Annotated in this window: 60 protein-coding genes, 3 tRNA genes and 2 pseudogenes (1 of these 65 cut by a window edge); 23 read left to right on the top strand and 42 right to left on the bottom strand. The window is 52.0% G+C overall.

Annotation, left to right across the window (positions count from 1 at the left end):
• A protein-coding gene (hpaG, locus tag GTGU_RS09085; protein WP_038155942.1) for a 4-hydroxyphenylacetate degradation bifunctional isomerase/decarboxylase crosses the window boundary here: on the bottom strand, window positions 1-749 show its 5' portion. Its footprint begins 553 nt before the window's first position; the window shows 749 of its 1,302 coding nt (coding positions 1-749); it begins with the start codon at window positions 747-749; its stop codon lies off the left edge, out of view.
• 273 nt (window positions 750-1,022) lie between these two features.
• On the opposite strand from hpaG, the gene hpaR reads away from it, so the two are divergent.
• Window positions 1,023-1,466, top strand: coding sequence for a homoprotocatechuate degradation operon regulator HpaR (hpaR, locus tag GTGU_RS09080; RefSeq protein ID WP_038155940.1), 444 nt, complete (start codon window positions 1,023-1,025; stop codon window positions 1,464-1,466).
• 3 nt (window positions 1,467-1,469) lie between these two features.
• On the opposite strand, the gene GTGU_RS09075 is transcribed toward hpaR, so the two are convergent.
• The 4 genes from GTGU_RS09075 to GTGU_RS09060 all read right to left on the bottom strand — a co-directional run bounded on the left by GTGU_RS09075 (window position 1,470) and on the right by GTGU_RS09060 (window position 4,706).
• On the bottom strand, window positions 1,470-1,715 hold the full coding sequence (locus GTGU_RS09075; protein WP_038155938.1) for a putative Se/S carrier protein: 246 nt from the start codon (window positions 1,713-1,715) through the stop codon (window positions 1,470-1,472).
• Window positions 1,715-2,479 (bottom strand): putative 2-hydroxyacyl-CoA dehydratase activator YjiL, encoded by a 765-nt coding sequence (yjiL, locus tag GTGU_RS09070; RefSeq protein WP_038155936.1) that lies wholly within the window; start codon window positions 2,477-2,479, stop codon window positions 1,715-1,717. The genes GTGU_RS09075 and yjiL overlap by 1 nt, the downstream gene beginning before the upstream one ends.
• A 9-nt stretch (window positions 2,480-2,488) precedes the next feature.
• Window positions 2,489-3,640, bottom strand: coding sequence for a double-cubane-cluster-containing anaerobic reductase (locus GTGU_RS09065; protein ID WP_038155934.1), 1,152 nt, complete (start codon window positions 3,638-3,640; stop codon window positions 2,489-2,491).
• Between the two features lie 139 nt (window positions 3,641-3,779).
• Complete coding sequence (locus tag GTGU_RS09060) at window positions 3,780-4,706, bottom strand: LysR family transcriptional regulator (protein ID WP_038155932.1); 927 nt, start codon at window positions 4,704-4,706, stop codon at window positions 3,780-3,782.
• Between the two features lie 225 nt (window positions 4,707-4,931).
• On the opposite strand from GTGU_RS09060, the gene GTGU_RS09055 reads away from it, so the two are divergent.
• The gene (locus tag GTGU_RS09055; RefSeq protein WP_038155931.1) at window positions 4,932-6,164 is read left to right on the top strand and encodes a dicarboxylate/amino acid:cation symporter; all 1,233 of its coding nucleotides are present in this window, start codon (window positions 4,932-4,934) and stop codon (window positions 6,162-6,164) included.
• Between the two features lie 39 nt (window positions 6,165-6,203).
• The gene (gene metC, locus GTGU_RS09050) at window positions 6,204-7,394 is read left to right on the top strand and encodes a cystathionine beta-lyase (RefSeq protein ID WP_038155928.1); all 1,191 of its coding nucleotides are present in this window, start codon (window positions 6,204-6,206) and stop codon (window positions 7,392-7,394) included.
• A gap of 30 nt (window positions 7,395-7,424) precedes the next feature.
• On the opposite strand, the gene mdtM is transcribed toward metC, so the two are convergent.
• The 7 genes from mdtM to GTGU_RS09015 form a co-directional block, all read right to left on the bottom strand.
• Window positions 7,425-8,657, bottom strand: a complete 1,233-nt coding sequence (mdtM, locus tag GTGU_RS09045; RefSeq protein WP_211252864.1) for a multidrug efflux MFS transporter MdtM — start codon at window positions 8,655-8,657, stop codon at window positions 7,425-7,427.
• Between the two features lie 67 nt (window positions 8,658-8,724).
• The gene (locus GTGU_RS09040) at window positions 8,725-10,005 is read right to left on the bottom strand and encodes a DUF445 domain-containing protein (RefSeq protein WP_038155925.1); all 1,281 of its coding nucleotides are present in this window, start codon (window positions 10,003-10,005) and stop codon (window positions 8,725-8,727) included.
• Window positions 10,006-10,056: 51 nt separating this feature from the next.
• Window positions 10,057-10,686 (bottom strand): LysE family translocator, encoded by a 630-nt coding sequence (locus GTGU_RS09035; protein WP_038156035.1) that lies wholly within the window; start codon window positions 10,684-10,686, stop codon window positions 10,057-10,059.
• 57 nt (window positions 10,687-10,743) lie between these two features.
• The gene (locus tag GTGU_RS09030; RefSeq protein ID WP_038155923.1) at window positions 10,744-11,553 is read right to left on the bottom strand and encodes a helix-turn-helix transcriptional regulator; all 810 of its coding nucleotides are present in this window, start codon (window positions 11,551-11,553) and stop codon (window positions 10,744-10,746) included.
• Between the two features lie 9 nt (window positions 11,554-11,562).
• A complete protein-coding gene (gene yjiA, locus GTGU_RS09025; RefSeq protein ID WP_038155922.1) occupies window positions 11,563-12,519 on the bottom strand; it encodes a GTPase in 957 nt (318 codons plus the stop codon).
• Between the two features lie 10 nt (window positions 12,520-12,529).
• Window positions 12,530-12,733: a YbdD/YjiX family protein gene (locus tag GTGU_RS09020; protein ID WP_038155920.1), complete on the bottom strand. Its 204-nt coding sequence runs from the start codon at window positions 12,731-12,733 to the stop codon at window positions 12,530-12,532.
• A 55-nt stretch (window positions 12,734-12,788) separates the two neighbouring features.
• A complete protein-coding gene (locus GTGU_RS09015) occupies window positions 12,789-14,942 on the bottom strand; it encodes a carbon starvation CstA family protein (protein WP_038155918.1) in 2,154 nt (717 codons plus the stop codon).
• Between the two features lie 374 nt (window positions 14,943-15,316).
• Here GTGU_RS09015 and GTGU_RS09010 point away from each other — a divergent pair, with 374 nt between their 5' ends.
• A complete protein-coding gene (locus tag GTGU_RS09010; RefSeq protein WP_038155916.1) occupies window positions 15,317-16,168 on the top strand; it encodes a LysR family transcriptional regulator in 852 nt (283 codons plus the stop codon).
• A gap of 14 nt (window positions 16,169-16,182) precedes the next feature.
• Here GTGU_RS09010 and GTGU_RS09005 read toward each other — a convergent pair whose 3' ends face one another.
• The 4 genes from GTGU_RS09005 to GTGU_RS08985 form a co-directional block, all read right to left on the bottom strand.
• On the bottom strand, window positions 16,183-16,458 hold the full coding sequence (locus GTGU_RS09005) for a hypothetical protein (protein WP_038155913.1): 276 nt from the start codon (window positions 16,456-16,458) through the stop codon (window positions 16,183-16,185).
• Between the two features lie 433 nt (window positions 16,459-16,891).
• On the bottom strand, window positions 16,892-18,091 hold the full coding sequence (locus tag GTGU_RS24510; RefSeq protein ID WP_072011944.1) for an RHS repeat-associated core domain-containing protein: 1,200 nt from the start codon (window positions 18,089-18,091) through the stop codon (window positions 16,892-16,894).
• Between the two features lie 61 nt (window positions 18,092-18,152).
• Window positions 18,153-22,031 (bottom strand): RHS repeat domain-containing protein, encoded by a 3,879-nt coding sequence (locus GTGU_RS08990; protein ID WP_038155909.1) that lies wholly within the window; start codon window positions 22,029-22,031, stop codon window positions 18,153-18,155.
• A gap of 68 nt (window positions 22,032-22,099) precedes the next feature.
• On the bottom strand, window positions 22,100-23,182 hold the full coding sequence (locus GTGU_RS08985; RefSeq protein WP_038155907.1) for a hypothetical protein: 1,083 nt from the start codon (window positions 23,180-23,182) through the stop codon (window positions 22,100-22,102).
• A 283-nt stretch (window positions 23,183-23,465) separates the two neighbouring features.
• Here GTGU_RS08985 and GTGU_RS08980 point away from each other — a divergent pair, with 283 nt between their 5' ends.
• The 3 genes from GTGU_RS08980 (at window position 23,466) to tsr (ending at window position 26,051) form a co-directional block, all read left to right on the top strand.
• Entirely contained in the window at window positions 23,466-23,849 is a 384-nt protein-coding gene (locus tag GTGU_RS08980) for a putative holin (protein ID WP_038155905.1), read from the top strand.
• Window positions 23,850-23,861: 12 nt separating this feature from the next.
• On the top strand, window positions 23,862-24,254 hold the full coding sequence (locus GTGU_RS08975; protein ID WP_211252863.1) for a M15 family metallopeptidase: 393 nt from the start codon (window positions 23,862-23,864) through the stop codon (window positions 24,252-24,254).
• 141 nt (window positions 24,255-24,395) lie between these two features.
• Complete coding sequence (tsr, locus tag GTGU_RS08970) at window positions 24,396-26,051, top strand: methyl-accepting chemotaxis protein (RefSeq protein WP_038155903.1); 1,656 nt, start codon at window positions 24,396-24,398, stop codon at window positions 26,049-26,051.
• Between the two features lie 36 nt (window positions 26,052-26,087).
• Here tsr and GTGU_RS08965 read toward each other — a convergent pair whose 3' ends face one another.
• Complete coding sequence (locus tag GTGU_RS08965) at window positions 26,088-26,621, bottom strand: GNAT family N-acetyltransferase (RefSeq protein ID WP_038155902.1); 534 nt, start codon at window positions 26,619-26,621, stop codon at window positions 26,088-26,090.
• Window positions 26,622-26,657: 36 nt separating this feature from the next.
• Here GTGU_RS08965 and GTGU_RS08960 point away from each other — a divergent pair, with 36 nt between their 5' ends.
• Window positions 26,658-27,470: a GNAT family N-acetyltransferase gene (locus GTGU_RS08960; protein ID WP_038155900.1), complete on the top strand. Its 813-nt coding sequence runs from the start codon at window positions 26,658-26,660 to the stop codon at window positions 27,468-27,470.
• A gap of 28 nt (window positions 27,471-27,498) precedes the next feature.
• On the opposite strand, the gene opgB is transcribed toward GTGU_RS08960, so the two are convergent.
• The 6 genes from opgB to GTGU_RS08930 all read right to left on the bottom strand — a co-directional run bounded on the left by opgB (window position 27,499) and on the right by GTGU_RS08930 (window position 33,183).
• Window positions 27,499-29,787 (bottom strand): phosphatidylglycerol--membrane-oligosaccharide glycerophosphotransferase, encoded by a 2,289-nt coding sequence (gene opgB, locus GTGU_RS08955; protein WP_038155898.1) that lies wholly within the window; start codon window positions 29,785-29,787, stop codon window positions 27,499-27,501.
• A 219-nt stretch (window positions 29,788-30,006) separates the two neighbouring features.
• Window positions 30,007-30,744 carry a replicative helicase loader DnaC gene (gene dnaC / locus GTGU_RS08950; protein WP_038155896.1) on the bottom strand — a complete coding sequence of 246 codons (738 nt, stop codon included), beginning with the start codon at window positions 30,742-30,744 and terminating at the stop codon, window positions 30,007-30,009.
• Complete coding sequence (gene dnaT / locus GTGU_RS08945) at window positions 30,741-31,286, bottom strand: primosomal protein DnaT (protein WP_038155894.1); 546 nt, start codon at window positions 31,284-31,286, stop codon at window positions 30,741-30,743. The genes dnaC and dnaT overlap by 4 nt, the downstream gene beginning before the upstream one ends.
• Before the next feature lie 131 nt (window positions 31,287-31,417).
• Window positions 31,418-31,846 (bottom strand): organic hydroperoxide resistance protein, encoded by a 429-nt coding sequence (locus GTGU_RS08940; RefSeq protein ID WP_038155893.1) that lies wholly within the window; start codon window positions 31,844-31,846, stop codon window positions 31,418-31,420.
• A 96-nt stretch (window positions 31,847-31,942) separates the two neighbouring features.
• Window positions 31,943-32,416, bottom strand: a complete 474-nt coding sequence (locus GTGU_RS08935) for a threonine/serine exporter (RefSeq protein WP_038155891.1) — start codon at window positions 32,414-32,416, stop codon at window positions 31,943-31,945.
• On the bottom strand, window positions 32,407-33,183 hold the full coding sequence (locus GTGU_RS08930; RefSeq protein ID WP_038155889.1) for a threonine/serine exporter family protein: 777 nt from the start codon (window positions 33,181-33,183) through the stop codon (window positions 32,407-32,409). Before GTGU_RS08930 ends, GTGU_RS08935 begins: the two co-directional genes overlap by 10 nt.
• Window positions 33,184-33,614: 431 nt before the next feature.
• On the opposite strand from GTGU_RS08930, the gene GTGU_RS08925 reads away from it, so the two are divergent.
• Window positions 33,615-34,349 (top strand): helix-turn-helix transcriptional regulator, encoded by a 735-nt coding sequence (locus GTGU_RS08925; RefSeq protein ID WP_038155887.1) that lies wholly within the window; start codon window positions 33,615-33,617, stop codon window positions 34,347-34,349.
• A complete protein-coding gene (bglJ, locus tag GTGU_RS08920) occupies window positions 34,295-34,978 on the top strand; it encodes a DNA-binding transcriptional activator BglJ (RefSeq protein WP_072011943.1) in 684 nt (227 codons plus the stop codon). The genes GTGU_RS08925 and bglJ overlap by 55 nt, the downstream gene beginning before the upstream one ends.
• A 12-nt stretch (window positions 34,979-34,990) precedes the next feature.
• Here the strand turns inward: bglJ and GTGU_RS08915 are convergent, their stop codons facing one another.
• Window positions 34,991-35,449: a YbaK/EbsC family protein gene (locus GTGU_RS08915; RefSeq protein ID WP_038155883.1), complete on the bottom strand. Its 459-nt coding sequence runs from the start codon at window positions 35,447-35,449 to the stop codon at window positions 34,991-34,993.
• 324 nt (window positions 35,450-35,773) lie between these two features.
• Here GTGU_RS08915 and GTGU_RS08910 point away from each other — a divergent pair, with 324 nt between their 5' ends.
• The gene (locus GTGU_RS08910; RefSeq protein WP_038155881.1) at window positions 35,774-37,117 is read left to right on the top strand and encodes a PTS sugar transporter subunit IIC; all 1,344 of its coding nucleotides are present in this window, start codon (window positions 35,774-35,776) and stop codon (window positions 37,115-37,117) included.
• A 35-nt stretch (window positions 37,118-37,152) separates the two neighbouring features.
• On the opposite strand, the gene fhuF is transcribed toward GTGU_RS08910, so the two are convergent.
• Together fhuF and GTGU_RS08900 are read right to left on the bottom strand one after the other, a co-directional pair.
• Window positions 37,153-37,941: a siderophore-iron reductase FhuF gene (gene fhuF / locus GTGU_RS08905; protein WP_038155880.1), complete on the bottom strand. Its 789-nt coding sequence runs from the start codon at window positions 37,939-37,941 to the stop codon at window positions 37,153-37,155.
• 101 nt (window positions 37,942-38,042) lie between these two features.
• Window positions 38,043-39,107, bottom strand: coding sequence for a GGDEF domain-containing protein (locus GTGU_RS08900; protein WP_038155878.1), 1,065 nt, complete (start codon window positions 39,105-39,107; stop codon window positions 38,043-38,045).
• Between the two features lie 253 nt (window positions 39,108-39,360).
• On the opposite strand from GTGU_RS08900, the gene GTGU_RS08895 reads away from it, so the two are divergent.
• Window positions 39,361-39,600, top strand: a complete 240-nt coding sequence (locus GTGU_RS08895; RefSeq protein WP_038156033.1) for a DUF1435 domain-containing protein — start codon at window positions 39,361-39,363, stop codon at window positions 39,598-39,600.
• A 34-nt stretch (window positions 39,601-39,634) separates the two neighbouring features.
• Here GTGU_RS08895 and GTGU_RS08890 read toward each other — a convergent pair.
• The 4 genes from GTGU_RS08890 to rsmC all read right to left on the bottom strand — a co-directional run bounded on the left by GTGU_RS08890 (window position 39,635) and on the right by rsmC (window position 41,118).
• Window positions 39,635-39,721: transfer RNA gene (locus GTGU_RS08890), tRNA-Leu, on the bottom strand.
• Between the two features lie 30 nt (window positions 39,722-39,751).
• Window positions 39,752-39,839: transfer RNA gene (locus GTGU_RS08885), tRNA-Leu, on the bottom strand.
• A gap of 28 nt (window positions 39,840-39,867) precedes the next feature.
• Window positions 39,868-39,954 (bottom strand) — tRNA-Leu (locus GTGU_RS08880).
• 135 nt (window positions 39,955-40,089) lie between these two features.
• Complete coding sequence (gene rsmC, locus GTGU_RS08875) at window positions 40,090-41,118, bottom strand: 16S rRNA (guanine(1207)-N(2))-methyltransferase RsmC (protein WP_038155875.1); 1,029 nt, start codon at window positions 41,116-41,118, stop codon at window positions 40,090-40,092.
• Window positions 41,119-41,221: 103 nt separating this feature from the next.
• On the opposite strand from rsmC, the gene GTGU_RS08870 reads away from it, so the two are divergent.
• The 5 genes and pseudogenes from GTGU_RS08870 to GTGU_RS08855 all read left to right on the top strand — a co-directional run bounded on the left by GTGU_RS08870 (window position 41,222) and on the right by GTGU_RS08855 (window position 44,334).
• Window positions 41,222-41,635, top strand: coding sequence for a DNA polymerase III subunit psi (locus GTGU_RS08870; RefSeq protein ID WP_038155873.1), 414 nt, complete (start codon window positions 41,222-41,224; stop codon window positions 41,633-41,635).
• Complete coding sequence (gene rimI / locus GTGU_RS08865; RefSeq protein ID WP_038155871.1) at window positions 41,604-42,050, top strand: ribosomal protein S18-alanine N-acetyltransferase; 447 nt, start codon at window positions 41,604-41,606, stop codon at window positions 42,048-42,050. Before GTGU_RS08870 ends, rimI begins: the two co-directional genes overlap by 32 nt.
• A gap of 16 nt (window positions 42,051-42,066) precedes the next feature.
• The gene (gene yjjG, locus GTGU_RS08860) at window positions 42,067-42,744 is read left to right on the top strand and encodes a pyrimidine 5'-nucleotidase (RefSeq protein ID WP_038155869.1); all 678 of its coding nucleotides are present in this window, start codon (window positions 42,067-42,069) and stop codon (window positions 42,742-42,744) included.
• 91 nt (window positions 42,745-42,835) lie between these two features.
• Window positions 42,836-42,901 (top strand): annotated as a pseudogene (locus GTGU_RS27005) (hypothetical protein); the annotation flags it as partial.
• Between the two features lie 227 nt (window positions 42,902-43,128).
• Window positions 43,129-44,334: a tyrosine-type recombinase/integrase gene (locus GTGU_RS08855; protein WP_038155866.1), complete on the top strand. Its 1,206-nt coding sequence runs from the start codon at window positions 43,129-43,131 to the stop codon at window positions 44,332-44,334.
• 337 nt (window positions 44,335-44,671) lie between these two features.
• Here GTGU_RS08855 and GTGU_RS08845 read toward each other — a convergent pair whose 3' ends face one another.
• The 12 genes and pseudogenes from GTGU_RS08845 to GTGU_RS08790 form a co-directional block, all read right to left on the bottom strand.
• Window positions 44,672-44,884, bottom strand: a complete 213-nt coding sequence (locus GTGU_RS08845) for a hypothetical protein (protein WP_038155862.1) — start codon at window positions 44,882-44,884, stop codon at window positions 44,672-44,674.
• Window positions 44,885-44,984: 100 nt separating this feature from the next.
• Window positions 44,985-45,209 (bottom strand): hypothetical protein, encoded by a 225-nt coding sequence (locus GTGU_RS08840; RefSeq protein WP_038155860.1) that lies wholly within the window; start codon window positions 45,207-45,209, stop codon window positions 44,985-44,987.
• A complete protein-coding gene (locus tag GTGU_RS08835) occupies window positions 45,210-45,551 on the bottom strand; it encodes a hypothetical protein (RefSeq protein WP_038156031.1) in 342 nt (113 codons plus the stop codon).
• The gene (locus GTGU_RS08830; protein ID WP_038155859.1) at window positions 45,551-46,297 is read right to left on the bottom strand and encodes an ORF6N domain-containing protein; all 747 of its coding nucleotides are present in this window, start codon (window positions 46,295-46,297) and stop codon (window positions 45,551-45,553) included. Before GTGU_RS08830 ends, GTGU_RS08835 begins: the two co-directional genes overlap by 1 nt.
• Window positions 46,294-46,575, bottom strand: a complete 282-nt coding sequence (locus tag GTGU_RS08825) for a hypothetical protein (RefSeq protein ID WP_038155857.1) — start codon at window positions 46,573-46,575, stop codon at window positions 46,294-46,296. The genes GTGU_RS08830 and GTGU_RS08825 overlap by 4 nt, the downstream gene beginning before the upstream one ends.
• A complete protein-coding gene (locus GTGU_RS08820) occupies window positions 46,575-46,991 on the bottom strand; it encodes a hypothetical protein (RefSeq protein ID WP_038155856.1) in 417 nt (138 codons plus the stop codon). The genes GTGU_RS08825 and GTGU_RS08820 overlap by 1 nt, the downstream gene beginning before the upstream one ends.
• Window positions 46,988-47,206 carry a ParE family toxin-like protein gene (locus GTGU_RS26590; RefSeq protein ID WP_136397979.1) on the bottom strand — a complete coding sequence of 73 codons (219 nt, stop codon included), beginning with the start codon at window positions 47,204-47,206 and terminating at the stop codon, window positions 46,988-46,990. Before GTGU_RS26590 ends, GTGU_RS08820 begins: the two co-directional genes overlap by 4 nt.
• Window positions 47,178-47,426: a hypothetical protein gene (locus tag GTGU_RS08815; RefSeq protein ID WP_038155855.1), complete on the bottom strand. Its 249-nt coding sequence runs from the start codon at window positions 47,424-47,426 to the stop codon at window positions 47,178-47,180. The genes GTGU_RS26590 and GTGU_RS08815 overlap by 29 nt, the downstream gene beginning before the upstream one ends.
• Window positions 47,426-47,782 (bottom strand): annotated as a pseudogene (locus GTGU_RS26885) (hypothetical protein). The gene GTGU_RS08815 and the pseudogene GTGU_RS26885 overlap by 1 nt, the downstream one beginning before the upstream one ends.
• A gap of 377 nt (window positions 47,783-48,159) precedes the next feature.
• A complete protein-coding gene (locus GTGU_RS08800; RefSeq protein WP_038155852.1) occupies window positions 48,160-48,579 on the bottom strand; it encodes a hypothetical protein in 420 nt (139 codons plus the stop codon).
• Window positions 48,576-48,785, bottom strand: coding sequence for a hypothetical protein (locus tag GTGU_RS08795; protein ID WP_245609598.1), 210 nt, complete (start codon window positions 48,783-48,785; stop codon window positions 48,576-48,578). The genes GTGU_RS08800 and GTGU_RS08795 overlap by 4 nt, the downstream gene beginning before the upstream one ends.
• 211 nt (window positions 48,786-48,996) lie before the next feature.
• Window positions 48,997-49,647 (bottom strand): LexA family protein, encoded by a 651-nt coding sequence (locus tag GTGU_RS08790; RefSeq protein ID WP_038155851.1) that lies wholly within the window; start codon window positions 49,645-49,647, stop codon window positions 48,997-48,999.
• A gap of 105 nt (window positions 49,648-49,752) precedes the next feature.
• Between GTGU_RS08790 and GTGU_RS24500 the strand changes: the two genes are divergently transcribed.
• From GTGU_RS24500 to GTGU_RS08760, 6 genes are all read left to right on the top strand, one after another.
• Window positions 49,753-49,968, top strand: a complete 216-nt coding sequence (locus GTGU_RS24500; RefSeq protein WP_038155850.1) for a helix-turn-helix domain-containing protein — start codon at window positions 49,753-49,755, stop codon at window positions 49,966-49,968.
• Between the two features lie 18 nt (window positions 49,969-49,986).
• Window positions 49,987-50,280, top strand: a complete 294-nt coding sequence (locus GTGU_RS26575) for a hypothetical protein (protein ID WP_038155849.1) — start codon at window positions 49,987-49,989, stop codon at window positions 50,278-50,280.
• A 371-nt stretch (window positions 50,281-50,651) separates the two neighbouring features.
• Window positions 50,652-52,205 carry a DEAD/DEAH box helicase family protein gene (locus GTGU_RS08775; RefSeq protein WP_038156027.1) on the top strand — a complete coding sequence of 518 codons (1,554 nt, stop codon included), beginning with the start codon at window positions 50,652-50,654 and terminating at the stop codon, window positions 52,203-52,205.
• Entirely contained in the window at window positions 52,202-53,173 is a 972-nt protein-coding gene (locus tag GTGU_RS08770) for a DUF7146 domain-containing protein (RefSeq protein WP_072011941.1), read from the top strand. The genes GTGU_RS08775 and GTGU_RS08770 overlap by 4 nt, the downstream gene beginning before the upstream one ends.
• Entirely contained in the window at window positions 53,173-54,033 is an 861-nt protein-coding gene (locus GTGU_RS08765) for a hypothetical protein (protein ID WP_038155847.1), read from the top strand. The genes GTGU_RS08770 and GTGU_RS08765 overlap by 1 nt, the downstream gene beginning before the upstream one ends.
• On the top strand, window positions 54,030-54,809 hold the full coding sequence (locus GTGU_RS08760; RefSeq protein WP_038155846.1) for an antitermination protein: 780 nt from the start codon (window positions 54,030-54,032) through the stop codon (window positions 54,807-54,809). The genes GTGU_RS08765 and GTGU_RS08760 overlap by 4 nt, the downstream gene beginning before the upstream one ends.
• Window positions 54,810-55,345: the final 536 nt, after the last annotated feature.

Genomic DNA, 55,345 nt, shown 5'->3' with positions numbered 1-55,345 from the left:
AAGATCAGCGGCTCTTCCGGCGGCTTAAAATCCAGTTCGCTGGCGTGATCGGCATAGTTCAGACCGAGCGCAAACAGCGTGCCGTTAGGGTGCGGGCGCGGCTCAACAGTGCGAACGTTCCTGATGTCGCGTTCGTCCATCACCGGGTTTTCCAGCGGCGGAAAGCCTTCGGCGAGAATGCGTACGCGATCGCCAGGTTTAAGCGCCACTCGCTGTTGCGGTGTGCCGAGCAGAATGGCGTCGCCGGGTTGCAGGGTGGCGAACTCACTCAACGCGCAGAGCAGTTCCGCGGCATTGCGCTGTAAATCCGCCGTGCTCCAGCGGTCCGCCTCATGGCCGTTGATGTCAGTAATGATGGTCAGATTGTCGACGTTGTTAAGCGCCGTCATTTCACCCAGCGGGCAGAAGCCATCGCGGCACTTCGCTTTGATCGCCGGACGATAAAAGCTCTCTTCCGGCAGGCTGACCTCGTTGGCCAGCGCATAACCCGCGATGTAGTCCGGTGCATCGGCGACGCTCACCCGGCTTGCGGTTTTACCGACGATCAGCGCGACAGTGGCGCCGCTCAGCACCGTTTCACCCGCAGGATGTGGGATCGCCTCGCCGCCACGGATCACCGTGTTGTGCGGTTTGATAAACCACACCGCCGTTTTTGGCGGCGCGTTGTAAGGGGCTTGCCGGAATGCCTGCTGCCAGGCGTCAATCTGGCTGCGATGGTTGAGCGCAACGGCAAAAACAGTGCCTTTCATTCACCACTCCTCAAATCCGTTCTGTGAATTCATTAATATATTAATGATCATCTTTTATGCCGCTGGCCTCTTTTTGGCAACTAAAGGTGAATGATTTGTGATCTGTTTAACGAAAAATTTACATATGAAAATAGTAGTCGTTATTTTTCAAGGAATTAATATTTTTTCTATAAATCTGATACACTTCTCAGCCTGAAGCAGGTTGCTGGAAAAAGCGCCGTGGCTGAATTATTTACTTATTAATAATGGCTGGAATTTTACGGGGTAGCAGCAATGCATGACTCGTTAACCATTGCGTTGTTACAGGCGCGGGAAGCGGCAATGGGCTATTTTCGCCCCATCGTCAAACGGCATAACCTCACCGAACAGCAGTGGCGCATTGTGCGTGTGCTGGCGGAGAATCCGTCGATAGACTTTCACGACCTGGCGTTTCGCACCTGCATTTTGCGCCCGAGCCTGACCGGCATTCTGACGCGTATGGAGCGCGATGGACTGGTGTTGCGCCTCAAGCCAGTGACCGACCAGCGCAAGCTGTACGTGTCGCTGACCAAAGCGGGTTATGCGTTATATGAGCACGCGCAATCGCAAGTAGAAGAGGCGTACCGGCAGATTGAAATGGAGTTTACGCCGGAGAAAATGCAGCAGCTGACTGCGCTGCTGGAGGAGTTTATCGCGCTGGGCAACCCACAGGCTGCCGAACGCGATGAAGTGGAATAACGTTCACACTGCCGGAAACTGTGCGACGGGGTGAAAATGCTCCTCGTCGCAACGGTAAATGCTCTCCGTCAGGCCGGGGATCACCCAGCGCGCGGGATCTTCACCGTGCAGATGAATACACAAACCACAACCGCCGCGCAGACCGCGCGGAATATCCTTCACCGTAAACGGTTCGCCAGCTTCCTGCAGTTTTTTGCGGGTCTGAACCACGCCGAGCGTTGAGTGAAACAGCAGAATGTAATGCGCCATTATCGCCCTCGCTGTCGCTGACCGATCAACGCCGCTCCTATCGCCCCGGCAAACTGCGCGTCGGGATGGGTATTAACGTCCGCCCCCAGATGTGAGGAAAGCATCCGCGTAAATGCCTGGCAATGGCTGACGCCGCCGGTAAACAGTACCGGCCCTTGCGACGTCAGGCGGGAGATGAAATTGGCGCTACGCCGCGCCATGGCATTGATGACGCCCGCGAGAATGGCTTCGGGCGCAACCCCTGCCGAGCGCAGGCTAATCACTTCTGACTCGGCAAACACCGTGCACATACTGGTGATGGCGTGAGGCTCAACGCCCGCGACCAGTGCATCCAGCTGTTCTGCACTGGCGCCCAGCGTGCGGGAAATGACGTCAAGAAAACGCCCGGTACCGGCGGCGCATTTGTCGTTCATCAGGAAATCGGTGAGATTGCCGTCCTCGTCCAGTTGAATGACTTTGCTGTCCTGGCCGCCGATATCAATCACCGTGCGGGTGTCTGCCATCAGCAGGCGGGCACCGAGACCGTGACAGGAGATTTCGGTCACCTGTTTGTCGGCGAAATCGACCAACTGGCGCCCGTAGCCTGTGAGCGTCAGAAATGGGCGTTCCGCGAGATCGTCGCTCAGTTCATGCCATGCCTGTTCTATCGCCAGCGCCGGGCGAAAGGGCGTCGGGCAGAGGAAACGCCGCAGCAACGTGCTCCCCTCCAGCAGTACGCCCTTGGTGGCGGTGGAACCGGAATCTATGCCTACTGTCAGTGACATTCCCGCTCCTTACAACATTTCAATGAACGCGGCGACACGCGTACTGAGCTGGCCGATATCAGCGGTGGAGTAATCTGTTTCAATCGCCATGTAGGGGATGTTGTGCCGCTGGCGAATGTGGCGTTTGATCGCCAGTGATTCCACGGCGTAGGTGTGGCAGGCCTGCAGGATCACGTCGATCACACCATCTGCCTGATATTCCTCAACCATCTGGCTCAGCAGGGTTAATCGCTGGGTGTTCGGCGACAGGCACGAGCAGCCGATTGCCAGATATTTATCCGCCAGCGCTTCCCAGATATCGCCCGTTTCCGCCACGTTGCGTTCAGTGGCTTTGGCACCGGTGCAGTTTTCATAACCGACTACCCAGCCGCCGTTGTCCTCAATGGCGCGCACCACTTTTTCCGCCGCACCGCCAATCGGGCAACCGGTGATGAGGATGCGTGGACGAGCGTCGAGCCGTTTCCCGGCCTGCCAGTCGGCTTTCACCCTGGCGGTCATCGCGTCCAGTTCGGCAATCAGCGCTTCTTTGTCAAAACGGAAGGTGGCGCCGTAGACCACTTTCAGCAGATCGACGCCGCTCAGCGCGGGCGGGTTAAGCTGACCGAGGCGATAGAAACTCGCCAGGGCGCGGCGCTCGCGGTTTTTCAGCACGATGGCGTCGCGTAACGCAGACTCGTCAATCGTGGTGCCGAAACGCGCTTCAACGGCCTGTTGCAGACGGCGCATTTCCGCTTTCCACAGGGCGCGCGAGGCGGCATCATCGGCGCTGTTGGGCAACTGCATGACGTGAACCGGTTTGAATTCCGCCATATATTCGTACATCTTTTTCTTGCCGTCACAGGTGGTTTCGCCGACCACCAGATCAGAAAAGTAGAAGTAGGGGCATTTGTCGGTTTTGCCAAAGCCGTAACTGCTTTTAATCAACGGGCAGAGGTTGCGTGGCAGATCTTTCTCCGCTTCTTCGATGGTTTCATCCGAGGTGGAACACAGCGAAACCACCACGGCGCCCGCGGCCATCGGGATCTCCTGCGGCATAAAGGTGCAATAGGTGCCGACCAGCGGAATGCCGCGATCCTTCAGTTCCATGACGGTGAGAAAGCCTTTCTGGCGAGCTTCTGAGAATTGATCAAACAGGGCGGGTAATTCGGTGATGAGTGACATGCTTTTTCCTTCCCCGTAACACGGGAGATGATGAAAAGAGCAAGCATTATAACCGTAAATTATTTGTGGTTATGTTGATCTGCGACGGGATTCAGAAAACAAAAAAGCCGCTGAAAACAGCGACTTTTTATTTCCGTTCTTACCCCGGTATCCAGCTGTCCCAGGCGGGGATCGGTGCCAGTTCTTCCACCAGGAAATCGATAAACGCGCGCACTTTCGGATTGCTGTATTTGCTGGGAAAATAGAGCGCGTACAGCGCATGTGTTTCACAGGTAATATTGCCGTCCAGCATCAGTGGGGTGATCTCCTCTTTCTGGATGTGATCGCCAATCAGGTAGGTGGGCAGATACGCGACGCCCTGATCTTCGAGCACCGACTTCAACAGTACCAGACTGCTGTTTGCCTGAATGGGCATCCGTACTTTCAACTGGTGTAGCCGATCCTGATCGTCCGCCACTTTAAGTACCGGCGTCAGACCCGGATAAACCAGACAGTCGTGTTCAACGAGATCAACTCGCCGTTGCGGGATCCCTTTTTTGCGCAGATACCCCGGCGACGCGCAGTAAGCCCACCGGATGGGCGCGAGTTTGCGCATGGCATAGTTCTGCGGCGGCGCCATGGAAATACGCAGGGCGATATCGTAATCCGCCTCATTCAGATTCACAAAGTTGTCATTCAGATCAATATATAAATTCACGTCCGGGCAAAGGCCACGGAATTTATCCACCAGATTGACCAGTCGCGCATAACCGAAGGCAATAGAGCAGGTAATGCGTAATTCTCCCTGCGGATTTTGATAATAGCCGGTGGTGGTATTTAGCGTTTCATCGAATTCTTTTAGTAATTTATTAGCGCGATTAAAAAGATATTGCCCGGCATCGGTCAGAGTAATGCTTCTTGTTGTGCGTTTAATTAACGTTGTACCGAGAATATCTTCCATTGCAGTCAGACTTTTACTGACCGCAGAAGGGGAAACATTTAATTGTGATGCCGCTTCAGATAATCCGCCACATTCGACAATCCTGACAAAAAATTCCAGATGCTTTAGCGAAATGGGGGTGCTCATTGTTTCCTTCCATTCACAAGTGATTTGCGAAAACGGTACGAATAGCCCGTTACAATCCCATTTGAAACATGCAACTATTGAATCACAGGAAATGAGTTCCTGACAAAATGAAAAGATGACAACTTAAGTGAAGTACGTCACAGAATAAAAGGAAGTCGCATCAGAGATAATAAAAGTGTGAATGTTATCTCAGTTAATAATATTTAAATTAAAAAGGTGCCTGTTATGTGGTCACGACTCGAACCCTACAGATCGTCTATTATTTTATTACTTGCTTTGATCGCCGGCGGCGTTCTGGGAATTTATGCGCCAACGTTTGCCGTAAAACTTCAACCCCTGGGCCAAATTTTCCTTAACCTGTTATTTATGATCATCGTCCCGCTGGTGGGTATCAGCGTGATGTCATCCATCGCCAGAATGACTGATCTGAAACGTCTGGGGCGTATTATGGCGATTATTTTTATTGTCTCGATCGCCATGGCGCTTATTCCGGCGGCAGGGATTGTTGCGCTCGCGCTGTGGTACAACCCGGCGCAGGGTGTGACGATCGATCTGTCGAAAACCGTCGAGGCCGGCAGCGGCCAGATGGATTTTGTCAGCATGGTTACGACTCACGATTTCGTGGGGCTGTTTTCAAAATCCAATATTCTGGCGCTGATTGTGATGGCAATCATCGCCGGGATCGCGATTGGTCAGTCTGACAGTGCCGGCAGACGCATCGCTTCGCTGCTGGAAGATGCTAACACGGTGATCATGAAAGTGGTTTCCATCATCATGACGGTCGCGCCTGTCGGGCTGGGCTGCTATTTTGCCGCGACGATGGCCAGTCAGGACTCCAGTATCCTGCTCACCTTTGCCCGCGCTATCATTCTGTTTATGGCGGCGACAGTGATCTACTACGTGCTTGGCTCGATTGTCTATTCCTGGATTGGCGGTGGCATGCCTGCGGTGAAAGCCTTCTGGCGCAACGCGATCCCTCCCTCAGTGACCGCGCTCGGCACCTGTTCTTCTCTCGGAACGCTGCCAGTCACCATTCGTGCTGGTAAAGCGATGGGGATCAACCCGGAAATTGTCGATGTCTCTCTTCCGCTACTGGTGAACCTGAATAAGGGCGGCGTGGCGATGATTGCGGCGCTGAAAATCGTCTTCATCTACTCAGTGCTGGGGATGGAATTCACCACAGAGACCTTCTTCCTCACCATGCTGATTGCCGTGCTTTCCGCGATTATCGTCGGCGGCGTACCTGGCGGCGCATTCCTCGGTGAGATTTTCATCGTCACCACATTAGGGCTGCCGATGGAGACCATCCCGATGCTGGTGGTACTGGGCACGATTACCGATGCGCCTGCCACGCTGATTAATGTGATTCATGATTTGAATGCGGCGCAAATTATCGAACGCTTCACAGGCAAAAAACAGCCTGCTTCTGAAGCTTCACAGACGGCCGCAGCGTTATAAATTTCCGAAACGGATCAAAAGGATGTCACAGGAGACGTTATGAAAGATTCCATCAGGCTCGAAACACAGTTGGTGATTGCCGGGCGCGATAAACGTTACACCCAGGGGGCGGTTAACCCGGTGATCCAGCGCGCCTCTTCGCTGGTGTTCAATTCGGTGAAAGAGAAGAAATTCGCGACCGCCAACCGGGCGAACGGCGAGCTGTTTTACGGGCGACGCGGAACCTATACCCATTTTGCTTTCCAGAAAGCGATGAGTGAACTGGAAGGGGGTGTCGGATGCGCGCTCTACCCGTGCGGCGCGGCAGCGGTAGCCAATGCGATCCTGGCGTTTGTTGAGAGCGGCGATCATATCCTTGTGACCGGTGCAGCGTACGAACCAACGCAGGATTTTTGCACAAAGATCCTTAGCAAGTTCAACGTGGAAACGACGTACTACGATCCGATGATCGGTGCTGGTATTGCCGATCTTATCCGCCCCAATACCAGAGTGGTGTTCCTGGAATCGCCCAGTTCTATCACTATGGAAGTCCAGGATGTGCCGGGGATGGTGAAGGCGATCCGCTCGGTTAACCCGGAGATCGTCATTATGATCGACAACACCTGGGCGGCGGGTGTGCTCTTTAAGGCGCTGGATTTCGGGGTCGATATTTCGATTCAGGCCGGTACTAAATATACTATCGGCCACTCCGACGGCATGCTCGGTACGGCGGTGTCGAATGCCCGTTGTTGGGATCGACTGCGTGAAAACTCCTATCTGATGGGGCAGACGCTGGATGCCGACACCGCTTACAACGGCAGCCGTGGCCTGCGTACGCTGGCGATTCGCCTCAGGCAGCATGAGGAAAGCAGCATTAAAATCGCCCGGTGGCTGATGAACCGGCCGGAAGTGGCGCGCGTTAATCACCCGGCGCTGGCGCAGTGCCCAGGGCATGAATATTTTCAGCGTGATTTTTCCGGTAGTTCCGGGCTGTTCTCCTTTGTGCTGAAAAAGCGCCTGAGTGACGAGCAACTGGCACATTTCCTCGACAACTTTACGCTGTTTCATATGGCCTATTCCTGGGGTGGTTTTGAGTCGCTGATTCTGGCAAACCAGCCGGAAGAGCTGAACGAGATCCGCCCGGCGGGGGCGGTAGACTTCACCGGCACGCTGGTCCGGGTGCACATCGGGCTGGAAGCGGTGGAGGATTTGATTGCTGATCTGGATGCCGGATTCGGACGCATCGCTTAAAAAAATGGCCCCGCGTTGTGGGGCCTGTTTTTATTTCTCCGTCGCCGGAAGCGACGCATTATGCTGCCGGACGCGTCGCAGCAATCCTGCCAGCGCAAACACCACAGCAATCCCCGCGACCACTGCCAGCAGATGGAACGGGATCCGCCCGCCGTTGAACCACAACCAGCGGGCGCCCTCAACAGCCAATGCCATTCCGCTCAGAATAGTGATGTTCAATGAGGCGGACACCGTGCCTTTTGGCAGATCGTTCGAGAAGAGTGTAAAGCGGAACAGCGTCGGGAAAATCAGCCCGATGCCGAACGCATACAGACTGGTACCAGTGACCGACCACAGCCAGACGTGCGGCCACAGCAGATTGCCGGCGATGAGCAGCAACAGACCGAACAGCTGGATGGGGATCGCCCGCCAGATGAACCGCGGTTCGGTGGGGTCTTTCACGAATCGCGCTACCACCATGTTAGCGACAATCACCGCACCGAATATCGGTACCTGCGCCCAGGCAAACTCCGCTGTCGTCATACCGCCCGCGTCGATCAGAATAACTGGCGACACCGCCACCCAGGTCATCATCGGAATGTAACTCAGGGTGATCACAGCCGCGCCAGACTGGAAAACCCGGTTGCGGAAGACGTTGCGGAAATCGCGCAATACGCCGCTCACACTTAGCGGTACGACGCCCCTTTGCACCGTTTCCGGCATCGTCAGCAACAGGCCGAGCCAGCCCAGAAAACCAAGGAAAGCGATAATGCCGAACAGCGCTTTCCAGTGCATAAAATGCATCAGAGCGGCACCAGAGAGCGGGCCGATGATCGGCGCAATCAGGACGATTGAGGTGATGATCGCCATCAGTTTAATGCCCTTCGTCTGACCGAACGCTTCCTGAATGGTCACGTAGCCGACGGTGGCGATAAAGCAGATGCTGGTACCCTGCACGAACCGCGCCACCAGAAATTGTTCCATGGAGGTGGTAAACAGCGTGGCGGTGCAGGCGAGGGTAAAAATCAGTGCACCGGTGATGAGTACCGGACGGCGACCAATCCTGTCCGAGAGCGGTCCGAGCAGCCATTGCAGCGCCATGCCGCCCGCCAGATAGAGGCTGACAGAGGCCGGGGCAAGGCTGACATCAGCGTTAAAATCACGTACCACATGGATAATGCCTGGCTGAATCAAATCCGTCGTCAGATAGGCGGCAAAATCGTAAATAATCAACGCTATCGGGAAGAATAGCGTAGCGGCATAGCGACGAAAAAAAGACAACATCCGTTGCATGAAAAACGTACTCCTTGTGCGGGGAAAACAGCCAGGGGCGGAATCTGTTGCAACTCTTTTACCTGACCGGTATGGCGATCAGCGCAGGAATTTGGGATACCAGCCAGAGAATCAACCCGATACTGCCGCCGACCAGTGTCCCGTTAATGCGAATAAACTGCAAATCTTTGCCGATATTAAGCTCGATCTGCTGCGACATCTCGCGGGCATCCCAGCTTTTGACCGTGTCGCTGATGTGCCGAGTGAGGAAGGCGGCGAAATCCGGTGCTGCACGGCGAGCGACCTCCTCCAGATGCTCATTCAGCGAGGCACGCAATGCGTCATCCGCCACCAGCGTTTCGCCGAACCACTGTCCGGCTTCGGCGACGCGCTGCCGGACGCGGGAGTCTTCGGTCTTGAGATCGTCCTTCAGCCAGCGACGCAGATCGGCCCATAATTCGCCGAGATAGCCGTTAAATGCCGCGTCATTTTTCAGGTACCGCTTGATGTCATCGGCGCGCTGCGCCAGTTGTGGATCGCTTTTCAGCGACTCGATAAGCCGCAGTACCGCGCGGTCAAACGCCTGACGGATCTGGTGCGTGCTGTCGACGGTCACTTCATCCAGCAACGTATCCACTGCTTCAGAGACCAGTTCGGCACTGTGCTCGCCAAGCCATTCGGTGGGCAACACTTTGGCTTTCAGCGGGTGCTCAGTTTGCAGCCAGTGGACAATCTGCTTCGCAATAAAACGCCGGGTGCTGTCGCGGTGGATCAGCACAATCAACTGGGCGATCAGCGCGTCCAGCAACGTCTGGTGGCGGTTGTCTTTGGTCATGCTTTCGAGCATCAGCGCACTGGTGCCAGTGAGATCCACTTTGTCGATCGCCTTATGCACCGCGCGTTTCAGCAGGCCCTGAATGCGCGCATCGTCGGTCAGTTCGAGAAAACCGCCCATCACGGTCACCAGATGATGCCCGACTTTCTGCGCGTTCTGCGGCTGGCTGAACCAGGTACCGATCATCATCGCCGGTTCGTGGCGCTGGATCAGCGTCACCAGCGATTGCGTATCGAGAAATTCTTCCTGTACGAAACGGCCGAGATTGTCGCCAATCCGGTCCTTATTGCGGGGAATGATTGCCGTGTGGCGGGAAATAAGTGGGATGGGGATGTGGCGAAACAGCGCGACGACCGCGAACCAGTCAGCCAGCGCGCCGACCATTGCCGCTTCTGACATCGCTTTGAGCGCGCTCACCCACCAGGCCGGTGGCAGAAATAATGTCGTGACAAAAATCGCCGCCGCTACCATTAGCAGCGACAGCGCCAGCCGCCGGGCGCGTTTAAGTTCAGCTAATTTATCCATCCGGTAAGCATAGAGGGCGGCAGAGCATTTTTGTAGTGACGGCTTCGCTGCTTACATCAGAAACCGCCACAAAATCCAGCCGCCAAACCCCATCAGCACCACACCTGCGGTGCGCTCAATCCAGCCGATATAACGCTGTAAAAAGCGCTGGGTATGCGGCAGAGAGATAAGCTTAACGACCAGCAGATCCCACACCAGCACCATCGAGAGCATCCAGACGCCACAGGTAGTTTGTTGTAGTAGCGTCACCTTCGGGCCGAGCAGGGCGGTCATGAGCGACAGATAAAACAGTGCGTTCTTCGGGTTGAGCAAGGAAGACCCCAGCCCAAGCAATAACTGGCGGGGCAGCGATGGACAATGGCTCTGTACCTTCTCCAGCGCCAGCGACGTGGTGGCATAGCGAATCAATTGCACGCCAATCCATAGCAGATACGCCGCACCGGCCAGTTCGATGGCCGTGAACAGCACCGTGAACTGTCGCAGGGCGCTCCAGCCAAGAATGGCGAGCAGTATATAGAGACCATTTCCGGCAGCGATACCGAGGCAAAGCCCGACGCTTCCTCGCAGCCGGTAGCGGATGGCGTACCCCGTCAGCAGGAAAAAATCCGGGCCAGGACTGAGCAGGGCGACAAAATGCGACAGCGCCAGCGCGAGAAACGCGGACGGGAAAAGCACAGACAACGATTCCATGATGACCTCAGGACAAAAACCTGAATTCACCTTAAGGCGCGACGTGAATTAATTATTGTCTGATATTGATCTGCCGCGGGCGTACTGCCTGGGCGTGGCGGCGGTGTAGCTGACGAAGGTTTTATGGAAATGGCTCTGGTCGGCAAACCCGCTCTGATAACTGACATCAGCGATATCCTCACCCGCGCGCAGACGTGATTTGGCGTATTCGATGCGGGCAATATTGAGGAACGCGCCGGGCGTGAGTCCGGTATCCTGACGGAACAGGCGGATCAACGTCTCTTTGCGCAGGGCAAAGGTGTTCGCCAGCACATCAAGCGCCAGCGGCTTGTGAAGATTCGACAACAGATGATCGCTAAGCTGTTGCGACGCGTAGTGCGCGCGAGACGGCGGGGCAGGAATCAACGGTAACGCCTGAAACAGCGAGGTTAAGCGGGATGCCAGCAACGGAGACGGCGGAGCGTCCATCAACGCGACGATCTCCTGATAACGTGCGAACAGCCCGGTATCACGGATCACCGGCTGGTCGATGGTGAGCAGCGAGGTCGCTGGCGCGAATTGCGCCAGGCACCACGACACATCAAGATAAAGCATGTGATAACTGCGGGGCTGCGATGCTACCGGATTACAACTGTGCGCGACATGCGGCGGGATGACAATGATATCGCCCGGCCGCAACCGGTATTCCTGGCCCTCACAGACGCAGCAGGTCTCCCCCTCAATGATGGCACCAATCGAAAGCGCTGCATGCTGGTGGCGCTTGTACGCTTGTCGGCTCAGCTGAGTGCTGCGTAGTTCTGCCCACGGGAGATGGGCAGGGCGCAGAAAACGCTGGTTGATATCGCGCGCGGAAGTCATGACCGCACCTTATTTCTTCAGCCCGGCAAAAGCGGCACGAATATCGTCTTCCGGCAACTGAACGCCGATAAACACCAGTGTGCTGTGGGGTGTTTCATCACCCCACGGACGATCCCAGTCGGCACTGTACAGGCGCTGCACGCCCTGAAACAGCAGGCGGTTCGGCTCGTCGGCAATCCACAGCATGCCTTTGTAGCGCAGCAGTTTATCGGCAAACGACAGCAGCAGATTTTCCATCACTCGTGATACGTCGCTGATATCGACCGGGTAATCCAGTTCGACCACGATGGAGGCAATGTCGTTTTGCTTGTCAGCGATAAAGTGGAAACGCGGCGTCGGTTGCACGACGTTCTCTTCCAGCATAAAGCCATTGGTATCGAACAACAGCGCGAGGTCGATATCGCCGTGTGTCACGGTATACACCGGCGCGCGGGCGTTAATGCGCGCAATGCGCTCCCGCAGTTTTTCGCTGTCGCCTGCAACGTCGGTTTTGGTCAACAGAATGCGGTCCGCATAGCCGATTTGCGACTGGGCGAGCGTGAACTGATTCATTTGCTCGTTGGCGTGGACAGCATCCACCAGCGCGATCACGCCATCCAGCAGATAGCGCTGGCAAAGGATTTCATGAGAGAAAAAGGTCTGAATGATTGGGCCGGGATCGGCCATGCCGGTGCACTCAATCACCAGCCTGTCGAAATGGATGTCGCCACGATCGAGGCTGTCGAGCAGATCCAGCAGGGCGTCTTCCAGTTCGTTAGAGCGACTGCAGCAGATGCAGCCATTGGTCAGGGTTTTGATCTGCGTAGCGCGATCACCGATGAGTTGATCGTCCACCGACACTTCGCCAAATTCGTTTTCAATAACGGCGATTTTATAGCCATGCTGCTCGTTGAGGATATGGCGCAACAGGGTGGTTTTACCGGCGCCGAGAAAGCCGGTGAGCAGGGTGACTGCAACAGGTGTCATGTTCTCTCCTTTAGCAACAGCGTACGCCGCCTTCGCCACTTCCGCCATAGCGCGCTTCCTGGCGCTCGCGGAAAAATTCGCTGTAGGTCATGTACGGTTTATCCGGATGGTTGGTCTTCATATGCTCGACATAGTTGTCATAATCCGGGATGCCAATCAGCATTTTAGCCGCCTGACCGAGATATTTTTTGGCTTCGCCTAAGTTACCAAACATTTTGCCATCCTGATAAGAACAAAGCCCCGCCGAAGCGGGGCTGATGGTTACCGTATTAATGGTGTGAAGAGGTTTTCACGCCGCCTTCCGGTACCGGAACGTATGGCGTCTCTTTATCAGTACGCGCGTCGATAGCGCGTGCTTTCAGCCACGTTTTGATACCGTAGAAGATGATGCTGTATACCACCACCAGGAACAGAATGCTCAGACCCGCGTTGGTGTAGTTGTTCACCACGATGTGGTTCATGTTAGCAATTTCCTGCGCGGTGAGGTTTGCGCCGCCAGCAGCAATCTTCTCTTTGTACTGGTTAGCCATGAAGAAGAAGCCTTCCAGCGACGGGTTGGTGCTGAACAGTTTCAGACCCAGCGCCCAGGAGGTGCAGAGCAGCAACCACAGCGCCGGTACCACGGTGACCCAGATGTATTTGGTGCGTTTCATCTTCACGAGAACGACGGTACCGAGCACCAGCGCGACGGCAGCCAGCATCTGGTTAGAGATACCGAACAGCGGCCACAGGCTCTTCACGCCGCCCAGCGGATCGACCACACCCTGATACAGCAGATAACCCCACAGGCCAACACAACCCGCGGTACCCAGCACGCCAGCGACCAGTGAATCGGTTTTCTTCAGGAACGGCACGAAGTTGCCGAGCAAGTCCTGCAGCATAAAGCGACCCGCACGGGTACCGGCATCTAATGCGGTCAGGATGAACAGCGCTTCAAACAGAATACCGAAGTGGTACCAGAAGCCCATATCTGCCATCGGCAGTACTTTGTGGAATACATGAGCAATACCCACGGCCAGCGTTGGTGCGCCACCCGCACGGTTCAGGACGGACGGTTCGCCAATGTCCTTCGCGGTCTGCATGATCTGCTCAGGCGAGATCACGAAGCCCCAGGAACTGACAGTCGCTGCCGCATGGGTACTGGCATCTTTCAACTGCGCCAGGATCATCGCGGCGTTATCGCCACCCATTTCATGCAGGTTCGGCATGGTGATGCCAAGGCCCGCCGGCGGGGTGTTCATTGCGAAGTAGAGACCCGGTTCGATGATCGATGCCGCCACCAGCGCCATGATCGCCACGAACGATTCCATCAGCATTGCGCCGTAACCGATAAAGCGGGCATCGGTTTCGTTTGCCAGCAGTTTCGGCGTGGTGCCGGAAGCGATCAGCGCATGGAAGCCGGAGACGGCGCCACAGGCGATGGTAATAAACAGGAACGGGAACAGCGCCCCTTTCCACAGCGGACCAGTACCGTCGATGTACTGGGTTACCGCAGGCATTTTCAGATCCGGGTTGAGGATCACGATGCCGAGCGCCAGACCGACGATCACGCCGATTTTCAGGAAGGTGGCGAGGTAGTCACGCGGCGCCAGAATCAGCCATACCGGCAGCAGTGCGGAGACAAACGCATAGCCCACCAGCGCGAAGGTGATGGTGGTGTCTTTAAAGGTCAGCGCCGGGCCCCAGTAAGGGTCGTGCGCAATCACGCCGCCAAACCAGATGGAGGCGACCAGCAACACAATACCAATCACCGATACTTCACCCACGCGGCCCGGGCGGATAAAGCGCATGTAAATGCCCATGAACAGCGCAATTGGCACAGTCGAGCAGACGGTGAATACGCCCCACGGACTTTCCGCCAGTGCTTTTACAACGATCAGCGCCAGCACGGCGAGGATGATTATCATGATCAGGAAGCAGCCGAACAGCGCAATCGAGCCTGGTATGCGGCCCATCTCTTCTTTGACCATTTCGCCGAGTGACGAACCGTTACGGCGCGAGGAAATAAACAGCACCATGAAGTCCTGCACCGCACCCGCGAGCACGACGCCCGCCAGAAGCCACAAGGTGCCAGGCAGATAGCCCATTTGCGCCGCAAGTACCGGCCCTACCAGTGGGCCTGCACCAGCAATGGCCGCGAAGTGGTGTCCAAACAGAACGTAACGGTTGGTCGGCACATAGTTCAGGCCGTCGTTGTTAATCACTGCCGGCGTTGAGCGGGTAGGGTCCAGCTTCATCACCTTTTGTGCGATGTACAGACTGTAGTAGCGATAAGCCACCAGATACACCGATACCGAGGCGACGACTATCCACAGGGCGCTGACGTGTTCACCGCGGCGTAGCGCCACGACGGACAAACAGAAAGCGCCGATGATCCCGAGGATGGCCCAGGGTACGTGCTTAAGTAATTTTTTCGTATCCATAGTGAGACCTGGTTTTTATAAATGAAAATTGGATCAGTACTTGTTGTTGGAGAGATAGTGACAGTAATACAGGGGTGATCCTGCCAGAAAGAAAGTGATTACTGGCAGGTAAAAGCGTCAGTGGTCGTATGACGGCTTAAGCGGTTGTGTTTATGGATAAGCGGTTGAGTAAAATCTTAATGCGGGCTTATTTTGTGATGAGTGTCACGCATTTGTAATAACCAGGCAGGATAAATAAATTCAATTCTTGATTTATATCAATTACGCAAATTTTCATAAAGTGAACAAGATTGTCTCTTTTTTAGCACATTGTTGAAAGTGGATCAGTGTCTTATATTGTATTAAGAATACAAACATGAATAAAAGAGCGACCTATGGGATATCTGCTGTCAAAAAAAATGCGCTACTTTATGGTGACAATGGAGTTAAGGAATTTCGCAAAAGCAGCAGAAGCGCTCTGCATTACGCGGTCGCCGCTAAGTAAAGTGATTTGTGAGCTGGAGGATTACCTCGGAGGAATTCTGTTTAAGAGGAAATACAACGAGTTAGAACCAACTGAACTGGCGTGGGAATATTATAATAAGTTTCGCTCTGTTTACACGCAGTTAATGGATCTGGAAAGTGAGATCCAGAATAAAGAAACCTCGAAGGAATTGGCGATTTTATTTGATGTAACGTTTCCGGAACTGGTCTTTAAACATATTGTAATGGTCATTGAGTCCTCTGGCCTGAAAGCGCGTTGTGAAAGAGGCGTGGTTGACCCGGCAGCCATTAATAATCTGCGCTACAACACGAATTGCATTATCTTCTCGTTGCGTGACATTTCGTTGTCCTATGCGGTACAGCGGGATGAATGGTTCAGCGGAAATTTAGTGCTGCTGGCACCGAAAGAGCGTGACCCGGAAAGCGCAATGAAATTGTTCGTCTGGAAAGATACCAATGTGCACTATTCAAAAGAAATCTTCAAAAACTTACTGGCGGATAAATTCAACCATATTGAATTCATCGAGCATAACTGGGAATTCCTGAGCATGCTGTATAATATCCATTCGGGTAAAGGATGTTGCATAATGACAGAGAAATTCGCAACCTTGTTTAAAGTTGATGGTGTTGATGTTATTCCATTAAAAAATGTGAATTTAAAAATCAGAGCTTATCACTGTCTCAAACCTGAGTATGCCAATGAGAAGGAGAAAATCAAAGGCATACTCAATACCTTCATTTAATACAGTAATGCCTTTCATTCGCTCACAAACAAACAGTGCAGAAGAGGGTTCAGATAACTCTTCTGCCCGTCCTCGAACTCATAGACAAAGTTAATACTGTGGTCATAGGCCGGAATGGAGATGATCTGGTTATTGTCGAGTTTGAAGATAAACGCCAGTACGTCTCTGTCGAGATCGTGGCCTGAAATGTCCATAAAAAGACCAAAATAGCGATTGTTAATAAACGTTTTCTTGTTCATAGCGAGAGCAATTGCGCTTGTTTCATAATATTCTGAAATAGAAATCATCATTTTTTATATCCAGTAATTATTATTGAGACGGCAGGGAAATTGTAGCATAAGCTGTTGATTATGATCGATTTTTGAGTTTTTATTACTGCACTTCATGTAAGCTATTGAAAAAGATCAAATTATTAATAATAACGTAAGTATTACTGCTACTATATTTAACAGCAATACTTAACGATGTGTTTGTGAGTTGCTTCATGAAAAACGGATAAGAGAAGAATTTCAGAATTCGTAACCCTATGAACAGCATGAAAAACCTGGCGATCTTTTGGTTGATGAACTGATTACTTCCCGGGAGGGGAAGTTAAAGGTTGTCGTTACGGCATGTTGTTAAAGGATAAACAAGCAACGGGATTATAAAATCCCGTCAGTAAATTTCCGCCAATAAATAAAGAGTCTGTTCATTTCTGGTGTGGGGGTTATAATTTTTGTTTTATCAACCGCGCCAGGGGTTAACTACTTTCCTCCCTCGTTTTGGATCAAACGTCAAATCGCGACCGTTAAAAGCGCGTGGCAAATAATTTGTATGGTCATACCTGAAGGTTTCCCCCGGAAAATAGGCGCCTTGTTGCGCTGAGAAACGCATGTGGGGATTATAGTTTACGCTTTCAAAAATTTCAGCGAGATCATCAACATGGAGACCGTTACTGGCTCGATGTAACCACGCTTCATGGACCATAGCCATTGGAGCGGATCTGGGTTTGACAATTTCTGCCTGTGACGCATTTTCAAAATCCCGGAGCGTCTGCAGCATCTTCTGCTTGTTGTCAAAACGGACAGCCCGGCGCAGATGGGGGCGAAGGCTTTCATCTAAGACTCCGCTGTGTTCAGCCCCAGAAATAGCCCGGAAAAAACTACGGGTTGACGTCGAGTCGAGCATTGAGAAGAGGGTGTCATAGGCGGGCGCGGGCAAATTAGTGATACTGGCTGAAGGCCCGACGCGTATTGATTCCATGGCGTTACCAACACCTTCTGTTAATTCATAGCTTATCAGCTCAGGGTCTGCGGCTCTGCTGAATCTGCGACACACCCCCTGTATTTTCTTGCCTACTTTCGGGGCAAGGACTTCTGCTAAACCAAATGTCGCCGCGATGCCAAGCCCCATCGCTGCCCAGCCTAACGCTTTCGACACCTTCTCATTACCCGTTGCGCGCGTGATGCCAGACGCCACACCAGTGGCGATCGATAATCCTGTTTCAACGCCGGTTTCAAGTGCCGAATATGCCGCAACTGATGTGCTTAATGCATCGGCCTGAGCGGCGTGGATGCCAAGACGAATACTGACACTGAGCACTTTGCGTATCAGCCATGTAATGATGCCATGACCGCTGGGATCGGTGTTGTTAATCGGATCTCCTTCGCAATAAGCATAAGGGTTGAGACCGCCCACGCCGAAGGGGCTTTCGCTGTCAGGACAAGTGAAACGGCGCAGTACCGGGCTATAAGCGCGATAACCGTTGCCAAGATGGGTTACACCGGAAATGGGATCAGCGCGTTCGCCGTTAAAGCCGGGTAAAGAGACTGATTGACTGATCGTTGCCCCAAAGGGGCTCCAGGCAGAAGTGCTCTGTACGCCACTGTTCAGGGAAAGGTGTGGGCTACCGTGATGGTCAGTGCCATTAAGTATTAAAGACATTGGATATTCCTCAAAGAAAAAGAAAAGGCTCAGATAAATACCGGAGCCCTGGTTTATTCCATTAACTCAGTTTTTCATCACTTACCGCTGATGTACCCCAGGCACCAGGAATATAACGGGTATTATTGTTATTTTCCGGGCACACTTCATTCATCAGTCGATTACTGAGGTAATACAGTTGACGGGTTTCGTTGTTATTCAGCTTTTGCCACACCAGCTTATCGAACGCGTCATAACCGTAGGTGCTGCTGCCACCGTTACCGCTGATGCTCACAAGGCGTCCTGATTCGTCGTAGGAGAGCGTACGGCCTGCCTCGTCTTTAGTCATTCGACCGTTAGCGTCGTACTCAAGCGAAATATTCGTCGGGTAAATGCTGGTCAACGTATGCGTGATGGAGGTCAACTGACACGGATCGTTAGCATTGTTGTAGTGATAGGTGCAGGTATCTTTCTGTCCATTGCTCAGCAGGGTCACACAGGAGGTAATATTGCTGTAGACATCCAGGACAAAATCAAGCTGCGTATAGTGCTGTCCGTAACCATCTACAGGGAGTTCGCTACCGCTGCAGGTTTGCTTGATCAGTCGGTTACGCTCGTCATAGTAGTAGTTTTCGGTCCGCAGTGTTTTAGCGCCCAGTTGAACCGTTCTGCTTTGTAACAGGTTGTTGATGTAGTACGTCTGAGCGATAGTCATTTTATCGCCACTGTGCGGGGTGATCTCGCGTGATGTTTCTCGACCAAACTCATCCAGCGTCAGCGTGGTGGTCATTGAGTCTGCGTTGTGCAGTGACTTGACCGCCTGTTTGATCACACGGCCTGCGGTATCGCGTTCTAAATGCACACTCACCAGTGGGTCGGTGACCGACGTTATCCGGCCATACTGATCATACTCCATGGTGGTGGTATTCCCGGCGACATCAGTGTAACTCAGCGGTTTACCCTGTAACGTCCAGGTGTATTTTGCCTGACGGGATGTTCCCTGATTGCTCATCGATTCCTGCTGCAGTTCACCCGATGCCAACCAGGTATAGCTGCTGCTCTGGCTACCGTTTTCACTGGCGGTCAACAGACGACCAGTACTATTTTCATAGGTGAAGCTCTGTGTGATCTTGCTCCCCGACAGGGTTTTCATCGCATTACCAAGCTGTTTGATATAGCTATAGTTCTGCTGCTGATTTGCCGCGCTGGTTGTGGTATCCGGTACGGTGTTTACACCAGAGTAAGCCGCTTTTTCCGTACGACCACCGCAAGAGAACTGCGTTCTGCGACCGAGACCGTCAAAGGTTTGCGAGCCCATGACGCGACCATTCAAAGAGACAGTGGTCTGTAGCGCTTCCTGACTGAACGGGGCGTAGGTCCAGGTCTGCACAGCTCCACCTGGCAGCGTTTTACTGCTGACGCGGTCGAACGGGTCATACGTGTAGGTGGTGACCCGATTGAGCGGATCGATCTCTTTACGTAATCGCCCCAGACCGTCGTATTCCTTATGCGTTTCGGCATAGGCGTTACCGTCTTTATTCAGAAGGGTTTCTTTCACCGGCAGGTTACGGTCATCAACCTCCACCCGCGCTGACCCTAACTTCAAATGACCATCCGAAGAAAGCAACTGAGTGATTTTGTTACGTTTTACCGGATCCCATACAGCGGAGATACTTTGACCGGTGGAGAGTATATCCTTAATGTTCTGTCCCCAGTCATCGAACTGCCCCTGTGTCGTCACGCTGAAGCTGGCGGTTGTTTTGTCCGGATCGGCAAAATCGTTTTCGATGATCTCTTTCTGACGGCCCCATGCATCCCAGAAGGCTTGCCCCACATTACGCCAGTCGTCTGGTTTTCCTGCTGCCTGCAGATTACGCCACTGCTGGAACGGGCGGCCCATCCCGTCATGCATGATTTTCAGGCAATTGCCTTTGGAATCGGTTTGGGTAGTGGCGATGGTGGTGACTTTACTGTCCGCCAGTGCCAGTTCGTATTGCCACGTCTGCTTCGACTCATACTCTGTTCCCGGGTTTGCTACCTGGGTTAACGGACGACCGAGGCTATCGTAGGTCATTTTCACCACATTCCCCAGCTCATCAGTAGTGCTGAGCGGTAGTTCGGTAAAGCGTGAGTGGCTTTGTGATGTGGTAGTGGCATGATTGTCATGGGTGGTCAGTTTTTGTGTCTCGGTAATCGAGGCGCTGTCATGTGCCCATGTGTAATCAAGTTGCTGAGTGTAGCCCTTGCCGCTGTTGTCAAAAATTGTCGCTTTCTGCTGTAACGGGCGACCAAAGTTCGCCGAACCGGTATTCTCGTCATATGACACCTCACGAGTCAGCAGATTCTGAGATGATGAGCCGACATCAGACGCTTTATGTGTTTCCTGTGCCGGCAGCACCGCCGTCGAGACCGGCATGCCGCTGCGGGTTGCAACTGACTTATAGCGATACAGTGACGTACGCGCCGGGACGGAATAGCCGTGAATGGCCGGCGGGGTAACCACCTGGCGTTTCATCCAACGGACAAAACCGTTAGGATCAGCCGGGCAACCCGTGGATTTGTCGTCGCTGTCGCTTTCGCCCTGGGCGCTATAGAACTCGCTGGTGGTTACAGTGCTGTAAGCGGCGGCATTGCCATTATCGTCACAGAGATCGATCTGCTTCGTCAGGTTGCCGTGGGCATCATATTCATAGCTGGTGTTCTGCTTAAAGGTAGCACCATTAACGCTCCAGCTTTCGCTCTGGCGTTTCGGGAACTGGAACTGTTCTGGCAGGGAATCAAAGTTTTTGTATGGATAATCATCGAGATAATATTTCATCTCGACCAGATGACGCGTAGCCCCTTGCACCGTCTCTGTTGACTTCAGCAGATGGTAATTGTCATAGATGTAGGTCGTTTTGATGCTGTTACCGCCGTCGGTACCAGTCTGTGTAACATAGGTGCGATAGGTGTAATCCGGGTCGACACTACCGTACATGAAATCAGCATCTTTATTCCAACCGCTACCGTATCTGTACCCGTAACCGAGGTAGTTCGGAAACGCGTTCGTGGAATCACTATTGTTTTCTGTGGCAGAGTATTGCGTCACCATATCCGGCTGACCCTGGCCAGGAGAGACCTTAAGTTGTGTCACGGCAGGCAGCGACGGAAGCCCGGCAGCCTGCGGAAAACGCATCAGACCAGTTTTCTGACCATAGTTATATGTTGCGGTCTTACGCAACCCGGTCGGTGTAGTGATTTCCGTTAACGTCTGCAGACCATTGCCCATCCCGACGTCCTGATATTTCAGAGTCCACGGTGTCTTGCTGCCCAGTTCAGAATGGGTGATGGTGGTCAGATAGCCATTCAGCATCGCAAGTGTAATAGTGAAGCTTTCTTGCTGGCCGGGGTAGAACTCCAGCGTAGTATTGCCGGAGACATAGGTTAAGTTGCAATAAGTCACATTGTCATCGTCGACGATAGTGTTGAGTACCGGCCCCATATTCGAGTTGCCCCATTTCAGCGTCATGACACGCCCCAGTGGGGTAGCAATTTTTTCCGGATAGAAAATGCCATTACCGAAGATGTTTCTCAGGAAGGTCACGGTACCGTTGCGTTCGGTAACACGATAATTATTACTGTCGACGCGAACAAAATTTACCGTTTTTATCTTCTGTTGCAGAATGACGGGCACGGAACCACTGTCGTTCACTTTGTAGCTTTCACCGGAGCTAAGCATCAGATCGCCGGTTTTTTTTGAATACAGCGTCAGGTTAAAAGCCATGCCTTTACCTAGCGCCCAGTAGTTACTGTCGCTTGTCGGGTTGTAGCCAACGGTAATACCAAACTCCGGCCCCATGCCGTTGTTGGCTTTTACGCTGGAAAAGGTGCAGTCAAAACTGAATAAACGGGTTCGCGGATCAACGTCCGATGAACCGGAACTAATAAAATTTGGCGTTTGTGTGGTATAGGACTGGGTCATGATATTACCTTGAAAAATGGAAAGAGAGATTTGCAGCCTGAAATTTTTCAGGCTGCATAGGTGAGTGATTAACCACAAGGAGGAATTCTGCCGTCCAGCGTTGGCCAGACCATGTTGTAGCACCCCTCGCCCCACTTGATAGCAACGTCAACCGTTGATTCGTTGCCAAACTGATCGTGGGTAATAAAACGGGCTGTCGGACGCTGAACACAATGATTAGAATTTCTCTGATCGTAATCAATTGTTGTGCAGAAGAAGACGATCTCATGTGCTTTTTGTGTATAGCCTTCAATGCGGAAATTGCCGTAATAAGAGCCGTCATTTTGATCTGGCCATTTATAAACATAGGCATCAACCGAATACCATTTTTCACCCAGACCATGATCCAACGTTGGACAGAAACATTGAGTGGTGTTTTGCCATTTTGGACCATCACTTTGGTACATATCCAGCCCCAGACAAGTGATCCCTTTTTGTTTTTTTCGCCATGACTGAGGCGATAAACTAAAGTCCTGGATTAGGAAGTAAGTATCTTCAATAGTCATGCGATATACATCGACATACGGATCTTCGTGGTTCCAGCTGGAAAAATCGAAGATATTATAATAAGGTTGCGATGTGTTTTTGACGAGTTTGTGTTTGTTATTTTTTGCTGAAAGGCAATGTACTTTAACAAACCCTTTCTGGTAAAAATCGCCATTAGCAGACATATCATTGACCCACAATTTGCCGTCGCTGTCAGTATATGTCAGTTTGACAGAGATTTCTTCGCTGGCAATATTGGGATTTTTCGACGTGTTACTGGAGAAATAGTGCTCAAAAACATAATGAAAGTTATTTTCTTTTAAATTGGCTTGCAGTGATGAATGACTCGGTTCATAAATCTTACAATAAGTGCCAGCACTCCCTTCTACCAGATATTTGAAGTTGCCGCCATCTTTGTTATTGATTAACGTCAATGCGTTTTTTACTTCATCAACAGAAGGAAGTTCAGTGGTGCCAATCTTCAGAGCAAGTGTGAGACCGACAGTCACTTTAATTTGATGTCGACCGTTTACAAACAGCCACGCTTCTGAACCATCGGTGCTTGATGCACAGGCTTCAGTCCAGATCTGGAATTTAGAAATTCCACTTACATTTTTCCAGGTCATGATAATACCTCGATTAGATATATTAATGGTGATTGCATTCTACGAATCATTCGAGAACGAGATGGAGTATAGGTGAGGTGGATTCTGTCGATTTACCAGGATTTAGATAATGCTGCGCAAAAAAAAGAAACTTTAATTCACCTCCTTCAAATAACCTCGCAGTAAATGAATAGAAAAGAGTTAACTGTGTTTGCTTTTTAGTCACTCTACATTTCTTCTGAAAATTAGAATTTCCTTAAGCACGAAAGGTGGCTCGTTTTTATTTCATTATTTGAGGTGGTTTATGGTCAGTGAAGAGAGAGTACTGGCGGCTTTATCGCTGGTGGAGAAATATGTGGTGCAGACAGAAGTTACGACTTTTCATAGTCCGCACATAATTATGGCAGCGCTCGCCGGCAGTATTGTTTTTACCGTAACGGCAAAAGATTTTAATGCTAAAGCGCGTCTGGCGTTATTTACCGCGTCTTTTATTGTCGGCGTATTATCCGCTCATTTTGTGGCAGGCCTGGTCTGCGTCCTTCTTCAGGATTTCCTGAAAATTACTGTGGATGTCCCCGATACCATCGGTGCCTTAATTGGTTCCGTAGTATCCGTACGTCTTTTAAGCTTTTTCTGTGAAAAACCGGAAAAAACAACATCCATTTTTGATCTGTTGAAACGCAAATAAAATATTGAGGTTATTATGCAAAGCTTTAAATTTAGTGAACGTAGTGTAAAAAATCTGCAGGGTGTGCATCCGGATCTGGTCGCGATTTGCCAGAAAGCGCTGGACCTGACGCTGATTGATTTCGGTATTACCGAAGGTCTGCGTACCCTGGAAAAACAAAAAGAGATGGTAAGAACCGGTAAGTCCCAGACGATGAAGAGCCGTCATCTTACCGGACATGCGATTGATGTTTTCGCTTATCCAACGCCTGCGGGCTCATGGGACTTTGCCGATTATGAGCTTATTTCCAACGCCTTTAAGCAGGCGGCAAAAAGCCTTGGGCATAGCATTGAATGGGGTGGCGACTGGAAGACCCTGAAAGACGGCCCGCATTTTCAGCTTACCTGGAGTGAATACCCTGCCTGACCCCAGCGATCGCCTCTTTCGCTTGTCTGCTGAAAGAGGCGTCCTGTCTTTTCCTTCCCCGCATTTCCAGCACGAATTCCCGTAAAGTTTTTCCTTCTCAGGCCGAAAATACCGTCATCTGTCAAAAGGAAAGAGAAAAACATGTTAAACCGTATCAGGATTGTCACCAGTCTCGTGCTGGTGCTTATGTTATTTGGACTTTTGCAACTGACGTCGGGTGGGCTGTTCTTTAACGCGCTCAAGCACGACAAAGAGAACTTCACCGTATTGCAGACCATTCGCCAGCAGCAATCTACTCTGAATGCCAGTTGGGTGGCATTGTTGCAGACCCGTAACACACTGAACCGTGCGGGCATCCGTTACATGATGGATCAGAGCAATATCGGAAGTGGCGCGACGGTGGCTGATCTGATGCAGATCGCCTCGAAATCTCTGGTGGAAGCGGAAAAACGCTGGACTGAATATGAAGCGCTGCCGCGCGATCCCCGACAAAGCGAAGCCGCTGCACTGGAAATCAAACGTAATTATGATATCTACCACGGCGCGCTGGCCGAGCTGATCCAATTGTTAGGAGCAGGTAAAATCAACGAGTTTTTCGATCAGCCGACCCAGGGCTACCAGGACGGTTTTGAGAAACAGTACGTTAATTACCTGACGCAGAACGATCAGCTGTATGAAATTGCAGTTAACGACAGCAGTAACTCTTATTCGCAGGCCATCTGGGTGCTGATCAGCGTGATGATCGTCGTTATGGTGGTGATCATTGCGGTCTGGCTGGGTATTCATAAAACGCTGCTGGGGCCGCTGAACCGTCTGATCGGCAGCATTCGTCATATCGCCAGCGGCGATCTGGTGAAACCTATTGATGTGGAAGGCACCAACGAAATGGGGCAACTGGCGGATTCTCTGCGTCATATGCAGAGTGAGTTGGTGCGCACTGTCGGTGAAGTGCGGAACGGCGCGGATGCGATTTACAGTGGCGCCAGTGAAATTTCCATGGGCAACAACGATCTCTCTTCTCGTACAGAAGAGCAGGCTGCATCTCTGGAAGAAACCGCTGCGAGCATGGAACAGCTGACCGCGACTGTGAAGCAGAATGCTGAAAATGCCCGTCAGGCCAGTAATCTTGCGCTGAGTGCGTCCGAAACGGCGCAGAAAGGCGGTAAAGTGGTGGATAATGTGGTGCAAACCATGCGTGATATCGCCGGCAGTTCGCAGAAAATTGCCGATATCATCAGCGTTATCGACGGCATCGCCTTCCAGACTAACATCCTGGCGCTTAACGCGGCAGTTGAAGCGGCGCGTGCCGGTGAACAGGGGCGTGGTTTTGCGGTGGTTGCAGGCGAGGTCCGTAACCTTGCACAACGCAGTGCCCAGGCGGCGCGTGAGATCAAGAGCCTGATTGAAGATTCCGTCAGTCGTGTGGATGTGGGTTCTACACTAGTGGAAAGCGCCGGTGAAACCATGGATGAGATCGTCAATGCGGTAACCCGCGTCACCGATATCATGGGCGAAATCGCGTCGGCATCTGACGAGCAGAGTCGTGGTATTGACCAGGTCGGTCTGGCCGTGGCGGAGATGGATCGCGTGACGCAGCAGAACGCCTCGCTGGTGGAAGAATCTGCCGCTGCGGCTGCCGCGCTGGAAGAGCAGGCAAGCCGTCTGACTCAGGCCGTCGCGGTGTTCCGTATTCAGCAGCAGGCGAAACAGACTACCCTGGCGAAATCGCTTCCGGCACCCGCTCAACTGAAAAAAGTGGCTGTGACAGACAGCGGCGACAGCTGGGAATCCTTCTGATCAAATGACTGATGCCCGGCGGCAGTTTTGCCGGGTTTACAACGTACGGCGCATGGCGCACCGCAATGCTTGCGGTATTCCGTGTGCCGTTTCTTTTTCACGTTTCGCCGCCAGCCCTGGCGTTAATACCGCATCATCGATGATTTCAAACCCCAATTTTGCATAGAATGGCGCATTCCATGGCACTTCGCGAAAGGTCGTCAGCGTTAATGCCGGATAACCCGCGTCACGGGCGTGGTTACTCATGAAATGCAGGAAGCGACGGCCGATGCCTTTTCCCTGCCACGCCTGATGCAGTGAAAATTCAGCGATATACAACGCGTCATCCAGCGGCTCCGTCAGTAAAAAACCGACTGGCTGTTGCTGATGGATAGCAACCCAGCTTCGACCGTATTCTACAAACTGGCGATGCGCTGCCGCGTCCACAATGTCGTCCTGCGCCAGCCAGGCCAGTGACGGAATGGTTAAGAACGTCTGTGCCGCTGAACGCTCAATCACGGGAAGCGCGGGGACATCATCGTTTTGCGTCCGGCGAAACAGTGTCGCTTCCGGAAAGGTGTTAGTCTTCATCGCGTAGCCTGTTCATATCGAATTAAGGAGAATTCTATGCCATTGACTATCATTCCGGCGACCCGTTTTAGCTGCGAACAGCTTACCGCTATGCTTGGCGACTGCTTCGAAGGCTACAGTATTCCTTTTTCATTACCGGTTCCGGTGTTTGCGCAGCGCTTTGGCGCAGAAGGGCTCAGCCTTGTGGATTCCTGCGTCTGGATGGACGGCGATAATCACGTGGCGGTGGCGATCATCACCCGGCGCGGGCAGTCGACGCGGCTGGCAGCATTTGCCATTCGTCCGGCGTATCGCGGCAAAGGGCTTGGCAAAAAACTGCTGGCGCCACTGATGGAGGCGCTGGGTAACCAGGGCGTGCAGGAGATGTGGCTGGAAGTGATCAGCGATAATCAGCCCGGCGTGGCGCTGTACAAATCGCTCGGCTTCACTATCACGCAGGGGGTGTTTGGTTATCAGGGAATGCAGCCAGGGCTGGCGACTACCCGGTCGCTACAGGAGACCGCAGTGATGCCACTGGTGCGTACGTTAATGTCGGCATCGAAAGAAAGGTTGCCGTGGCTGATGGATCCAGCAACGCTTATCACTTTGCCGTGCCGCGCGTTTGTGCATCAACAAGCGTATGCGGTGGTGTCGTTTCTGGCGAACAAACCGCAGTTGCGAATGATTTATGTCGCTCCGGAATGGCGTCAGCGCGGGCAGGGGCGCGAGATGTTGCGGGCACTGAATCAGCAATTCCCGGCGCTGGCGACGGTGGTGTCGGTACCTGAGTCGTTTGCCACGCTGTTTGCTTCTGCGGGATATATGACGATGCCGATAAGTCAGTATGAAATGCGGGCGGCACTGATATAAAAAAGGGGGAGCGTTTGCTCCCCCGGGTTTACCCTTCGGTTTTCACCACTTTGATTTCCACCATACCGATACCCAGCTTGCGCGGCGAATGACCGAGGATATTGCCCTCGTTAGTGGATTGCGGATCCGGCGGCACAATCTGCAGCAGGTTGCTGCGTGACGGGTTTTCAAAATGCAGCGTGGTGGTGGTGAGCGTGTTACTGAGCGTGAGTAACTGCTCGCTATCACCGACACGCACCGGAATCGGTTTGTTGGCGTTCGGCCCGAAGGCTTTCGCGGTGATCACCAGGTCGAATTTTTCCGGCAACGGCGCGTTGTACTCAATTTTCACGTCGTCGCCGAGCTGCGCGTTAGACCAGCGGCCCCACAGTTCCGGGCGCGAAATGCCGCTGAACTGCTTCACCTCTTCAGGGGCGCCCGCCACGTTGAAGATAAAGCTGTCGGCTTTGTAGCGAATGTTGTCGTCGACGATTTTCAGCGTATCTACGTTACCTTTGTAGCGCGTCATGTCGATAACCGTATCTTTAAACGCGGTTTTGCCTTTCCACTGCGCTTTGTCGACATGCTGGACTTTCTGCTCGCCGCCCAGTTGCCCCTGCGAGACGCACCAGTCGGTAGAGAGCGCCATCTCCGACGCCCACAACTGGCCCATCTTGTAGCAACGGTCGATCCAGACGAAGTTATCGCGCGGGGCGAAATCCGCCAGCTGGTAGCGCAACGGGGCGGAATATTCGCTTTCCGGCAGCGGTTCTACGCGGGAATCGGAGATGCGCAACAATAGCGGCAGACGGAAATGGGTACCGGAGAACGCAATCATGCCTTTGTCTACATCCACAGTGAAATCTTTCATCTCTTTCGGGAAATTCCACAAGCGGATGATATCCGGCTTCCATGCCAGCACTTTCTCTTTCATGTTGAGGAACACTTCAGACAGTGACTGGCCGGACAAGCTGCTGCGCCCGAGACCAATAAAATTATCGCCGCCGAGGATATCCAGCACCGTCGCGCCGTTATCCATCGTACTGCGCTTGATACCTACCACTTCCTGCTGCGGCTGGTCGCCGCGAATGACGAAAAACAGGTTGCTGCGATCCTGTTTGCTGAGCTGGTCCCAGGCGGTATTTTTCATCGCCAGATGATCCGATGACACCACAATTACCGTGTTTTTGAAGTAAGGCGACGTTTTGATCTTGTCGATCAGCGCGGCAATATGCTCCTGGCTACAGCTGACGGCGCTGAACGACTGATTGGCTTTGCCGTTGATGTCGTAGCGCTTGCGCTGGCAGGTGCGCGAAATAAACCCATCCGGGTGATGGGTATCGACGGTCAGTGCGAACAGCGAAAAACGCTTGCCCGCACGGGAAAGTTCTTCGAATTTCTTCCAGGTTTCATCCAGTACGGTATCGTCGTAGAAACCCCAGTCGTTGCGATAGTTCGGGTCATCGACCACGGTTTTCAGCTCTTCCGCACCATACAGATGGTCAAAGCCGTGGGACTTAAGGAACACATCTTTTCCGGCGAAACGCAGGTTAGCGCCCTGCACGAAATAGTTCTCATAGCCGGAGTTTTTCAGGATGTCGCCCAGGCAGATATTCTGCGGGAAAAAGCTGGAGACGGAGGCGGAGGCATTACCCTCGAACGGCGCAAACAGCGGAATGCCGCACTGTGACGCGACCATGCCGGCGATGGTGTAGTCGGTGCCAGGCAATTGGGTGGTGTGGCTAAAATCAATGCTGTCGTCTTTTTGCTTGTTCAGCTCCGGCGCCAGATCCGGGAAGGCGGCGTTGTCGAAATAGGTGCGCTCAAGGCTTTCCCCGTAGATGTACACCAGGTTCAGTTTTGGATTGGGGATCGTTTTTGACGGCTCTTTGTAGTACGCGGCGAAGTCAGGATCGCCTTCGCGCGACTGCGATTTGACCAGTTCGCTGAGCTGATGAAATGCCGGGCTGGCGTCAACGGAAGCCAGTGCCAGCAGCAGCGCCACCAGGCTGTAACCGAAGTGGTGAGGAAGATGCCGACGGCGTAAAATCCAGCCCAGCGCGCCGAAAATCAGTACCAGCGCGACAATCAGCCCGGCACCCGGCAGAATATATTTGCTGATGCCGGCGCCCGTCAGACTGTTGGTCAGGGTGTAGAGCACGGCGTCATTGATGCCGTCACCAGTAAAATAATCGCTGGCGTAAAGCGTGATGTTGAGCACGACGAACAGGCCGAGCACGGTCAGGGTGGCGGCAAACCACCAGCGATTACGACCCGCTTTCCAGGCATAAATGACCACGGAGGCAAGAAAAAGAGCGATGGATAGCAACTCTGACACAACGCATCCTCGATAGCGCCAGCCGCACGCTGGCCAGTCAGCACAATTTTCCGAGTCACACTTTAATTGCACCGTCACCTTAGTGCAATTTTACTGTCATCTAATTGTGCTGTGGTTCAGAATTGGTTTAGAAAAGGACTTTTTTGATCGGGCTCACACCCGGAATGGCGGGGAAAGTAAGGCGCGTCTGAGCACTGTCAGTCTCAGACGCGGTGTTATTTAATACTCTTTACCCGTGACGCGCGGGCGGAAGCTCGGCCAGTCGAAAGTGACGAACAGACTGTTGCCGAGGCGCATGCGGTCCATCACGCGTTCGCCTAACAGGCGGGTCATTTCCTGTGAATTATGGTTGCTCAGCATGCCGGTAGGGCGTTTCGAGGAGGAGCGACGATCAACGATCTGATTGATGATCACCTGCTCATAGCGGGATTCGTTCTGCATGCCGATCTCGTCGATCACCAGCAGATCCACGTTGCTGAGATCGCCCAGCAGCTGTTCTTCACTGACATCGCGATTGCCAAAGGTGCCTTTCATGGCGGACATGATATCGGCGACGGTGATGATCAGCACCGATTTGCCCCGCAACAGCAGCTCATTGCAGATGGCTGCCGCGAGATGGTTTTTACCGGTACCGGGTTTGCCGGAAAAGATAAAGCTGGAGATGCTGTCGTTAAATTCTTCAACGTACTGGCGCGCCAGATTAAGCGCATCCAGCTGCCCCTGGCACTCCACCGTGTAGTTATCAAAAGAGCAGTTCTGATGCAGCGGGCGAATACCGGAACGGTTGAAGGTACGCTGCATTTTCATCGCCCGGTTTTCACGAGCGATGGCCGCCGAACGAATTTCCCCCTGCGCTTTTTGCCAGGCGAGCAGTTCTTCCCCGGTTTTAAACGCGGGTTCGATATGCGCTGGCATCACCTTTTGCAGGCGTTTCATTAAATCGCCAAGGTTTTTCATTTTGCTCCCCTGAAACCAAACGGAACGGATTTATCCGGCTCTGACATCATGCTGTTATCGCGAGGCGGTTGTCCACCATTGCTGGCGCGGCCTGTCTGGATGCTACGGGCCAGCTTTTGCTGCCATTGCACGTGATGAAAAACTTTTCCTTCCGCCTGCCAGTAAGTGATAAATGACGCCAGCTCTTCCGGTGTCGCCGGAGCGTTCAGCGCAATGCCCCACAGTGCGGCGAGACGCGGAAAATCGTCATCGGGGCGCCAGTCGGGATACATCGCGAATTTCCCCATCGGCACGGCAACCGGCTCGGGCGGGGATTCGGCAAACAGCTGCGCATCCAGTGTGACATCGCTACCGGGGCGCGACAGCTTTTCTTCCAGCGCAAGCAACTGCGCCAGACGCTCGGGCGTCAGCGCATAAAACGCCGGTACGTTGTTGGCGAAAACCGCTACGGCGCCGCCTTCAGCCTGTGCCAGTATCGTGGCGTGATTGTCCACTAAGGCGTCAATACCGATGACCTCGGAAGTCAAAATACGAGAAGTCATATCACCATCTCAACACAGAAAGATAACGGAGAAGACGCGGAGAGTCCGCAACTGAATACGGGCACATAGTAGCACAGAGAAGAGGGGATCCGGCACACCCTCTCCGTGCGAGAGGGTGTGGGGGAGTATCATCAGGCGATGATATTCAGTGTCACATCAATATTGTTGCGGGTGGCGTTGGAGTACGGGCAAACGATATGCGCGGCATCCACCAGTTTTTTCGCCTCGGCTTCGTCCATGCCAGGCAGATGAATGTTCAGTTTGGCTTCAATACCGAAACCGGTCGGCAGAGGGCCGATACCCACTTCGCCTTCAATAAACGCGTCTTTTGGCATGGTAATTTTGTCGCGTCCGGCAACGAATTTCATCGCCCCGAGGAAGCAGGCGGAATAACCTGCGGCGAATAGCTGTTCCGGGTTGGTGACTTCGCCGCCAGCGCCGCCCATCTCTTTCGGCACGCCCAGCTTCACGTCTAACACGCCGTCAGAGGAGACAGCACGGCCATCACGTCCTCCGGTGGCTTTGGCTTTGGCGGTGTAGACCACTTTTTCTAATGACATAACAGGTTCCTCATTGCATGTTGAACAAAAAAACGATCCCATTTTTATGGATTGTTAACATTTAATGATAGTCCCTGTGTGAGATGCTGCCGCCCGTCAGACACGCGGGCGCTTACGATAAAGCCAGAGTCCAGGGACGGAAAGCCCGATGGACAGGGCACCGACGATGGATGAGGCTTTCAGAAAATTACTGATTAAAAGTTCCATCAGCTCAGGCGAATAGCCAAAGTGACTGATTTTTACCGCCGACACCATCGCGGTATACGCCGAAATACCGGGGAACATCGGGATGACGGCGGCGACGGTGAAAATTTTCGGATGTGCGAGATACCAGCGGGACCACTGAATACCGATGCTGCCGACAAGCATCGACGAAACAAACGTAGACCATTCGATGTTAAACCCGGCGGTCATCATGATCATGCGCGAGCTGTGACCAATCGCTCCCAGCAGCGCACACCAGGGCAGGGCGCGTTGTGGCACATTGAACACCAGGGCAAAACCCACGGCGGGGATCGCCGACAGGGCGATGTCCTGCACCAGTGCGAGCAGAAAATCAATTATGCCCATCCCGGAAGCCCCCATAACGTCATCGACATCACCACGCCAATACAGGTGGCAAGCGTCAGCAGGCTGGCAATCGCCCAGCGCGCCAGGCCCGTGTTGATGTGCCCTTTAAACATATCGGCCACGGCGTTAATTAACGGAAAACCGGGCACGAGCAGCAGCACGCTCGCCGCCATGGCGATTGTTGGCGTCTGTGCAAATACCGGTAGCCGCAACAGCAGTCCCGAGACGGTCGTGGCGACAAAGGCAGTAATACAGAAACTGATTTGCGGATGGATAGCGTGCTTTGTCAGCAACTTACGCACGTACATCGCAACAGTGCTGGCGCAGAACGTGATGACCGCACCGTCCCAGCCGCCGTTGTTCAGCTTGCAGAAACAGGCGCAGGAAAGGCCTACCATCAACACTACCAGCCAGCCGGGATAGCGCAACGGGCGAATATTCGCAAAGCGCTTTTCAACGTCTTTATAGTCCAACAGGTTATGTTCGGCCATGATGACGATATGCTGCACCTCGGTAACGACGTGCATGTTAATGCCGCGATCGGTATTTTTGCGGGTGGAGGTGAGACAATGACCATCTTTGATCGTCGCGAGGACGATGGCATTTGCAGAAATCGCGCTTTCGACGCTGTCCATGCCCAGCGCCAGCCCAAGACGGGTGGATAGTTCCTCAACCAGTGCGCTTTCCGCACCGTGCTGCAGTAAGAAAAGGCCGCACTGGATACACAAGCGCGTGACCTGTCGTTGTTCATCTTGCTCAACTTCCATGAATCACTCTGCCGTCAGGCGCGCAGGGGAATCGCGCGCAATGGAATACTTTTACCCGAAGCGCCGTGGATGGGCTTTTGGTTGAGATCAAACAATATGCAAAAAGCGTAGTTTTTGCTAAACCGGAACGCCTCTCATCCGCAATACATCTCAGCGATGGCGCTTTGAATAATATATATCGGCTGAGAATTAACTGACAAATGATGATATTTAATTTTACTAATTATTCTTTTTATATTTTCTAATCCGTACACGATTAATTTTTTATCCTCTATGTGAGATAGTGCCTGGGCGATTCTCTCAGAGATTACGCTGTTGTTTTATTTATTCACTAAATAAATGATTCATTGCCTGTGATATGCAATGCGTTGTTCTTCCTTTCTGGTTATATGTCCTTAATGCTTCAAAAATTTGCGGGAGGCGGAGGTTTTATGCGAGCGGGATGCTGCAATTATGGAATCATTATCAGTAAATCACCCGTTGTTCAGGTTGGGCTGCACGGCATTATTCGCGACAGTCTGCCTGACTATGAAATGACGTACTGTGGCTCACACGAAGAGCTGACGCTGCTGCAACTTCGGCGCGCCATGTTGGTAGTGGTTGAGCTGACTGGCGACAGCCATCAGGCGCGTAGTCTTTGCGCACAATATTATTCGTTGATATCCCAGTACCGGGATATCCACTGGGTTTTCCTGGTATCGCGTACCTGTTATCCCTTTGCGGTGGAATATCTGCTGCGCCCGGAAAGCACGCTACTGTCCGATGCGGAGCCGGTGGAGCAACTGGCGCGGGTTTTTCGCAGTGGGCTGGCCTCCGCGGAAAGGATCAGCCAGACGCTGCTTAACCCCACAGAAACAGCGGGTTACGATGACGATGAACAGGAAGTCCTCACTATTTCAGAGCGTAAAGTGTTGCGTCTGCTGGCAAAAGGGTGGTGCATCAACCAAATCGCCTCTCTGTTAAAGAAAAGCAACAAAACCATTAGTGCGCAGAAAAATAGCGCCATGCGCCGCCTGGCTTTGCGAAGCAATGCAGAAATGTACGCATGGATTAACAGCTCGCGAGGAATGAAGGAGCTGAATTTATTCGCTGTTTATGGAGAACAGGAAGAATGGAATACGATGAACACAAGCGACATGTCGCTATCGTCGAACGCTGTACTTTGACCGAAGCGGGTCTTTGCCATTTATTCCATGAGTCATCGGATGGTCGTTACGTTATCCATCTTTTTCGTGATGTTCAGGCCCTCAACGCTGCCCTGGTGCGGATGCCATTCTGGGCCGTCATTTACTCGCTCTCCGGCGAGCGGGAATTGCGTCAGGAATGCCTGTTATGTCTGAACGCAGTCTCACAGTCGCACCCGGAGATGAAACGCATTGTGCTGACCAACAATGACAGCGAAGCACTGTTGATCCGTCATCTCTCCCCTTCAGGGCTGCACGGCATTTTGAGCAAATCAGAATCGGTCGCCTGGCTGAGCGAGCACCTGCTTGCATTGCTCAACGGCACGCGCCTGGAAAGCGATGATGACATTAATCAATGGGTAATGAGTCACAATGGCTGTCTTAGCCCGACGGAACTCGCCATTCTGCGCTATATGACCTATGGCTATTCGATGCCGGAAATCGCTACGCAACTGGCACGTAATATCAAGACGATACGCGCGCACAAGTTTAACGCGATGGCGAAGCTGGGGGTAAATTCGGATATGGGGCTGTTGAGCGCGGCCGATATTCTCATGCATTTACCCGCCAGCAACATGGACGCTGCACATGGTCTGGCGGCTAAACTTTAACGGTCTGTCGACTTAAAGGCAGACGTCAATCCAGGTGGCGTGCGTCAGTTCTGCCATGCGTTCTGGTGAAATACGCACCGCGCTGTGGATCCCCCCGGCAGCAGGCAGTACTTCCTGATACTGTCTGAGCGACACATCGCAATAGACCGCAAGTGGCGTTTCCAGGCCGAAAGGGCAAACGCCGCCCACCGGGTGCCCGGTGCTGGTGACGACTTCGTCGCTGCTCAGCATACGGGCTTTTGCGCCAAAGGTATTTTTCAGTTTTTTGTTATCCAGCCGGGCATCCCCTTTCGCCACGACCAGAATGACCTGGTCTTTCACTTTTAATGAAAGCGTTTTAGCAATTTGACCGGGCGCGACATTATGGGCTGCCGCTGCGAGAGCTACAGTGGCGGTACTTTGGTTGAGCTCTATAATTTCGATTTCGGGGGCGTGTTCAGCGAAAAATTGCCTTACGGACTGCAAACTCACGTTTTTATCTCCACAAAAAAGGTAACGCAAATCTGGCACAAGCGAATAGTCGCTGTAAATATCTGTCTTATTAATTCGATAACATGCCGATTACTCGATCCTCTTCACAATCACTGCAACCGGTTACAGTAACCGGTTGCAGTCAGCGTCGCGGCGATTAATACTCATTTCGTAACTTCCTCTGTATCACATAATTAGAGCCGTGTATGAAACGTAACCTACTGAGCATTACCGCCGGGTTATCCGGCGTGCCAGGCAGTTCACCGCATGGCAATAAACTCTTAATCGCTGTGCTACTGCCTATGGCCTGTCAGGAGAGCTGCTATGTCTGCTAACCATGCTGCGTTTAATCTGATATTCCGGTTTGTTGAAAATTACGTCAGTCCTGTCGCTGGTCGTATTTCGTCTCAGCGTCATGTTATGGCGATCCGCGACGGCTTTATTTCCGCAATGCCGTTTATGATTGTCGGTTCTTTCCTGTTGGTATTTGCCTATCCGCCGTTTTCCCCGGACACCACATGGGGTTTCGCCCGCGCGTGGCTGGATTTGGCGAAAGAATATGAAGGACGTATCCTCACGCCGTTCGATATGACGATGGGGATCATGTCTATTTATATTTGCGCTGCCATCGCTTACAACCTCGGCAAGCATTACGAAAAGACACATCAACTCGACCCTTTCATGTGCGCTATGCTGTCGATTATGGCGTTTCTGTTGGTAGCCGCGCCGAAAACCAATGGCACGCTGCCGGTAGACAGTCTCGGTGGAACGGGGATTTTCACCGCTATACTGGTGGCGCTCTATTGCGTGGAAATGATGCGCTTCCTGCGTGTGCGCAATATCGGCATTCGCCTGCCGGACCAGGTGCCACCGATGATCAAAAACTCCTTTGATTTGCTGATCCCGGTGCTGGTCGTCGTGGTGACGTTATATCCATTGAGCCTGCTGATTCAAAGCCAGTTTGGCATGCTGATCCCGCAAGCCATTATGGCTATCTTTAAACCGTTGGTCGCGGCGGCTGATTCGCTGCCGGCGATTCTGCTGGCGGTATTGATTGGTCACCTGCTATGGTTTGCAGGTATTCATGGCGCGGCAATTGTCTCCGGTATGCTGCAAATGTTCTGGCTCACCAACCTGGGCATGAACCAGACTGCGCTGGCGCAGGGCGCGCCGCTGCCGCACATCTTTATGGAAGCCTTCTGGACCTTCTTTATTGTGGTCGGTGGTTCCGGCGCGACGATGGGTCTGGTGATATGTTATCTGCGCAGCCGTTCAGTGCATTTGCGATCCATCGGTCGTCTGAGCGTGGTGCCCAGTATTTTCAATATCAACGAACCGGTCATTTTCGGTACGCCAATCGTCATGAACCCGGTGTTCTTTATTCCGTTCCTGCTGGCACCAACTATCAACGCCGTCATCGCCTGGGCCGCGATGAAGCTGGATTTGATTGGTCGGGTGATTTCGGTGGTGCCCTGGACGGCACCGGCGCCGATTGGCGGAGCGTGGGCATTAGGCTGGGATTTCCGCGCAGCGATTCTGGTGGTGATTCTGGCCTGCGTATCCGCAGTTATCTATTACCCGTTCTTTAAAGTTTATGAGAAACAGCTGCTGGCGCAGGAAGACGCCGAAGCACAGCGTGCGGCAGAAGAGAACGAACAGGCGGCATAAACGAGATGCCCGGCGGCGATTGCTGTCGGGTATTTTTATTTCAGCGTGCAGTCACCGCATTGCTGGACATCCGGCAGGCGGTAACGCTGACAACAGGTGCGACGAACCAGCAAACCGTCGCGTGGCACTACGGTGCGCCAGAGCGGGTTATCCTGCCCGTCGGAGAGCTGTTTTGCAAAAAAGCAGCGATGGCGCAGCGTATCAAGCAGTTCATCACCCAAAAGGGTTTTCATTTCCCCCAGATACCAGTGGATCAGGTAGCCGGTATTGCTCCAGATAAGCTTCGCGTTGATTTCACCGGTGGCTGCCAGGGCATCAACCACAGGCATCAGTGCGCGGGTAATCAGAATTTCCATGCGATCGGCAGGCGATAACAGGCTGGTGAAACGATCAGGGCGCACATCGATCCAGAAACAGGCGGCGCGACCGGTCTCATGAAATTCGACATGGAAATGTTCGGGGGAGAGCGCGATGGTCTGCGCTTCGGTTAACAGCGCCAGCATCAGAGGCGGCACCAGCAGGCCGATGTACCACTGCGCCCATAACGAAATCAGAGGCTTGTTTTCGTGGGGGAGGGTCGGCTGGTTACGGTAAATATGGTCAGAATAGGTCGCCAGCAGAGAGCTCAGTTCGCCGGGGCGAGTCCACTGCGCCAGAGTTTTTGCCTGATGTGGCGGTGTTTCATCAAGACGAATAAAGTCCAGCAAATGCGGGCGGAGTTCGTTGATTTTTTCCCGTACCGAAGTCGCCAGCGCGCTTTCCGGTGAAGGAAGCGGCGTTCGCCAGATGATGTCGGCTGCCAGGGTCGCGGAACGAAATGCCATAGGATTACTGGATACAAATCTAAATGATAATGATTGCCAATCCTAGCTATAGATAATAACAATCGCAAGGCTTTTATCGCCATAGCGTGACGCGGCAGCAGTCACGCAGGCTGGAGTTGCTCGCTGGTGAGGATAATGTTGCGCCCCATGTGTTTGGCTTCGTACAGCGCCCGGTCGGCCTTTTCCAGCGCGAGGTTGACGTTGCTGGCAACCAGTGGGGCAATGCCGATGCTGATCGTCACGTTGGTCGCTACGCTCTCGTTGAACATATGCGGGATTTTCAGATCATAGACCTGCTGTCGTATCCGTTCTGCAGTACGCATGGCGCTCTGCGCGTCGCTGTGTGGCAGCAATACCATGAACTCTTCCCCACCGTAACGGGCGACGATATCCCGCGAGCGAACGGCATTGCGGATCGCCGCAGAAACGCGGATCAGGGCTTTATCGCCCATCATATGACCATAGTGGTCGTTGTAAGCTTTGAAATGATCAATGTCGAGCAGCATCACGTAGTGATCTTCCGTGTTCTGCGCGAGTTGTTCGTCCAGACGGTGTTGCAGCCCACGGCGATTGTAAAGCCCGGTCAGCGGGTCGAGCATACTGAGATCATTTAGCGTCTCGCGTTCTGCAATAAGCTGGTACATCAGTTGCTGGGCAAACTTATCGTTGCGCTTCTGAATCACGTGCTGGATGGAAACGCCTACCAGTGGCAGGGCAAAACAGTAAAGCATACGAAACCACTGTTCACCGTGGCTGACAACCAGACAAGTCACTACCACAGGCACTGAATTTAGCGTAAATGCTCTGATATTATTAGAAAAGGAAATAGTTCCGATAAAAAGAATCGTTAATAACGCGATGATCACATAGCTCGTATTATTTGCATGAAGCTCCAGGGTTTTTACCCCGACATACCATGCCCACAAACAACCTGATGCTAACGATATGAATAAAATGTTTATTTTCTTTTGCGGAAATCTCCAGTGCCATAACAAGAGCAGACCACTACCCATGGCAATTGTGACCACCGGTAAAGTGCTGCTGTAAACGGTGTAGAGGGGGCTCAGCAAAGAAACGAACGCTGAAAATAAATTAAGAAATAAAAACAACTGCAGGGAGAGCTGATATTTTTTGGTGCGCAGTGATTGCCAGGCGTTTGCTGTCATAGAATATATCGTTATTAATCTGAATATTAAAAAATCTACGGCGCCAAAGATGAAGTAAGCCACCATGCAAATAAGCGGCATGGCAAAACATTAGAGAATCGAATGTATTTATTTAAGGTGCACAATTTATCACCTTCAGAAAGAACTGTCATTACTGCTTACGTAAAGTTAAGCAGCATTGCATCTTCAACTCATAAATGATAAAAATTGTCATATGCTATTGGTTATCATTATCGATGTGAGAGGCAAAACCATGTTGCAGCGCGCATTAGGAAGTGGTTGGGGCATGCTGATCCCGGGCGGCATCATCGCTGCACTCGGGTTTGCGGATCTGTCTGCAGAGACCTGGCGAGGGCTTATTGTGGTGGGGTTACTGCTGACATCGTCGATGATCTGGCACCACAAGTTGCGTCATTACGTTCTGCTGCCGTCATGTGTCGCGCTGATTGGTGGAATGATGCTGATCATGCTGAATATGAAACTACTGGGATAATACACAGGAAAGGACAAGCAGGAGATAAGATAATTGGTGCGAGGGGGGGGACTTGAACCCCCACGTCCGTAAGAACACTAACACCTGAAGCTAGCGCGTCTACCAATTCCGCCACCTTCGCACAGTCATCTTATTTTGTATATCGCCTCGTTGGTGCGAGGGGGGGGGACTTGAACCCCCACGTCCGTAAGGACACTAACACCTGAAGCTAGCGCGTCTACCAATTCCGCCACCTTCGCACAGTGCGAGCGATATTTGCGTGGTTTATGGTGCGAGGGGGGGGACTTGAACCCCCACGTCCGTAAGGACACTAACACCTGAAGCTAGCGCGTCTACCAATTCCGCCACCTTCGCATGCCATCGACTCTATGAAAGAATCGTTACCACGGAGGCGCATTCTAGTGGTTTTCCGCTATTCGTCAATAGTTAATTGTGGGGGTTTTGCCGATCGCTGCAAAAATGGGCGATCGGTCCCGTTACGTTGAAATCTTACTTTTTCGCCTGCCGGGTCATGATGGCGCGGTAAACTTTGAAGCGCCCGGTCTGGGCAATCACTTCATGAAAACCAAAGGTTTCGTCCAGCACATTTGGGTAGGGCAGAAAGGCGTTAGCGACAATGCGCAACTCGCCGCCGCTGTTCAGATGACGCACTGCGCCGCGAATCAGCGTTTGTGCCGCGTCAAGACTGGTCTGCAGACCATCGTGGAACGGCGGGTTAGAGATGATCATATCAAAGCGACCATTCACCTCAGAGAAAACGTTGCTGGCGAATACGTCGCCTTCAATATCGTTCGCGCTCAGGGTCGCTTTACTGGCTTCCACCGCCGGCGCGCTGACATCGCAAAGTGTTAAACGTACTTTCGGCGAGTGGCTGGCGAGCGCTGCGGCCAGCACGCCTGCGCCACAACCGATATCCAGCACTTTGCCTTTGGTATGCGGCGTCAGCGTGGAGAGCAGCAACTGACTGCCGATATCAAGACAATCACGGCTGAAAACGCCCGGCAGAGTTTTAATCGTCAGATTATCGAGGTGATATTCTCCCCAGAAAGCATCTGCGTCGAAAGATGGTCGGGTTTCGAGGCGACCGTGATACAGACCGCAACGGCGCGCGCTGTCGATTTTACCGAGCGGCGCGAATTCGGCCAGCATCTGCTCGGCGCTGCGCACGCCGCTGCGGTTTTCGCCGACGACAAAAATATCGCAGCCCACTGGCAGCAGAGACAGCAGATTCATCAGCTGGAACTGCGCTTCGGGCTTGTTTTTCGGCCAGTAATAAACAAGCGTATCGCTATCCGCCACATCGGCTGCTTCCGCCACCAGACTAAAGCGAACGTTATCACCCATCTGGCGATTCAGCACCTGCCAGTGGTGAAACTGCTGGGTATGTGCTCGGCTGGCGGCGGTTTCAAGGCGTGCGGGGAGATCGTCCTGCAGATCACCGGCAAACAAAATACGGCGTTGTTCGAAATCATCACTGTGACGCAGCAAGACTTCACTTGCCGGGGTAAAAGCAGACATGGCTAAATCCTCAATTAACGACGGCGGCGATTATAGTGGTTTGTTGGCGCAAGTTCGACGAATTTGCTATATTTCGGCGCCTGACAGACAGGAGAATGGCGTGATGACATCCCGACGAGACTGGCAATTACAGCAACTGGGTATTACTCAGTGGTCGCTGCGTCGTCCGGGCGCATTGCAGGGGGAGATTGCGATTACACTCCCACCCCATGTGCGGCTGGTGATGGTGGCCGAGACGCTGCCCGATCTCGCGGATCCGTTCATCGGCGATATCCTCCGGGCGCTAATGCTTTCAGCTGATCAGGTACTGCAATTGACGCCGGAGCGTGCTGAGATGCTGCCGCAGGGTAGCCGGGCCAATAGCTGGTTGCTGGGAACGCCCGCCACGGTTTCACTGGAGGGCGCGCAGGTATCGACGCCTGCATTTGATGAATTACGAGCCAGTGCGACAGCGCGCACGGCGCTATGGCAACAAATTTGTGCTCATGAACATGATTTCTTCCCTCAGCACGACTGATTTGCCCCGCGCGTGGCAGATTGAAAAACGCGCGCATGCGTTTCCGTGGAGCGAAAAAACCTTCGCCAGCAATCAGGGCGACCGTTACTTCAACCTCAAGCTTGAGACGGAAAATGAGATAGCGGCATTTGCGATTACTCAGGTCGTGCTGGATGAAGCGACCCTGTTCAATATCGCGGTGGATCCCGCTTACCAGCGCCGCGGGCTGGGGCGTGCGCTGCTGGAATATTTGATCGACGCGCTGGAAAAACGCGGCGTCGTCACGCTGTGGCTGGAGGTTCGGGCGTCTAACGTCGCCGCCATCGCACTCTATGAAAGCTTAGGCTTCAACGAGGCGACCATTCGCAAGAACTATTACCCCACCGCAGAAGGACGCGAAGACGCCATTATTATGGCTCTGCCAATCAGTATGTAAGACACAAGGTGATACGATGAAGTGGGACTGGATTTTCTTTGATGCCGATGAAACGCTGTTTACGTTTGACTCTTTTACCGGCTTACAGCGGATGTTTCTCGACTATAGCGTGACCTTTACCGCCGAAGATTTCCAGGACTACCAGGCCGTCAATAAACCGCTGTGGGTCGATTATCAGAACGGCGCGATCACGTCGCTGCAGTTGCAGCACCAGCGCTTTCAGGACTGGTCTGAGCGCCTGAACGTGCCGCCGGGCGATCTTAACGATGCGTTTATGAACGCCATGGCGGAGATTTGCGCGCCGCTGCCGGGTGCGGTTTCGCTGCTCAATGCCCTGCAGGGCAAGGTGAAAATGGGGATCATTACCAACGGTTTCACCTCGCTGCAGCAAATTCGCCTTGAGCGCACGGGGCTTCGCGATCACTTTGATTTATTGATCATTTCCGAAGAAGTGGGCGTGGCGAAACCGGATCCACGCATCTTTGATTACGCGCTGGAAAAAGCGGGCAACCCCGATCGTTCGCGGGTACTGATGGTGGGCGACACCGCCGCGTCAGATATCCTCGGCGGCATCAACGCCGGTCTGGCAACCTGCTGGCTGAATGCACATCATCGTGAGCAGCCGGAAGGCATCCAGCCGACGTGGACGGTCAGCACCTTAAATGAACTGGAGCAACTCCTGTGTAAACAATGATTGTCTGACCTTCGGTCTTGAGTAAAATAGCCGCATTTTTCGATTCTCGTGCGCGGCCTGACGCCGTGCGCTTACACAGAAGACTTTAACTATGACGTTGTCTCCTTATTTGCAAGAGGTGGCGAAACGCCGCACTTTTGCCATCATCTCCCACCCCCATAAAACACCCTCTATTAAATAAATTCGAAACCTTCCTGATTCTTTAAATTCCTTTCAGTGAGTCGCCTAGCGGCGCCTTCCATCTGCATTCTTATGTTTCAAATGAATCTAACTCCTTTCATGTAGCATCATATTAACTCGATTGCTTTCACAAAATTTCTGTACATGCGTTTGTACATAATGTACAAACCGAAGAGGTTTTTTTGAGTTTGTACAAGGTGGGGTATGGCGCTATCGGATACATGGTTGCGCTCGGTAACGGGCAAGGAACGCGATAAGGTTATGGTTAAGTCAGATCGAGATGGCTTGTCCGTTAGAGTATCACCGAAAGGACGAGTGGTTTTCCAGTACCGCTATCAGTGGGCGGGAAAGGGCGAACGTATGGATATTGGTACTTATCCAGCCACCAGCTTAAAAGACGCCCGTGATGAAGTAGTAAGGCTGCGCGGGGAACTTGAGGCAAACAGAAACCCTAAGTTGGTTCGCCTGGCAGAGAAGCGAAAAGTCACCGGTGCGCTGACAGTAGAGGCGGTGATCAGAACCTGGTATGACGCCTATTGCCTGAAAAATAAAAAAGGCGCAGATCAAATCATCCGTTCCTTCGAGATTCATCTTTTCCCCAGGATTGGTAGTGTTCCGCACGATGCTGCCAGCCTCCATGACTGGCTGGAGGTACTGGATCCTTTAAGCGTAAAGCTACCGGGTATTGCTGACAGATTGTTGGTGAACTCTAAGCAGGCCCATGCCTGGGCGTACAAGAGAAAATTGGTAGAGAATCGTCCATTGTCCGACATAACCAGTAAGGATATGGATATCAGAAAAAGACAGGGTGAGCGATTCCTTAGCCATGAAGAAATACGGATCCTGTATGCCGCAATTGAAGGTTCTCGTATGGTTCCTAAGTACCGTGCCTTTATCAAGTTGCTACTGCATTTCGGATGCCGTTCCGCTGAGTTGATAAGCGCCAGAGTCGAGGATTTTGATTTCGTAGATAAAGTCTGGACGGTACCGGCCGAGCGGCACAAGACGGGAGCTATAACAGGTAAGCCGCTAAAACGACCTATCATCAAGCCTACCGAAGATCTGATTCAATACGTTATTTCGATGAATAATGGTTCAAGTATGCTCTTTACTAAAGAGGGAAGCCGAGAACCTGTTGGAAGATCATCGTTACAATCCTTACCGTATAATTTAATGCAGTACTCCTGGCGTCGCTTGGGATACCAGTTCCCTCATTGGTCACTTCACGATTTGCGAAGAACAGCAAGAACGAATTTTTCCGATCTGACGGAACCGCATATAGCTGAAATAATGCTCGGTCATAAACTGCCCGGTATCTGGCAAGTTTATGACAAGAGCGATTATCTTGAAGAGCAACGTAAAGCATATCAGGCATGGTGGGAAAGGGTTGAGTCTATCGTTAAGACGTAACCCCTGCGAACCGGTGAATTTTATGCTTCGCCCATTTGTTCGGGCAGGATTTGATATCCGGATCCGGAAACTCGGGGCGGTACTTCTGTCCCGTTTTGCGGTTGACGCTATTCCAGCGGAGCACGGTCGATACGGAAACCCCGCAATAGTCTGCAACCTGTTTTGTTGTCATTAAATCACTCATACCCACCTCACACCATGCTCAGGCCACGGCAGTGGCACCACGTTTCAAACATTCGTTTAACCACTTCCCGGCAGTAGAATCCTTCCTGATCCCTCGAGATGTCGTAGCGGTTTCCGTACCGCTGGTGCACCCATATTTCAAACGCCTTGTGCATCACTTCACAGTCTCCTTCTCCGCTTCAATAATGCAGTCGACCATCATCATTAGCGATCCGGCCATGTCGTCGTAATCATCCCAAGCGTTGCTTTCGAAGAACTGCGCAGCGACTACAGGCGCGATCTGGCTAACCAGGTGCTGGCGGTATGTCATGCCGCGTGGTGTATCGAGACGCGGACACGGGTAAGCTGAATGCTGGCCTTTTTTCATTGTTAGCCTCAGTAATTCATTAAAAACTTATATTCAATTAGCGCGCCGAAAACGACGGCTACCAGCAGCAGGCCAAACAGCATGGACAGGAGAAAAGGCTTCATCGCTTAGCCTCCCGCTGTACGGTTTTGTAGGCCCGCAACATGTCGCGGGATTTGCCGGACAAAACCGACCTCATGAAGAACATGCCGCTGCGGGTTGCAATGATGCCTGGCGTGCAGAGCAGGGTGGCGTCAACCACCCGGTTATGTTTACGGAATTCAAACACAGTGCTGGTGATCACAATGTTCGCCACGGCGCCGTAGTCCTGGTATTGGATTTTCATTCACATATTCCCCGCTACCGTATCGCTCATGTCTTTGACCATGCTTTGCCAAATTTCTCGGCCCCTCGTCGTCAGTTCGTCACCATGAACGCATTTGCTCAATAACTGGATCCCGATGGCTTCCCAGCACTGCGGATGACAGTCTCTGATCGTCTCCAGTGCGTAGCCGTTGATTAAATCCCTGACGCCTTGAGCCCCACCAACGATGTTTACCTGTATCTGTTGACCATTGGCATTAATCATGAAGTGATCACCGCTGGTGGCTGAAATATGGTTATACAGCGCAGCGGCGTACTGGTTCGCCAACGAGTTGAGACGGAAATTTTGCGTAATGAGCGCCATTACCTGACCTCCCATCCGATAGCCTGAAACAATCCCATCTTCGGGTGATACCAGCGGGTGCCGCGAGGTTCAGCTTCAGACATCATCTGGCGAAACGCGGCCATAAACGGCTCCAGTTCGACGATAGCCCTACGTGACAAAAGCCCGTCTGGAGTCATAAATTCGTGCGTGTCTGTCGGGATGCGGTAGGCATTGACCAAATTCCGGCACTTGGCGTCACTCATTCCGCTTTTGGCTACCACCTGGCGGTAACCGACATATCCGGCGCGCATGGTCCCGCGTTTGATGTTCTCCACAGCTTCTGTGACCGTTTCGATCTGCTCTTCAACATGATTCAGGCGCTTCTGCTGGCGAACGGCATCGGCGGCCATTGCTGCGATCATCTCGATTTCCGTCAGCGGCGCGCGAGTGCGGAAGTAGCTGTTAACAAGCTCGCGCTGAACCTGCCAGGCCAGATCGTCATTGAATGGCTTCGTCAACATTAAATAACCAGACTCGAAAAGAATGATCCCTTTGGCAGTGCGTGCGGCAAAGGCATCAGAAAGTGACTCCGTACGTATTACGTCCGCAGTCATTTCGAGAAAGTCCACACCTTCGATAAAGTGAGAGCGGTTGCGATTAAACGCAGCGCGAGCTGTGCCTTCCGGGCGCTGATGGACGTCATCAATCATCGCCAGTGTCACAACGCGTTGACCGCGATATTCGACGGCTGGAAGCTGTTTGTTGTTGATGATTACTGTGTTCATGCTTTATCTCCAAAGGCGCGACGCAGCGCTTTTTTCATTTTCTTACCGTTATTCACTGAGCAATAAAGTTCCGCCAGTTCTTGGGCCATCATTTGTTCGCCAGTTTCATCATTGACGAAATATTGATTAGGGTTGTTCTTTATGAACTCTTGCACCATTGGCAACGCGAGAAATTCATCAGGACTGTAAATTTTCGACTGACGTTGACGATGCTTTGTGTTTGGCACTTTGTGTGTGGACTCAACCGCAAAGATGTTTGCATTATCTTGGTTAGCCATCAGCGCATCCCCAGCGGTTTATTGGCCTGCAGTTCGTCAACCTCTTTCACAAAGCGGTCATGCATGGCGTCCCATTTCTCGCACCAGTTCTGCATATCACGCTTACGAGCAAGGATACGGCGCAGCCGGCGAACGCAGCGCTGGTGGGCGAAGTGATACTCTTTCGTGGCGCCACCGCGTTCCCATACTTCTCCGTGCACCGGATGAGACACCTTTACGTCAGGATGGCGGCACATAAAGCCCGATGCCTCGAATGCCCAGGTGGTCATGAAGAACGCCAGATAGCGGATCGCCGTATCGCGGCTGAAGCAGCGCTTCATGCGGCCGTGCCGCATAGCGACGAACAGTTTGCCCACAGGCGTATGGTGAATCTGAAATGCCAGATCAATGACACTGGCGGTGCGGTTGTCGATCATCGTTTTATTTCCCCTGAATATTTTTCATGAGACATTACTTCCCAGTTCCTGCCATCGTCTTTCGATAGCAGCCTCCAGCGCGGATTAACCTTCAGGCTGAGATACCCGGTCCGTCGCATGCGCCGCGCATAGATTCGCTTTCGTCGGTATCGCAGCAGGACCTGCATTGCCTGCAGGTGAACGCGCTCAGGTATTCGAATTGCTGTCAGTGCCACCAGTAACCTCTTCAATGCGTAGCTCCATTTCGCGAGCCATTTCGATAAAAGTGTCCAGAGCGCAAATATGCTCATCTTCAAAAAGCCGGCGATCGCAAGTAACACGGCCGTTTTCGATATAAAGAACAACACGCCCGGTGAAGTCCGGAAGGACGTGCAGATCCACGTTGAGGACTGGGGGGATCTGAATCCCGTGCATAATTGTTTGTTGTGAGGTCATCAGTTAATTCCTCCACATACGTATTTCTCTTTCGCGTGTTTAATTAATTCCGCAAAAATCTCGTCAACAATCATCTTTCCGGTCTCGGTCAGATATTCGGTGTGTCCATTGATATCGACACTTTTCATATACGTCTGGCGAATAAAGGTTTCCGCCTCTGCTGAAAATTCAGTACGTGCCTGTCTTTCGAAGCGCTGTAAAAGTTGCACCATGGCTTATTCGTCGATATCGATAAACTGGATATTGTCATTCGGCATTGAAACGGTAAGGCGATAACCTCCGGTCTTGCGCTTCATTCGGTTTAATGCCGCAATAGCAATGCGGCGGCGATAAATTTCAATGGTGTTATTTTTCACGTCGCTTTTCCTCTGCCTTCACCCAGATATCGATATCTGATGAGATGTTCAGAGCAAGACCAAGTAACTGTTTAGTCTGGAGAGGGTTCATTTCCTTAAAACAAAGATGCATCAGGTCCAATAGTTCATTAAGATTTCTGGATGAATTCGCTACATCTTCAATGCTGTCATCTGTTGATGGGTCCCACATGATTACCTCCCATAAGCCTTACGCAGAAAGAGGGTTGCAATATGCAGGTAGCTGTTGCCATAACAGGTAAATAGCTTTGCTGTTTTATGAGCTGCTTTATCCTTAACGAATGACATATATATCACCTCGATGAAATTTGGTTGCACGATTCCCCACCAGTGATGGTGTGATTTAAATTACTTATCGATTAACATAATTTTACTTCGATACTTTTCAGTAAATCATGAACCTTAATTGCATTATCGAAAATAAGTGATGCCATGAGGCAATCGGCGTCATCACTGTCTTTTCCTGAAAAATATGACTCATTATATACGTGAGCCAGTTCCCTGAGTTTTGCCGCGCTGACCGTCGCGTAAAAAACATCATCAGCAATATTATCGCTATTCCCTCTGGGGGGCTGTACTGCCTTTTCATTTTTTGCTAACTCTTCGATGTATGCGTAAGCTGTTTCACGGGTTTTATCGAAAGAGCGAATGAGGCAGGCTAAGCCGCAATCAGTTTCCTCATTCATTTCTTCGGTGTTTTTATAAATCATTTCCAGAAGAGTATTTCCTTCGGAAATCTGAGCAACAATGTGTTGAAGCATGTCTAAGGGAGTTTTCATTTGCTGTTCTCCAGCTGGTGGGAAACCTCGCTCATATAAACAAACACATCACCTGCCAGTTTCTTCAACAAGGATGCCAGAGCACTTACTTCAGATTCAGAAAGTTTATGCGGGTGGTCTTCCATGAGGCTGCATACTAATTCCGCTTGAAAAGCTTTTTCTGCGATTTGGTTGAACTGATTGAACTCGGGTTCTGACATTTTCATTTCATTGGCTCCGTTGTTTGCCGATGAAATAAATGTACACGATATGTGATTTTATTTGCAATCACAAATTGTGTGCATCATGTATTTTTCACAATATGTGTTTGAATTTTTTGTGAATTTTTCTTTGGGCAAGTTATTTTGATTTTGGCTGAAGGGGAGGGGCTGAGGTTTAAAGCAAAAAAACCCTGCAATGCAGGGTTAAAAATAATGATTAGCCAAACGTTTCGTCAGGCCATTGTGAGGCGACAACTTTTCCGACGATCCTGCAATGCTCATTACAGGAAATCAGTCCAAATTGAGGGTTCAGTGGTTGGAGATAACTGACTCCTCCATCTCGTATAAGTTTCTTAAACGTAAATTCGTCGCCGCCAAGGCGGGCAATGCAAAAATCACCAGGATCAACTGGCTGGTCAGGGTCTACCAAAATCAGCATCCCTTCAGGGAAGCTTGGTTTGGATCCGGTTGGAGCGGTCATTGAGTTGCCATCAACCTCAAGCCAAAACGCATGGTCGCTAGCTCTTTTGGTTGTACTTACCCAAACATCTGAATCGTCACGATCTGTAAATGTGCCGAACTCAGTAGAAAACATGCCAGCCTGAACGTGTGAAAATACTGGGTATTCGTATTTTTTGTATACAGGGCCTGCATTATCACCAAACAAAATCAGTGCTGGAGACACGCCAAGCACCTCACCCAAAATAAGTGCATCATCAGCACTTACTTTTCTTGTGCCGAGCTCGTAATTGCCTAGACGGGAAGGGGCCGCCCACCCGCAAAGCTTGGCTAGCTGCGCCTGACTAAACCCCTTAGCTTCCCTAAGAGATTTAATCCTTTCCCCGATAATTTCATGCATGGTTTTCATCCTTTCAATTTAACACGAAACGTGGATTTTTATCGTACACATTTTGTTGTTGCTTGTTAATCACAAATTGTGTGTAATGTTCCGGAGATTACTTCGGAGTGCCTAATGAACCGGATTGCCCAAGAAAGAAAAGGAATCGGACTAACGCAAGCTGAGCTTGCATCTGCATTGGGATGGAAACCTTCCCGACTTTCGAATTATGAGCAGGGAATTCGTAAGCCAAGCCTTGATGACTGCCGATCGATAGTCGATGGACTTAGAAAATCAGGGAGCAGATGTACGTTAGATGACGTTTTTCCTTACTCGTCCAACGAGGCGTGACATGTCACCGGAGGCGATATGTATCCGGATTATGTGCAGGTTGATCTGCCCTCGCTTTATAGCCTGGCGGACGCAGCGTGGATCCAACAGCAGTTACTGAGTTTTCCTCCGTCCCTCCGTCGCAAAGTAGCGCTGAAGTACGCAGAGGTTTACGAAATCACGTTTGACGCCGAGCCGGTTTCATACCGCAGGGAGAACCGGGCAAGGCATGAAGCCAATGTGAGGCTTCGCAGGTTCGTTGAAACACACGGGCGGGCAATTCAGGGCTACACAGCCCAGCCGCCTCTGGCAGGAACGCAACAGCGCGCCTGACGATACCGGGCTTAAAGGTGCCTGGTTGCAGTCTGACTTAAAGGTGTCAGTTGCTGATGAAGCTGGTACCACCCACTTACTTTTTTACATTTTGTTGTACTAGCTATCTAGTACATGAATAAGGGAGAGGTAAGAGGGGGGTAAGGGGGGAGATCGGAGAGGGATGGGAATAGGCCTTTTCCAGCAGGCATCTCCATTGGTTAGTTAGGTGCAGATCTCAGAGACCACACCAAAAAATTCGGACGTACTCGCTAAGTGATACGCAGGTGTACGCGGTTAAACCAGATTGGTTTTTCCTGGAAGAGTGGAAATTAAAGGGGTTGATAATGCTGAACATCAAACCGAATTTTGCGCAGGAACGCGCACTCAACATGCTGCGCAGGGACTGGAAGGCATACGAATCATTCATGATGTATATGCCTACCGGAAGCGGAAAAACTGGACTGGCGGCTTTCGTTGCTGCAGGTCTGGTAAGCCGTGGCATGCGCGTTTTGTTTGTGGTGCCCTATACCATTCTTATTAACCAGACTGCCCAGCGTTTCGCGCAATACGGACTGCCGGAAGACCAGATCAGTTTTATCTGGCGTGATCACCCCAACTATGACCCAAGTCTGCAAATTCAGATCGCCAGCGCCGACACACTGATTCGGCGTGATTTCCCTAAGGATATTGATCTGCTGATTATCGACGAAGCCCATCTGAGAAAACGCCGCATTCTGAAAGAGATTGAGCGTATCACCACGGAGTCAAAGGCGAAGGTTATTGGCCTTTCCGGTACGCCGTTTTCACCTTTCCTTGGTCGTTATTACCAGCGCCTGATTAAACCGACGACTATCGGAGAGTTGATCCAGCGTGGTGATCTGAGTAATTACGAGTTTTACGCCCCGACAAAGCCGGATCTGCAGGGTGTCAAAACGAAAATCTCAGCCGAGTATGGTTCTGATTATGATGAAGCCCAACTGGCGGAAATCATGTGTGGTTCTGATCTGGTTGGTGACATCGTTGATAACTGGCTGCGCAATGGTCGCGACCTGCCGACGGTAGCGTTCTGTGTAAACAAGGCTCACGCCAACTATGTGACCATGCAATTCAACAAGGCCGGTGTGAATGCAGAGGTCATGGTGGCTGAAACACCACATGACGAGCGCCAACTGATGATCAACCGTTTCGAGACTGGCGCTACAAAAATTATTGTCAGTGTTGGCGTACTGGTAGCAGGCTTTGACAGCGATGTTCGTTGCGTGATTTATGCACGTCCGACAAAAAGTGAAATCCGGTGGCTACAGGCGTTAGGGCGCGGGCTTCGAACTGCACCCGGTAAAGATGCCTGTCTTATCTTCGATCACAGCGGAACGGTTCACCGTCTGGGGTTTCCTGATGCCATCGAATATAACGATCTCCCCTCAAAAAATGATGGCATGAAAGAGTCAGCAGCGCGCGAGGCTGCAGAACGGGAAGAAAAGCTCCCGAAAGAATGCCCTGAATGCCATTTCATGAAACCTGCAGGTGTTTACGTCTGCCCGAAATGCGGATTTAAGCCGCTGGTCGGTGAGGATGTTGAAACAGACACCCAACGCAACCTTAAAAAGCTCAAAAAAGGCGGAACGGTTTACACCAAAGCGGACAAACAGTCCTGGTGGAGCCAGATCAAATTCTATCAGCGCCAGCGTTCCTCTATGGGCAAACCCATCAGTGACGGCTGGTGCTCACATACCTACCGCGACAAATTTGGCGAGTGGCCCAATGGCCTGAGCGATTTTCCGATGGAGATTACTCCGGAGGTAAACAACTACATCAGGCACAAACTCATCAAATTTGCGAAGGGACAGGAGAGGGCCGACAGTGCGGCCACTACAAACCGGATCGTCAGCGCAAAACAACAGGTTGAAAATATTCGCAGTATGCTGGGGAGAAGAACAGCGTGAAGACAGCAGAAGCGGCAAAAGGCCGCTGGACGGAAATTCTTGAACATTACGGCCTGCCACCAATAACCGGGAAACACCACTACAGGGGAGAATGTCCGGTATGCGGTGCGCGCGGAAAATTCCGTATCGACGATCGCGAAGGTACCGGGACGTGGATCTGCGTATGTGGTAGTGGAGACGGCATGAAGCTGCTTTCCCTCACGCAGACCGGGAAGACTTTCTCGGCACTCTGCTCAGAGGTGGATCAGTTGATTGGCAATGACTACCGCCGGGAGAAAATCCCCGTCAACAGCTCTGCGGCGAAGTTACGCCAGCGCGCCATCAGTAAATTCGCAAAGTTGGTGCCCTTGCGCGGTACCAACGGGGAAGGGTATCTGCGTCAGCGCGGGATCAACAAATTACCCTCTGAGGCGATCCGGTTCTGCGAAAAGCAGCGTCATGCGGGCAGGATTTATCACGCTCTCTATGCTCTCGCCACCGATGATAAAGGTGAATTGTGCTATCTCCACCGAACCTTACTTGAAGGGGATCGCAAAGCGCCGCTGGGGGAAAGCGCCAAACGGCAAAAATCCCTGCAGGAAGATAACTACCTCGAATATGCCCGATCTGTAGCCATCCGTATGTTTCCCGTGTCCTCAACACTGGGGATCGCAGAGGGCATCGAAACGGCGCTCTCCTGCTATCAGATTTATGGCGTAAATACCTGGGCGGTAATGAACAGCAATTTCATGAAAAAATTTCGGGTGCCGGCAGGGGTAAAACATCTGATCGTTTTCGCTGATATGGACAAGCATTCTGCCACCGGGCAGGCCGCGGCGTTTGAGTGCGCTCACGCCAATCTGCTGGCGAAAAATGACCTGGTAAAAGTCAGTGTACGCTGGCCGGACAACGGTGACTTTAACGATATGCTCATGAACGGTGATCAGGTTCGTGAACAGGTTTTCTACAAGAAAAAGGCGGCTGCGTAATGCGTACAGATAACAACGAACATAAAGCACTATTCACCATCCCGACGGCAGCGCACAGCTCCGCCCTAGCAAACATCAAACCTCTGCCTGAGCAACGGAGAATCACCGGGCATAAACAGACCGATGCCTATCTGTGGGTACTGGAGGTTATCCGCCTGAATGAACCGGCACATCTGGACGCTGCAGAAGCTGCGCTGGAGAAAATTAAAATCTCTCCAAAAGAGGCCGAGGAACGGTATTCCCGTTATCTTCTGGCGAATGGAGGCGATCCTTTCCAGGTAGCTTTCGGTACCATCGGCATGGATAACCCGGCCAGGGCTATTGAGAATGCGCGTAAGAACATCAAGAAAGCTGCTGATGTGCGCGCTACGTTCGGCAGCTATGAAGCAGCGATGGAGGACGTAGAGGCCGAGCGAGTGATCAGGTCTTCCCCAAAATTTACTGATGATTACCAGTGGGGATGGACAGTAGACGAAAAGAGAGATGGAAGCATTGACGGCAGTCGTATGAATGAAATTGATGATCAGCGTCGCGCATATGTTGATGGCTATCGTGACGTTCTACCAGAGCCTCATACACTGTCAGATGTTGTTCGTGAGTTTGTTTACTGGGACTGGCTCTACAGCGTTCGCCACACTTCAGGTCAGGAACTCGGTTACGAATTTGGTTATTCCGAGCACCATGAATCTGTGTACGACCGTGAGCGATACCTGGAAAAATTGCTGGCGACCATCAAACCAGTGACACGTGCTGAAGCTGTAGAGGTTTGCAGCTGGTTTCTGGCAAGTGGAAAGGAGGAATATATGGAAGACAAAGGCGCGGCGGTCATTCTTAATCTGGTTGGGGAGTGCGAACAATGAAGCTTGAGGCATCGTTAAAACACTTCAGCCCTCAGGGAATGCATATCAGCGACGACGTGAAAGGAACCTCTCCGGAGCGCCTCACCGGCACTGATGTTATGGCGGCCATTGGTACCACCAGCAGCCGCGCGCGGTTTGGTCTGGCAGCCTTCTTTGGTAAGACCGGGATCAGCAAAAGCGATGAGCAGCTGGCTGTACAGGCTCTGGCGCGTCACGCGATGGATTCGGCACCCAGGAATGTACGTAAAGCAGCAGCAGGCGAGTTTGGCTGGTGTATGCTGGTGCTCGCACAATTCGCCTTTTCCGAATACTCCCGTTCAGCGGAAACCAGCGTGACGTGTCACAGTTGCAGCGGCAGCGGATTAACCTCTCAGTATGAGGATGTGATCAAACATCCTGGAGTCTTCAACTCTGACGGAATGGAAATCGTACCGCCGAAAATCAGGCACGAACTGGTCAGGCGTACATGCGCGGCATGTAACGGTAAAGGTGAGCTGCTGGCCCGATGCCGTTGCGGCGGCAAAGGTGAGGTGCTCGACCGAAAAGCCACCAGAGAGCGTGGCGCGCCAGTGTATAAAAGGTGTGGGCGTTGCTCTGGAAACGGTTTTTCATCGGTGCCATCAACGGCTGCGCATAAGGTTATTCTGAAGCGCGTCCCTGAACTACATGTCAGGACATGGACACGCAACTGGAAGCCGTTCCTTGAATCGCTGGTGGTCATCTGCTATAGGGAGGCACAAAAGGCAGATGATGCGTTTCAAAGAATAACTAGTTAGGTAACGATAGAAGTAATATTTATCATTTTCGAATCATGGAGCTTGATTTTGTCCGAAGTTGTCGTGTATGCTTTAAATCATGGATGCCTGTATCCAAATGAAACTGATTACGAACCCTGCCACTCGGCGGGGTGTTTGTTTTTGCCCTATGCTATGTGGTGATTCCGCTGGTCACGCGGCGGCGTCTGCTCCACGAAACGGAGCGCACTTCCCGATGTGCCTGCGTAGTGTCGCAGCTAAAAGTTGACTATTCTCATGTCGTGCTGCTTGCTGGTGGTCAGCGCCGGATTTAAACTAAATCCGTGGTGAATGCCCCTGTGCGGAGGCGCGTAACTGGTTGGGCTGCGTCCTTGTTAGTGTTCACGCGGGCAGAAATGACCAGTTTTCTGCTCACCGGGAGGCACCCGGCACCACAGGAAAGGTCTGAATCGTTCGTTATTTTGCATTTACTTGATAGGTTTTCTCAGGCTGCCTTAATCTTAGTGGCAGCCTTTTTTTCGCTTCATGGTTGCGATTTTCCATGAAAACAATGAGCT

This window comes from Trabulsiella guamensis ATCC 49490 (genome assembly GCF_000734965.1).
GTDB lineage: Bacteria > Pseudomonadota > Gammaproteobacteria > Enterobacterales > Enterobacteriaceae > Trabulsiella > Trabulsiella guamensis.
Note: the sequence above shows the minus strand (reverse complement) of the source record. Positions and strands in the feature narration are given on the sequence as shown.

Bases quoted from the DNA above. Each gene is read 5' to 3' on its own strand.
- hpaR (WP_038155940.1), top strand. From the start codon at position 1,023: ATGCATGACTCGTTAACCATTGCGTTGTTACAGGCGCGGGAAGCGGCA.
- GTGU_RS09075 (WP_038155938.1), bottom strand. From the start codon at position 1,715: ATGGCGCATTACATTCTGCTGTTTCACTCAACGCTCGGCGTGGTTCAG.
- yjiL (WP_038155936.1), bottom strand. From the start codon at position 2,479: ATGTCACTGACAGTAGGCATAGATTCCGGTTCCACCGCCACCAAGGGC.
- GTGU_RS09065 (WP_038155934.1), bottom strand. From the start codon at position 3,640: ATGTCACTCATCACCGAATTACCCGCCCTGTTTGATCAATTCTCAGAA.
- GTGU_RS09060 (WP_038155932.1), bottom strand. From the start codon at position 4,706: ATGAGCACCCCCATTTCGCTAAAGCATCTGGAATTTTTTGTCAGGATT.
- GTGU_RS09055 (WP_038155931.1), top strand. From the start codon at position 4,932: ATGTGGTCACGACTCGAACCCTACAGATCGTCTATTATTTTATTACTT.
- metC (WP_038155928.1), top strand. From the start codon at position 6,204: ATGAAAGATTCCATCAGGCTCGAAACACAGTTGGTGATTGCCGGGCGC.
- mdtM (WP_211252864.1), bottom strand. From the start codon at position 8,657: ATGTTGTCTTTTTTTCGTCGCTATGCCGCTACGCTATTCTTCCCGATA.
- GTGU_RS09040 (WP_038155925.1), bottom strand. From the start codon at position 10,005: ATGGATAAATTAGCTGAACTTAAACGCGCCCGGCGGCTGGCGCTGTCG.
- GTGU_RS09030 (WP_038155923.1), bottom strand. From the start codon at position 11,553: ATGACTTCCGCGCGCGATATCAACCAGCGTTTTCTGCGCCCTGCCCAT.
- yjiA (WP_038155922.1), bottom strand. From the start codon at position 12,519: ATGACACCTGTTGCAGTCACCCTGCTCACCGGCTTTCTCGGCGCCGGT.
- GTGU_RS09020 (WP_038155920.1), bottom strand. From the start codon at position 12,733: ATGTTTGGTAACTTAGGCGAAGCCAAAAAATATCTCGGTCAGGCGGCT.
- GTGU_RS09015 (WP_038155918.1), bottom strand. From the start codon at position 14,942: ATGGATACGAAAAAATTACTTAAGCACGTACCCTGGGCCATCCTCGGG.
- GTGU_RS09010 (WP_038155916.1), top strand. From the start codon at position 15,317: ATGGGATATCTGCTGTCAAAAAAAATGCGCTACTTTATGGTGACAATG.
- GTGU_RS09005 (WP_038155913.1), bottom strand. From the start codon at position 16,458: ATGATGATTTCTATTTCAGAATATTATGAAACAAGCGCAATTGCTCTC.
- GTGU_RS24510 (WP_072011944.1), bottom strand. From the start codon at position 18,091: ATGTCTTTAATACTTAATGGCACTGACCATCACGGTAGCCCACACCTT.
- GTGU_RS08990 (WP_038155909.1), bottom strand. From the start codon at position 22,031: ATGACCCAGTCCTATACCACACAAACGCCAAATTTTATTAGTTCCGGT.
- GTGU_RS08985 (WP_038155907.1), bottom strand. From the start codon at position 23,182: ATGACCTGGAAAAATGTAAGTGGAATTTCTAAATTCCAGATCTGGACT.
- GTGU_RS08980 (WP_038155905.1), top strand. From the start codon at position 23,466: ATGGTCAGTGAAGAGAGAGTACTGGCGGCTTTATCGCTGGTGGAGAAA.
- tsr (WP_038155903.1), top strand. From the start codon at position 24,396: ATGTTAAACCGTATCAGGATTGTCACCAGTCTCGTGCTGGTGCTTATG.
- GTGU_RS08965 (WP_038155902.1), bottom strand. From the start codon at position 26,621: ATGAAGACTAACACCTTTCCGGAAGCGACACTGTTTCGCCGGACGCAA.
- GTGU_RS08960 (WP_038155900.1), top strand. From the start codon at position 26,658: ATGCCATTGACTATCATTCCGGCGACCCGTTTTAGCTGCGAACAGCTT.
- dnaC (WP_038155896.1), bottom strand. From the start codon at position 30,744: ATGAAAAACCTTGGCGATTTAATGAAACGCCTGCAAAAGGTGATGCCA.
- dnaT (WP_038155894.1), bottom strand. From the start codon at position 31,286: ATGACTTCTCGTATTTTGACTTCCGAGGTCATCGGTATTGACGCCTTA.
- GTGU_RS08940 (WP_038155893.1), bottom strand. From the start codon at position 31,846: ATGTCATTAGAAAAAGTGGTCTACACCGCCAAAGCCAAAGCCACCGGA.
- GTGU_RS08935 (WP_038155891.1), bottom strand. From the start codon at position 32,416: ATGGGCATAATTGATTTTCTGCTCGCACTGGTGCAGGACATCGCCCTG.
- GTGU_RS08930 (WP_038155889.1), bottom strand. From the start codon at position 33,183: ATGGAAGTTGAGCAAGATGAACAACGACAGGTCACGCGCTTGTGTATC.
- GTGU_RS08925 (WP_038155887.1), top strand. From the start codon at position 33,615: ATGCGAGCGGGATGCTGCAATTATGGAATCATTATCAGTAAATCACCC.
- bglJ (WP_072011943.1), top strand. From the start codon at position 34,295: ATGGAATACGATGAACACAAGCGACATGTCGCTATCGTCGAACGCTGT.
- GTGU_RS08910 (WP_038155881.1), top strand. From the start codon at position 35,774: ATGTCTGCTAACCATGCTGCGTTTAATCTGATATTCCGGTTTGTTGAA.
- fhuF (WP_038155880.1), bottom strand. From the start codon at position 37,941: ATGGCATTTCGTTCCGCGACCCTGGCAGCCGACATCATCTGGCGAACG.
- GTGU_RS08900 (WP_038155878.1), bottom strand. From the start codon at position 39,107: ATGACAGCAAACGCCTGGCAATCACTGCGCACCAAAAAATATCAGCTC.
- GTGU_RS08895 (WP_038156033.1), top strand. From the start codon at position 39,361: ATGTTGCAGCGCGCATTAGGAAGTGGTTGGGGCATGCTGATCCCGGGC.
- rsmC (WP_038155875.1), bottom strand. From the start codon at position 41,118: ATGTCTGCTTTTACCCCGGCAAGTGAAGTCTTGCTGCGTCACAGTGAT.
- GTGU_RS08870 (WP_038155873.1), top strand. From the start codon at position 41,222: ATGACATCCCGACGAGACTGGCAATTACAGCAACTGGGTATTACTCAG.
- rimI (WP_038155871.1), top strand. From the start codon at position 41,604: ATGAACATGATTTCTTCCCTCAGCACGACTGATTTGCCCCGCGCGTGG.
- yjjG (WP_038155869.1), top strand. From the start codon at position 42,067: ATGAAGTGGGACTGGATTTTCTTTGATGCCGATGAAACGCTGTTTACG.
- GTGU_RS08855 (WP_038155866.1), top strand. From the start codon at position 43,129: ATGGCGCTATCGGATACATGGTTGCGCTCGGTAACGGGCAAGGAACGC.
- GTGU_RS08845 (WP_038155862.1), bottom strand. From the start codon at position 44,884: ATGAAAAAAGGCCAGCATTCAGCTTACCCGTGTCCGCGTCTCGATACA.
- GTGU_RS08840 (WP_038155860.1), bottom strand. From the start codon at position 45,209: ATGAAAATCCAATACCAGGACTACGGCGCCGTGGCGAACATTGTGATC.
- GTGU_RS08835 (WP_038156031.1), bottom strand. From the start codon at position 45,551: ATGGCGCTCATTACGCAAAATTTCCGTCTCAACTCGTTGGCGAACCAG.
- GTGU_RS08830 (WP_038155859.1), bottom strand. From the start codon at position 46,297: ATGAACACAGTAATCATCAACAACAAACAGCTTCCAGCCGTCGAATAT.
- GTGU_RS08825 (WP_038155857.1), bottom strand. From the start codon at position 46,575: ATGGCTAACCAAGATAATGCAAACATCTTTGCGGTTGAGTCCACACAC.
- GTGU_RS08820 (WP_038155856.1), bottom strand. From the start codon at position 46,991: ATGATCGACAACCGCACCGCCAGTGTCATTGATCTGGCATTTCAGATT.
- GTGU_RS08815 (WP_038155855.1), bottom strand. From the start codon at position 47,426: ATGACCTCACAACAAACAATTATGCACGGGATTCAGATCCCCCCAGTC.
- GTGU_RS08800 (WP_038155852.1), bottom strand. From the start codon at position 48,579: ATGAAAACTCCCTTAGACATGCTTCAACACATTGTTGCTCAGATTTCC.
- GTGU_RS08795 (WP_245609598.1), bottom strand. From the start codon at position 48,785: ATGAAAATGTCAGAACCCGAGTTCAATCAGTTCAACCAAATCGCAGAA.
- GTGU_RS08790 (WP_038155851.1), bottom strand. From the start codon at position 49,647: ATGAAAACCATGCATGAAATTATCGGGGAAAGGATTAAATCTCTTAGG.
- GTGU_RS24500 (WP_038155850.1), top strand. From the start codon at position 49,753: ATGAACCGGATTGCCCAAGAAAGAAAAGGAATCGGACTAACGCAAGCT.
- GTGU_RS26575 (WP_038155849.1), top strand. From the start codon at position 49,987: ATGTATCCGGATTATGTGCAGGTTGATCTGCCCTCGCTTTATAGCCTG.
- GTGU_RS08775 (WP_038156027.1), top strand. From the start codon at position 50,652: ATGCTGCGCAGGGACTGGAAGGCATACGAATCATTCATGATGTATATG.
- GTGU_RS08765 (WP_038155847.1), top strand. From the start codon at position 53,173: ATGCGTACAGATAACAACGAACATAAAGCACTATTCACCATCCCGACG.
- GTGU_RS08760 (WP_038155846.1), top strand. From the start codon at position 54,030: ATGAAGCTTGAGGCATCGTTAAAACACTTCAGCCCTCAGGGAATGCAT.